Consider the following 56,020-nt stretch of genomic DNA (forward strand, 5'->3'; position numbering starts at 1 on the left):
TTGCGCGCGATGGGTGCTTGCCGCAGACCCCATCGCGCGCAAGCGCGCTCCCACAATTGTTTTTTGGGGGGCGTTACTTGATCCCGTGCATCAGCTTGTTGATCAGCGGTGCGATCAGGAACAGGACCACGCCGGCGCCGAGCAGCAGCTCGAAGCTGAAGGTGAAGCCTGAGAGCGCCGAACTCACCGTCATGCCGCTTTCGCCGCTGATGTGGCCCGCCAGCAGGCCGGAGAGGTTGTTGCCGATGGCGGTGGAGAGGAACCAGCCGCCCATGGCCAGGCCGACCACACGGATCGGAGCCAGCTTGGTCACCATGGAAAGACCGATCGGCGACAGGCACAGCTCACCGATGGTCTGCGCCACGTAGCAGGCTGCCAGCGGCCAGAACGGGATGAGGCCGCGGCCATCCACCAGGCTCTTCAGCGCGAACATCAGCACAAGGAAACCCATGCCGTTAAACAGCAGGCCGAGCCCAAACTTGCGCGGGATCGACGGCTCCGCGCGCATCTTAGCCAGCATGCCCCAGGCCAGGGCCACGATGGGGGCAAACACGAGGATGGCCGCGGAGTTCACCGACTGGAACCAGCCGGTGGGGAACTCCCAGCCGAACATCTGGCGATCGACGATGTTCTGGGCAAGGAAGTTGAACGAGCTGCCGGCCTGTTCAAAGAACATCCAGAACAGCACGTTGAACGCGAACAGCACCAGCATGGCGATAACACGATGGATCTGGATGGTGTCGTGGCGCACGGCCTCCAACACGAGCATGACGGCGACGCCGACAAACAGCACGCCAAGCAACCACGCGATGACGATGGCGCCAGCCTTGGCCATCAGCAGGTAGACCAGCGGCACGGCGATCACGATGCCAATGATGACCGCGAGCAGGCTCTTGCCCTCGTGGCGCTCAGGCGGCGGGACGCCCACGCCCTTCAGCTGACGCTTGCCGATCAGGAACCAGATGAAGCAGATGATCATGCCGATGCCGGTCGATGCGAACACCGCGCGGTAGTTCTGCTGCAGCGGCGTATCGGTCAGCACCGAGGCGACCCAGCCGGTCAGCAGCGGGGCCAGGAAGCCGCCCAGGTTGATACCCATGTAGAAGATGGTGAAGCCGCGATCGCGTCGATCATCGCCCACCGGATAGATCTGCCCGACCAGCGAGGAAATGTTCGGCTTGAACAAACCGTTGCCGACGATGACCGTGGCGAGACCGGCCAGGAACACATCCTGCTGGGGCACCATCACCAAGAACAGGCCAAGGCCCATCACGGCGGCGCCCACCAGGATCGAGCGCTGGTAACCGAGCACCCGGTCGGCGACGTAGCCGCCAAAGATCGCCGAGGCATACACCAGCGCGAGGTACGCGCCGTAGGTGCGGCTGGCATAACCCTGGCCCGACGCATCGCCGTTGAAGAACTCGGCGACGATGTACAGCGTGAGCGCCCAGCGCATGCCATAGAAGGCAAAGCGCTCCCAGAACTCGGTCATGAACAGCATCCACAGTGGACGCGGGTGGCCCATGGTCTGCGCGTAGTCGGGCACGGGGCGTGCCTGGGCGGGGGCGGTCGAAGTCATGGCTTCCCTTAGCGTGGATCGATGAGGGTGTTTAGCTGGACCGGCCCGCCCCGTCAATTCTTATGCCCTCTGGCCCCCTCACCCTGTAGGAGCGCGCTTGCGCGCGATGGGGGTTGAGGCAAGCACCTATCGCGTGCAAGCGCGCTCCTACAGATCAGGTACCGAGCAGGGTGCGGACTTCGATGAGCTCGGGGAAGAAGCTCTGCTCAAGGGCCTTGCGCAGGAAGGCCACGCCGGAGGAACCGCCCGTGCCAGGCTTGAAGCCGATGATCCGCTCCACGGTTTTCATATGGCGGAAGCGCCAGAGCTGGAAGTTCTCTTCGATATCGACCAGCAACTCACTGAGATGATACTCAGACCAGTACGCGCCCGTATCTTCATAAATACGCTTGAGAATCGGCAGCAACGCCGGCTGGCTTTGCCAGGGCTGGGTGACATCGCGCTCGAGCAGGTCCATCGGCACCGGATGGCCGCGGCGGGCGAGGAAGCGCAGGTACTCGTCGTAAAGGCCCGGCGCCTCGTAAACCGCCTTCAGCCGCGCGTGCGCCTGCGGGTCGTGCTCGAACACCCGCAACATATCGCCGAGCTTATTACCCAGCAGGAATTCCACCACCCGGTACTGCAGGGACTGGAAGCCCGACGACGGGCCAAGGACGTCGCGGAACTGCAGGTATTCGGCCGGGGTGAGCGTTTCCAGCACGCCCCACTGTTCGTAAAGCTGGCGCTGGATCTGCTTGACCCGGGCAAGCACTTTCTGGGTCCCGCCAAGGTCATCGGCGCGGAGGCGCGCCAGGGCTGCATCCAGCTCGTGGATCATCAGCTTCAGCCACAGCTCGGAGGTCTGGTGCTGGATGATGAACAGCATTTCGTCGTGGTGCTGGGGCTCGCTCAGCGGATGCTGCGCAGATAGCACCTGGTCAAGGCGGAGGTACGAGCCGTAGGTCACCCGCCCTTCCAGGTCGGTCTGGATGCCGGGTTCGAGGTCGCGCTGGGGGTGGGCCATGAGTGCCTTCACATCATCGGTGGATAGCGTGGGAACCGCGCCACTGAGCCATTTCTAAGCCATTAACGGCCCGGGCCATGCTGCGGCGTGCCTTGCCGCGCCATAATACCCCTGATATCTAGTCCGGCTCGCAAGACCTGAAGAGCTGTTCGCGCCCCGCTGGATGGGCCCGTCCGCTTCCCCATCGTGCGTGTCGTTTCTAACCTTCCCCTGGGAGCGAGTCGTGTCCGTCGCCGCCAAGTTTGAAATTGAATACCTGCAGTACCTTGACCAGGATGGCAAGGAAACCGGCAAGGAGATGCCCGCATTCGCCAAGGACCTCGACCACATGGTCGAGCTCTACAAGCTGATGGTCTCCACCCGCGTGTTCGACGCCAAGTCCATCGCCCTGCAGCGTACCGGCAAGCTCGGCACGTATGCCTCGTGCCTGGGCCATGAGGCTGCGCACGTGGGTATCGGCAGCGCCATGCGCCGCGAAGATTCGCTGGCGGTCTCCTACCGCGAGTACGGCGCCCAGTTGTACCGTGGCGTGAAGCCGCGCGAGGTCTACACCTACTGGGGTGGCGACGAGCGCGGCAACGACTTCAAGGACGCCCCGGCGCACGATTTTGCCTGGTGCGTGCCGATCGGCACCCAGTGCCTGCACGCCGCCGGTTCGGCGCTGGCCTTCAAGATCCGCAAGGAGCCGCGCGTGGCCGTGTGCACCATCGGTGATGGTGGCTCATCCAAGGGCGACTTCTACGGCGCGATCAACGTCACCGGCGCGCAGAACCTGCCGCTGGTCGCCGTGATCGTGAACAACCAGTGGGCCATCTCGGTCCCGCGCCGCATCCAGAGCGGCTCCGGCACGCTGGCCCAGAAGGGCATCGCGGCTGGCCTGTTCTGCATCCAGGTCGACGGCAACGACATCATCGCCGTGCGCAAGGCCATGGAAGACGCGCTCGAGCGCGCCCGTTCCGGCCAGGGTGGCTCGGTGATCGAAGCGGTGACCTACCGCCTCGGCGACCACACCACCGCCGACGATGCCCGCCGTTACCGCGGCGAGCAGGAAGTAAAGGACGCCTGGGAACGTGACCCGGTGCCGCGCCTGCGCAAGTGGCTCGAAGCCAAGGGCAAGTGGGACGACGCGAAGGAAGAGGCCTGGAAGGCCGAGTGCGACGACTGGATGGATAACGAGGTGAACGCGTACCTGGAGACGAAGAACCAGCCGGCAACGGCGATGTTCGACTATCTGTACGCCGAAGTCCCGGCCGACCTCGAAGCGCAGCGTGAGCTCGTCGCTTCCCTCGATCGCAAGTCGTAAGGAGCCCTTCCCATGGCACAAATCACTCTTATTGAAGCGGTGACCCAGGCGCTTGCCTACGAGATGCGCAACGACGATAGCGTCGTGGTGCTCGGCGAAGACGTTGGCGTCAACGGTGGCGTGTTCCGCGCTACCCAGGGCCTGCAGGAACAGTTCGGCGAAGAGCGCGTCATCGACACGCCGCTGGATGAAGGCACCATCGCCGGCCTGACCATCGGTCTTGCCGTGCAGGGCATGAAGCCGGTCGCCGAAGCGCAGTTCGAAGGCTTCATCTACCCGATGATGGAGCACATCGCCTGCCACGCCGCTCGCATGCGCAACCGCACACGTGGCCGCATGACCGTGCCGGCCGTGTGGCGCGCCCCGTGGGGCGGCGGTATTCGTGCGCCGGAGCATCACTCCGAGGCGAACGAGCACCTGTTCACCAACATCCCCGGCCTGCGCGTGGTCATGCCGTCGTCGCCGGCGCGTGCCTACGGCCTGCTGCTCGCCGCCATCCGCGACCCGGATCCGGTGATCTTCTTCGAGCCGAAGCGCATCTACCGCCAGTACAAGGAAGAAGTGCCCGATGACGGCGAGGCACTGCCGCTCGACGTCTGCTTCGTCCTGCGCGACGGCACCGACGTTACCCTGGTCACCTGGGGTGCGCAGGTCAAGGAATGCCTTGAAGCCGCCGACGAACTCGCCCAGCAGGGCATCAGCGCCGAAGTCATCGACGTCGCCACGCTGACCCCGCTCGATTTCGACACGATCGCCGAATCGGTCACCAAGACCGGCCGTTGCGTCATTGTGCACGAGGCCCCGAAGACCGCCGGCTTCGGTGCGGAAATCGCTGCCCGCCTGTCGGAAGAATGCCTGTACAGCCTGCTCGCGCCGGTCGAGCGCGTCACCGGCTTCGATACGCACATCCCGCTGTTCCGCCTGGAAATGAAGTACCTGCCCAGCGTCGAACGCATCGTCGAAGCCGCCCAGCGCACGCTGGCTGCCTCCTGAGGAACCTCTAGACATGGCCGATATCAAGACCTTTTTCCTGCCGGACCTCGGCGAGGGCCTGCCCGACGCGACCGTCGTCGAATGGCACGTCAAGGAAGGCGACACGATCAAGCTCGACGCCCCGCTGGTGTCGATGGAAACCGCGAAGGCCGTCGTCGACGTGCCCTCGCCCTACTCCGGCACCGTGAAGAAGCTGCACGGTGGCGTGGGTGACATCATCGAAACCGGCGCCGCGCTGGCCGATTTCGAGATCGACCCGAACGCGCGCCAGCGCGCCGAAGCCGAGTCGACGGGCCACCACCACGGCCCGAAGAAGGGCGTCGGCTCGCCGGCTGCTGACGATCCGTCGAAGGTCGTCGCTTCCGACGACGGCGGCGAGATCGATCCGCCGAAGGCCGATCGCGAGGACGAAGGCACCGTGGTCGGCGCCATGGTCAGCGGCAATGCCGTGCACACCGAGCAGGTCTCGAGCGCAGGTGGCGTCAAGGCTGTGCCGGCCGTGCGCGCTGCTGCCAAGAAACTCAAGGTCGATCTGGCCCGCGTGCAGGCGACCGGCGCCGGTGGTGTCATCACCATGGCCGACGTGAAGAACGCCGCTGCCAACGGCAGCGCTGCGCTTGGCGCCGCCCCGGTGCGTTCCGCCGCCGCCCAGCACCTCGCACCGTCGCTGCCAGAGCCGGGTCCCGCCCCGACCCGCACGCCGGTGTCGCTGGCCGGCAAGGCTGTCCGCACCGCGCCCCCGGGCAAGGAAGCGATGGGCCAGCCGGAGCAGCTGAAGGGCGTCCGCCGCAACATGGCGCGCGTCATGGCCGATGCCCACGCCCAGGTCGTGCCGACCACCCTGGTAGACGATGCCGACCTGCACGCATGGATCGGCAAGCAGGACATCACCGCTCGCCTGATCCGCGCGATCGTCGTGGCCTGCAAGACCGTGCCCGCCCTGAACGCCTGGTTCAACGGCAAGGACCTGACCCGCACGCTGCACCCGCACGTGGACATCGGCATCGCCGTGGACACGGACGATGGCCTGTTCGTGCCGGCCCTGCGCAACGCCGATGTGCTCGACGGTGCGGGTATCCGTGCCGCGATCAAGCGCCTGCGTACGTCGGTCGAAGATCGCAGCATCCCGGCCTCGGAGCTCTCGGGCTACACGATCAGCCTGAGCAACTTCGGCATGTTCGCCGGCCGCTACGCCACCCCGGTGGTCGTGCCGCCGACCGTCGCCATCATCGGCGCCGGCAAGCTCAGCCACGATGTGGTCGCCGTCATGGGTGGTATTGAAGTCCACCGCCGCATGCCACTGTCGCTCACTTTCGACCACCGCGCCGCCACCGGCGGTGAGGCTGCGCGCTTCCTGAAGGCGATGATCGACGACCTGGGCCTGCCGAATTAAGGACGGTTGCGGTTTCGCCGCCCTATCTTGATTCACGCGCAGACGCGCCTCTACAAACGCCGCTCCGTACCCACGGGGCGGCGTTTGTTTTTACGCCCCTTGTAGGAGCGCGCTTGCGCGCGATGGGTGCTCGCCGCGACCTGGGATCGCGCGCAAGCGTGCTCCTACAGGGGTTGCGGCATTTGGGGGTATCCTATGCAGATGCTGAACAACGATACCCTGCGTAGCATCCGCTACATGCTCGACCTGGGCGACGTCCACGTCGTCGATATCCTTGCGCTTGGCGGCCACAAGGCCACCCGTGAAGAGGTCGAGGCCTGGCTGAAGAAGGACGAGGAAGATCCCGGCTTCGTCGCCATGCCCGACGTGGTCATGGCGCATTTCCTCGATGGCCTGATCATCCACCGTCGCGGCCGCGACGAAAGCCAGCCGGCCCGTCCGGTCGAAACCCGGATCAACAACAACACCGTGCTGAAGAAGCTGCGCGTAGCCTTCGAACTGAAGGAAGACGACATCATCGCGATCATGGCCGACGCCGGTTTCCGCGTCTCCAAGGGCGAAGTGAACGCCCTCTTCCGCCAGCCCAAGCACAGCAACTTCCGCACCTGCGGCGACCAGTTCCTGCGTAACTTCCTCAAAGGCCTGACGCAGCGCCTGCGCGGCGCCAAATAGCCCGCCGCTCCTGTAGGAGCGCGCTTGCGCGCGATAGGTGCTCGCTGTAACCGTGGTTCGCGCGCAAGCGCGCTCCTACAAGGCGCGGCGTTTCCAGATGAGCTGGCGGATGATCAGGGCTGCCGCCAGCACCGCCACGAAAGCACCGTAGCCATAAAGCGCTGGCACGACCTGCTGCCAGATTGCCCCGCTTTTCGGACCGAACTGATCGGCTGCGGGCAACTCCACCTCGTCATACGCCATAAGCGCGGCCTGGATTGACAGGATGATCGACCCCACCAGCGCCAGCGCATCGAAGGCGCGCCGCGCGGCGGTGCGCGGCAGCGTCTTCGGGTAGGCCCAATAGGCCCAGCCAAGCACGATGAGCCATGGCACCAGCAGCATCAGTGCGAGGTAGCGCATGGCCTGTTATTCCTGGTCGGCAGCGAGCGCGTCGAGGGCCGAGCGCAAACGGAGGATGGCAGCCGCGCGGGCTACCTCGTCGGGGTACGGTTGGCCATTCGCGACCAGTGCACCATTCACCAGCAATGCAACGTGGTCGCCCTGCGATTCGAGCACAGCGGAGGCACCACCGATCGTCGACAGTGACTGACGGGCTACACCCGCGGCCTTCGGATCGGCAAACGGCACCGACAGCAGCAGCTCTTCACCATCCGCGCCAAACAGGCGGAAGCGGAAGCTGCCATCGGCCTCGCGGAAACTGGCGAAGCGCGGCGGCTTTGCCTTAGACACAGGCTTCGGAGCCGGCGATTCGGCCTTCACCGCCGGACGGAAGGTGCGCAGGCCGACCGCGTCACGCAGCTGCTCCAGTAGCGGCACGGCGATAGCACGGGCTTTGGCCGCACCGGCAAGGAGGATGTCCTCCATGTCATCCGGGCGCGCCATGAGCACGTCGTAACGCTCGCGCATGGGTGCCACATCGGCTTCGATCCGCTCGAACAGCACCTGCTTCGCTTCACCCCAGCCAATGCCACCGTGCAGTGCATCGGCAAAGGCCGCGGACTCGTGCGGCGTCGCGAAGGCCTTGAAGATGGTGAACAGCGCGGAATCGTCGGTGTCTTTCGGCTCGCCAGGCGCACGCGAGTCGGTGACGATCTTCATGATCGTCTCGCGCAGGGCCTTCGAACCGCCTTCGAACAGCGGGATCGTGTTGTCGTAGCTTTTCGACATCTTACGGCCATCGAGGCCCGGCAAGGTCGCGACCTGCTCCTCGATCTGCACTTCCGGCAGCACGAAGTAATCGCGGCCGTAAATGTGGTTAAAACGCTGCGCGATATCGCGCGCCATCTCGATGTGCTGGATCTGGTCGCGCCCCACCGGCACCTTGTTGGCGTTGAAGGCGAGGATGTCGGCGGCCATCAGCACCGGATACATGTACAGGCCCGCGGTCACGCCGGCATCGGCGTCTTCCTGCTCGGCGATGTTCTTGTCCACGGCCGCCTTATAGGCGTGGGCACGGTTGAGCAGCCCCTTGGCCGTGACACAGGTCAGCAGCCACATCAGCTCCGGCACTTCCGGGATATCCGACTGGCGGTAGATCGTCGCCGTGGTCGGGTCCAGGCCGCCGGCCAGCCAGCTGGCCGTGATCTTCATGCGCGACGCGGCGACGCGCTCGGCATCGTCTGCCTTGATCAGCGCGTGGTAGTCGGCCATGAAGTAGAAGGCATCCACGTTGGGATCCTTGCTGGCGACGATGGCAGGACGGATCGCCCCGGCGTAATTGCCAAGGTGTGGCGTGCCGGTGGTGGTAATGCCGGTAAGGACACGGGTGCGCATGGGAGCCTTATGACGAAACAGACGGAAACCGCCCGAGTGTAGCCCGCGCGCGCGGCCCCGGGCGACCCCACTTGTGAGGCACACCGTCGCAACCCTTGTGCGGGCCCCTCCTGGATCGGGCCTGCGGCGGACCCATCGCGCGCAAGCGTGCTCCCACAGGCCTGCGCAGATCTCGTGTAGGAGCGCGCTTGCGCGCGATCCCGCCCCCCTCACCGCATCAAGGTCGACTTCCCAAACAACGACTCCACCAACTCCACCGCCAGCTTCGCCGTCTGGTTCCGCTTATCGAACGCCGGGTTCAACTCCACGATATCCAGCGACCCCACCCGGCCCGTGTCAGCGATCATCTCCATCACCAGCTGCGCCTCCCGGTAATTCGGGCCGCCGCGCACGGTGGTCCCTACACCCGGCGCAATGCTCGGATCCAGGAAATCGACGTCGAAGCTCACGTGCAGATGGGTATCGTCGTCCACCCCGGCCAGCGCCTCTTCCATCGCCGCCTTGATGCCGATTTCGTCGATATAGCGCATGTCGTAGATGTCGATACCCACTTCGTTGACCAGGCGCTTCTCACCTTCGTCCACGGAACGGATGCCGATCTGGCGGATGACCTCCGGCGAGATGGCGGGAGTGGTCCCGCCGATCTCCGTCAGCTCTTTCGGGCCGTAACCGCACAGGCAAGCCACCGGCATGCCGTGGATGTTGCCCGAGGGGGTGATATCGCTCGTATTGAAGTCGGCGTGGGCATCCAGCCAAAGGACGCGCAGCTTCTTGCCCTTCTCGCGGCAATAGCGCGCCACGGCCGAGATCGAGCCGATCGCCAGGCAATGGTCGCCGCCCAGCATGATCGGCAGGTGGCCGTCGTTGAGTGCGGCGTAGATCGCGTCATGCGTCGCCGTGTTCCACGCCACGGCTTCGCCGATGTGACGGTAGCCGTTGGTCGGCGGCTGCCACGGATTCAGCGGGCCAGTGACATTGCCGTGGTCGACGACGTGCATGCCGCGCTTGGAAAGACGCTCGGCCAGACGGGCGACGCGCAGGGCCTCGGGGCCCATGGAACTGCCGCGGTGGCCGGCGCCGATATCAGTGGGGACGCCAACAAGGGCGACCGAACGGGTGGTTGGGCTCATGGGGTCAGGCTCAGTGATTCGGGCTTTCTTTCACCAGCGGGCGGCCATCGGCGCGCCAGGCATCGGCACTGCCTTCCAGCAGGTGCACGTTGGTGTAGCCCAGGGATTGCAGGGTGTCACGGGCCCGCGCGGCGCGCTTGCCCGATTTGCAGTAGACGACCAGTTCCTGGTCGCGCTTTATGCCGAGGGCGCCATTCCGCGCCGCGACTTCGTCGACGGGCACGTTCAGGGCGCCCGCCAGGTGGCCATCGCGGTATTCCGCCGGGGTGCGGACATCCAGCAACACCGGTGCGTCATGGGCGGCCATGCGGCCAGCCATGGCATCGCGGGAAACGTCCTGGGCCCAGGCCGCGAACGGCAGGGAAAGCAGGGCGCACACCATCGACACGCGGAAATTTCTCATATCGCAAGTTTACACCGGGGCAGGTCACAGCCACGTTGCACTGCGGCAGGGCTGCTCGGGAATACCTCACTCAGGTCGCGGCGCATTCCGACGGGGATTGACGGACAACGCCGACTCTGCGGTGACGGCCCCGTTTGGCCCAATAGGCAGCACACGCACCAGTACCTGTACCCGCCGCCTTCATTCAGACCTTTCTCATCACAGAAGCCGAGTGCGCGAACCCCTACAGGGCGCAGCGAAACGCGCCTACGCGGACCTATAACTTCTATAGGTTACCATTCAACCTGACGGATCCTCTTCATGGACAAAGAACGGATCGTACCCTTCGCCTTTCACCCGCGAAGGCCCTAGCAAAGCTGCGGGCGATCGCAAGTAACCCGTCGAACGTTGAGGTAACCCGGCACGCAATATCCAGGATGGCTGAACGCAACATCACGGACGCCCAAATGCATAGTTGCTTGCGTCGTGGCCATCTAAACGAAACACCAACCGTCAACGATCAAGGCATGTGGAAATTCGGAGTTGAGGTCTATGTTGCCGGTGATCACCTGTCCTGCGCCGTCGTCATCGATCCGCTCAAACCTTCCGTTCTGGTCATAACCGCTTTCTGGATACAGTGAACATGCACCACTACACAATGTGCGGACTCGATAACGTCTGGCTCAGCAATGGCTATCGGTATGGTGAGTCTCCCTACGGGCCGACGGTGGCTATTGCCGATGTGCCTGGCCTGTACAAGGCCATTGCTATGACCCTTGCGACCCAGGCGTCTCCGCTGAGCGGCCCGGAGATCCGATTCTTGCGCAAGCACATGGAGATGTCCCAGGAATCGCTCGCGAGCGTGATCGGAATCGGCGCTCAGTCCGTCGCCATGTGGGAAAAAGGACGAGGTGCCATTCCGATCCCGTCTGAAAAGCTGCTGCGAATGATGGCACTTGGCTTTTGCAACGGCCACGCCACCATTCGCAAAGCGATTGGCGAAATCAACTTTGAGGATGCGGCGGAGCATGCCAAGCGACTGGTATTTCGCGAGCAAGAAAAAAAGTGGCGCAGCGTGGGATGAGGCTAAGCCTTAGCTCATGCCTTGCGTCGCTGAAAGGTCGACCGCATGGCCGCCAAGCGGCCAGTAGAAGCGCCCAGCGCGTCGTACGTCTCATAGCGTCCCCCGATAAAGAAAAAAACCCGCATCACTGCAGGCTTTTTTTACTTCACTGGTGCCGGCACCCGGATTCGAACTGGGGACCTACCGCTTACAAGGCGGTTGCTCTACCAACTGAGCTATGCCGGCGAAGACGGGGAGTTTATCAGAAGCAGCCGGTGGGTCGAGCGGTGGCGCCGGGGGCGCGGATCGCGCGGCGGACGTCGTTGTTCGCGTCGTCCGGGACCACGACGTCCAGCCACCACACCGGCGTGGTTTCGGTCCGCTCGCTCATGCGTGCCGGAAAGCCGGCGGCGATGACTTCGTCGCGGCGCTTGCGGGCATTGGCGGGGTCGTGGAACAAGCCCAGTGCAACGGAGTTCTGCAGCTCGCCCTGGGCCGTGACCACGAAGTAATCCTTGATGCCCTTGGCTTCCAGGCGCTTTGCCTGGGCGAGGGCCTGGTCGCGCGTCGGCTGCGCGGGCAGGAATACCCGCCAGCCGTGTGACTCGCTCGTTTGTTCCTGGCGCTGGCGACTACGGACGGTCCGGGCGGCCAGGGCCGTGCGGGTCGTGCGCAGGTCCACCTGGGTCGCGAACGGGCCCACGGCGAGGCAGCGGTAGCTGCGCTTTGGACTCGTCGGCACCGGTGCCGGCGGTGCGGCCGCCTCTGCGACGGGCTTGGGCGCTTCTTGCACGGTCGCCTGCGGCTTCGCGGCGGTGGTGGCGATCGGCGCAGGCGTCACGGCAACCGGCGCGACAGCGTATGCACTCGGCGCCGAAGCGCTCGGCGCAACGGCGGCCGCCGACGTCGAGGGCGCCGCCACGCTGCTGGCCACCGGCAACTCGGTCAGCAACTTCAGCTCGGGCACGCCCTTGTCCGCGACCTCGACGGCATGCGTGCCGCTTTCACCCAGCAGCAACCACGCGGCCACCGCGATATTGAGGGCGATCAGCAGTACGAACAGCAAACGCAGCAGCATGGTGGCCTTGGCTCGTGATGTGGGCCTGCGCGCGTTCCCCTGTAAGAACCGGCAGCGACTGGATTCTAGGGGATTTCCGTTGCCGCGGCGTACGTCCGGGCCCACACCGCGAGGCCGCGCAGGACGGCGTCCGGCACGATGCTGACGGTGTGCTCCAGCAAGGGCGCCAGCAGTTCGGCATCGCCTCCGCCAAGGGTCACGGCGGGCGCGCCGCCTAGCTGAGGTGCGACGCGGCGCACGAAGCGGTCGACCAATGCCGCGCTGGCCTGCCAGCAACCGGAAGCAAGGCCATCGGCGGTGTTGTCGGCGAGATCACGCACCGCACCGGCCTCATTCGGCCGCACCTGCACTGTCGCGCCGAGCACCGATTGCTGCATCAGCAGCGGCCCAGGCGCGATCCAGCCGCCAAGATGGCGACCTTCGGCATCCAGCGCATCCAGCGTCAGCGCGGTTCCCACGCTGGCGAGCACACAAGGTGCCCTGCCCGCGTCCCACGCAGCGACCATGGCGAGGAAGCGATCAACCCCCAGGCGATGAGGCTCTGCGTAGGCGTTGCGTACCCCACACGCTTCAGAAGGCGTGCGCACCAACAACGGGTCACGACCGAAAGCGCTCCCTGCAGCGACCGCCACGGCCGTTTCTCGCGTGCCATCCACCACCGACGCACCGACGACTCGGTCAGGCCTCGGCCAGGTCGCCCACAACGTGGCCAGTTCATGCGCGATATCCGCGTCCCAGCCAAACGCGCCACGGTGGGTGAAGTCCACACCATCCCACAGCGCGAACTTGAGCCGGGTGTTCCCGAGGTCCAGCAGCAGGATCATGCGCCGTTCCTGCGCACGGAGACTTCCGCGCTATCGACGCTGACCACCTCACCATCCGCACGGCGCACGCGCAGGGCGCCGCGCTCGTCGACGCCTTCGCCCGTGGCGAGGTACTCGCCGCGCGGGTCGATGACTCGCAAGGGCTGTCCCTGCAGAAGGTCGTTGGCGGCGTACTCTTTCGCAAACGCGGCGAAGCCCTGGCGCTCGAACAGGCGCAAGCCCTCCGCCAGCGCGCTGACCACCGCGGCAGCCACCTCATTGCGATCCGGCGGCTGGCCGCCCGTGAGCGCCGCCAGGTCGGTGATCGGCTGGCCCGCCCGTTCGTGCAGGCTGTCTGGCAACCGGATATTCAGGCCGACGCCGATCACGGCAGCGCACGGGCCGGAGTATTCGCCGGAAAGTTCGACCAGGATCCCGGCCAGCTTGGCGTTGCCCGCGAGTACATCATTCGGCCATTTGAGGCCGGCCGTGCGTATGCCGACTTTGTCCAGGGCGCGTAGCAGCATGACCCCGACGGCCAGCGACAACCCGGAGAGCGACGCGAACCCGCTATCGAAGCGCTTCAGCACCGAGAGATACAGGTTCATGCCCGGTGGCGAAAGCCAGGTACGCCCGCGACGGCCACGCCCGGCAGACTGGGTCTCCGCAAGAACGAACGCGAGGTCATCCAGTACCGGATTACGACGGGCCAGCTCACTCGAGGTTGAATCGACTTCCCAATGCATCTCGAGCATGCCGATATACGGCACGATCGCCGGGTCACAGGCCGCACGAATGACGGCCGGATCCAGCAACTGCGTCGGCCACGGCAGGCGATAACCACCGCCCACCTTGGCCTCCACCGGTACGCCCTTCAGGCGCAGGGATTCCATCTGCTTCCAGACGGCGGCGCGGGTGACGCCGGCCTGGCGGGCCAGGGAGGCACCGGACACGGCGTCGCCGCCGGCGAGGGCTTCGAGAAGATCGCGTGCGAGCATGGCTACCGTTGGGCCGTCGTGCGGCCCCTGCCGGGGATGGGGAACGGGGACATGTGACGATTCTAGGGCAGGCGGAAGGTTTTCGCCCGGGTCCCGCGCAGGTCCCTGCCGGGCCGACGAACCACACTGGCGCCCCCGTGAATTTTCTGCGAGGATCGGTTGTCCCCCCGTATTGTCCGGGGGCTTTGGGGTTTACCGATGAACGCCAGACCCTACATCTTCGGATGTCTGTGCCTCGTCGGTGCCACCGGCACCGCCGCCGCTTACGACATCGAGCCCACCTCCGGCCTGTTTTCCATGGGCGGGGCGGCTTCGTCGTCGTTTGAAGGCAGTGGTGGGCGCGCTCAAGGTAGCGCGCCCCATGACAACGGCACCACTGGCGGCGATGTGATGTCGACCCGCCCCGGCAGCGGCAACCATTCAAGCGGTAGCTCCTCGGCATCGACATCTCCGACCGTTGATAGCGACGACGCAAGCCGCGATGGCCCTGCTCCCGTCCGCGCACCGGTCCCCAGCTGGCAGTCGCTGCTCCCGGGGTCCATGCTCTGATCTTTCGCGGTTGGCCGTCGTTCCTGGCGCGTTTTCGTGCGCCTGTACCCCCCAACGATGACATTCGCTGGAAAGAAGCCGTGGCCCGCGTGCCACTGGCCCGGGCGCTCGACGCGCCACGTCTTCACTACCTGCGCCAGTTGGCTGCACTCTTCCTGCATAGCAAACGCTTCCATGCCTTGAATGGCGCCCAGCTCGATCCGTTCTGGCAATTGGTCATCGCGATGCAGGCAAGCCTCCCCGCGCTGCCGCGCGGACCGAAGGCTTTTAAGGGCTGGACTAACGTCCTGGTCTACCCCGGTGAGTTCAACGTGCGGCGCAGCCACCGTGACGCGCACAGCGGCGTGGTGACCGAACGCGACGACACGTTGATCGGTGAAGCGTGGGATCGCGGCCCGATGGTGCTGTCGCTGGCCGATGTCAAGCTCGACATCGAGGCGCCATGGGATGGCATCAACGTCGTGATCCATGAGATGGCACACAAGCTGGATATGCTTTCCGCACCGGCGAATGGCGTGCCACCGCTGCTCTCGGGCATGAACCGGCGCGAATGGATTCGCACGATGCAGTCGGGTTTCGACAAGCTCGTAAAGCAGGTCGAAAACCACCGCGACACCGCGATCGATCCGTACGCGGCCGAAGCGCCTGAAGAGTATTTCGCCGTCACCAGCGAACTGCATTTTTCGCAGCCCGCCGTGCTGCGCCAGGCCGAACCCAAGGTCGCGAAGCTTCTCGCGGATTTCTATGGGCCCTCGCCCACCGCGAGTTAACCCGGCGGGATCGTCACCCGGAAGCGGGAGCCGCCGAGTTCTTCGGACCGGTCGACATGCAACGTGCCCTGGTAGGCCTTGATGATGTCCTGCACGATGGAGAGGCCAATGCCGTGGCCTTGCACGCGCTCGTCGCCACGTACGCCACGCTGGAGGATCTTCTCGATCTTCTCATCCGGAATACCCGGGCCATCGTCTTCCACGATCAGTTCCAGGCCATTGCTGCCGCTCTTGCCGTGGCGAATCGCACGCGCGGTCAGCAACACACGGTGCGAGGCCCACTTGAAGGCGTTCTCGACGAGATTGCCCATCAGCTCCAGCAGATCGCCCTGCTCACCCGGGAAGGCAACGCCATCGTCGAGTTCAAACTCGCAGAGCACGTTCTTCGCCGCGTAGACCTTCTCGAGGCTCTGCACCAGGTCTTCGGCATGACCCGCGATAGGTTCTTCAGACGCAATGGTGCGGCGACCCGACGTGGCCGCGCGCGAAAGCTGGTAGGCGACGATCTCGTCCATCTTGCGCACCTGGTCGAGGATGTCACCACGTAGGCTGCGCGCATCGCCATCGGTTTCCAGCTGCGAACGAATCACCGCAAGAGGCGTCTTCAGGCTATGTGCGAGATCGGCCAGGGTGTCCCGGTAGCGTGAGCGCTGTTCGCGCTCGCTATCGATGAAGGCGTTGAGGCGCCGCGTAAGGACGGTGAGCTCCACCGGATACGGGCCATCGAGATGGTCGCGCGCACCGCGTTCGATATGCGCCAGGTCACCGGATACGCGACGCAGTGGCAGCAGGCTCCAGCGCAGCAGGAACAGCTGGAGCAGCATCAGCATCATGCCGAGCATGGCCAGCCACAGGAACTGTGTGCGACGGTAGGTGGCCACCTGGCGTTCGAACTGGTCTTCGGTCTGCGCGACAGCGAAGGTCAGCGGCACGCTGCGCTTGTCGGTGCTGTCCAACGACACGCCGTAGCTGAAGACATACAGCTTGCCGCTGCGTGTTTCCACCGGCTCGAAGGCGGTCTCGCCCGGCGAAAGCATGCGCACGAAATCAAAATCGCGCCCCAATGCGGATGACGACTCCCAGCGAAAGCCATCGTTGCCCAGGACGATCGCGTAGAGGCCTGAGCCCGGACGCGAAAAGTCGGGATTCGGCTGGCTATCGGGCGTGGTGACCTTGCCCGCGCGGGTGATGTCGGTGCCAGTGATATACGCGATGGCGTAGTTGTGCAGCCGGTCGTGCATGGCCGACAACTCGGAGGCGTAGTTGGCCTTGTTCTGCGCCAGGCCGGTCAGGCCGAGGAAGGCCGCCAGCGCGAAGCCCGTGGCAAGCGCGGCGCGCGCAGCCAGCGACAGGGGGCGGCGTTTGGTCGATGAAGCGTTTTCCATGCTTCGCAATACCCTCGTGGCGGCGCAGCGTCGTGCTACGCCGCCACGATAGTTTTAGTCTTCGTCCGCTTCGTTGCGCGGGATCGCGAAACGGTAGCCGCGGCCGCGTACGGTTTCGATCGGCTTGAGCGCGCTCTCCGGATCGAGCTTGCGGCGCAGGCGGCCGATGAACACTTCGAGCACGTTCGAATCGCGATCGAAATCCTGCTGGTAGATGTGCTCGGTCAGGTCCGCCTTCGAGACCAGCTCGCCGGCGTGGAGCATCAGGTACTCGAGCACCTTGTACTCGTAACTGGTGAGGTCGACCTGGCGGCCTTCAACGGTGACCGTCTGGGCCGTGGTATCGAGCTTGATCGGGCCGCAGGCCAGGATCGGCTTGGACCAGCCGCTGGCGCGACGGACCAGCGCGTTGATGCGCGCCAGCAGTTCCTCGACGTGGAACGGCTTGACCAGGTAATCGTCGGCGCCGTGCTTGAGCCCTTCGACCTTGTCTTGCCAGCTACCACGCGCGGTGAGAATCAGGATCGGGTAGCGCTGGCCGTGCTCACGCAGGGCCTTGACCAGATCCATGCCAGAGAGCTTGGGCAGGCCCAGGTCGATGATGGCCAGGTCGAACGGCACTTCGCGGCCCAGATACAGGCCTTCTTCGCCATCCTGGGCGGCATCGACGGCGAAGCCATCACGCTTCAGGCGCGCAGCGAGGGTCTCGCGCAGCGGGGCCTCGTCCTCAACGAGCAGGATTCGCATTAATGTCTCTCCTTGGTATCCCCGGCGGTGGCATCCAGGGGTTTGGCGGTTTCGGTTCGAAGGGGCACCACTTTCACGTGCCCATCCAGGGTGAGGACCTTGACCCGGTATTCGGTGATCCGGCCGCGCTCGACAAGGCGGGTATCCGCCGAAAGCACCTTCCCCCCGGTATCTTTCTGCACCTTGGCCACCGCCTGCTCCAGCGTCATCGACTGCTGGGCCAGGGCGGCAAAGGGTGCGCCGGCACAGATGGCGGCGAAAATTAGCGGGCGGAACGTGATTTTCATGTCAGGCGCGGTGTCATGCGGATGGCCGATCATGCCGATGGCCGCCCCGCCTGAAGCTGAACGAAACTTAGGCCGCCCGGCGCAGGGGTGCCATGGCCGCCTCGATCAAGGCCCAATCGGCGCCGGCAAGGTGGGCGCCCTCGGACAGCTGGCGGCGGAAACCGCGCGCACCCGGCTCACCCTGGTAGAGACCGAGGATGTGCCGGGTGATGTGCTTCAGCGCCGTGCCGCGGGCCAGTTCGGCCTCGATATAGATACGCATGCGCTCCAGGACGTCGTTGCGATCGGCCATTGGGGCGCCATAGAGGGCCGTTTCCAGTTGGGCCAGGACGAACGGGTCGTGGTACGCCGCGCGTCCCAGCATCACGCCATCGACATGGGCCAGATGCTCCTGGACCGCCTCGACCGTGGTGATGCCGCCATTGATGACGATGGTGAGGTCCGGGAATTCCTTCTTCAGCCGGTAGACCCGGCCGTAGTCGAGCGGCGGGATCTCCCGATTCTCCTTGGGGCTAAGGCCTTCCAGCCAGGCCTTGCGGGCATGGACGACGAGGATCTTCACCCCCGCCTGGATCATGACCTGGGTGAAATGCTGGAGGTCGGCGTACTCGTCCTGGTCATCCACCCCGATCCGGCACTTCACGGTCACGGGGACATCCACCACCTCGGCCATGGCCCGGACGCACTCGCCCACGAGCTCCGGCTCACGCATCAGGCAGGCGCCGAACTTACCGGACTGGACCCGATCGGACGGGCAGCCGACATTGAGGTTGATCTCGTCATACCCCGCCCGCGCACCGAGGACCGCCGCCCTGGTGAGCTCAACCGGATCGCTGCCACCCAACTGCAGGGCGACCGGGTGCTCCTCATGGCTGTGCTCCAGCAGGCGGATCTGTCCGCCGCGGACCAGCGCGGCGCTGGTCACCATCTCGGTATACAGACGGGCATGCGGCGACAGTAGACGGTGGAAGTACCGGCAATGCCGGTCTGTCCAGTCCATCATGGGGGCTACGGTGAGGCGAAAGGCCGAGGGGTCAATGGGTTGCATCCCCGCATTTTAGCAACCCCCGTGGAAATCCGCGCCCGCCCCTGTCGTAGTGCGCTTGCGCTGACCCTTCCATGCATCAGGCGACCAGTCCGCTGACTGGCCGGCGCCATCATGCCGCAACCCAGGCATCCACACGATAGGCCAGCCCCATGGACTTCCGCAGAAACTTGCAGGCACCATGGCGCGGGGGATCCATCCATGTTGGCCGAGCGCAGTACGCCGCACTACCCGCGGCGTACTGCGGTGCGAAGCGAATCGTCTGACCAAGGACCTCCAACCAGGGGGCGCATGCATGCGCTCAAGCAACTCATCGGAGGAATGTTCATGACGAAAGACGCAATGACTTTCAAGGGTCGCCTGATTCGCACCACGCTTCCGCTTTTGCTGGCAAGCGTGGCGCTACCCGCCGTCGCAGCGCACAACAACAATGCCTACGTACTGAATGACTTTGGTGGATCGGTCACGGTTGTCGATACCAAGACGAATACGGTGGCCGCTACCGTACCCGTGGGCAAGAACCCGATAGGAGTCGCCGTGCGTCCGGACGGCCGCTATGTGTACGTGGCCAATGGTTCGAGCGATTCGGTCTCGGTCATTGATGCACAAACAAACACGATAAGCACCACGGTGCCGGTCGGGCATGCCCCGGCGGCGGTCGTGTTTAGCCCCAATGGCGCGCTTGCCTACGTGGCAATCGCCAATGACAGTGCGCTTACGGTGATTGATACCGCGACCAACGCCGTTGTCACCACGGTCCCCGTCGGGAGCATCCCGCTTGCTCTCGCTATCAATCCGTCGGGCACGCGCATCTACACCGCAAACGCAGGCGATTTCTCGGTGAGCGTCGTGGATACCGCCACGCTGGACGTCATTGCGACGCTGCCGGTCGATATTTCACCGGCAGCGATCGCTATCGGTCCATTAGGTGAACGCGTTTACGTGGCTAACTACGACACCAACCTGTTGACCATGATCGATACCTCCTCGAACACCGTCGTCGGCACGATGGCCGCGCCGGGTGGTCCGGATGGCGTCGCGGTGGGCGCGCTAGGCATTCCGGTTTACCTGACCAACGACACCGATGGCACCCTGACCGCCGTTAACCCCTTCACCAAGCGTACGATCGCTTCGGTGCCGACCGGCGACAATCCCTCCGGGCTTGCTGTCGACCGCGGTGCCGGGCGCGTTTATGTCACTAACTTCAGCTCGAACACGGTATCGGTGGTCAATACCCTCACCAACAAGGTCGTCGCGACCGTGGGTACGGGCCGTGGCCCTATCGCGGTGGCCTTGCAACCCCGCTGGTGAGCTAGCTCATGGCCAGGGACGGCCATTCCCATCTCCCACCCAATCATCAAATACCGCGGCGCACGGGAAGGCGCCTGCCACGCCCGTGAAATATCTCGCGTAACCCCGGGGGAAAATGCCGGTAACGGGTCGGCGCTATGTTCACCCTGCGCAAGCACGAGATCGGGTGATCCGATTCCGGCCATGTCATGGCGGGCGTGAGATTGCGCCCACACTCCAACGACGAGATATCCCATGACGACCAAGCACACGATGCTTAAGGGCGCGGCCCGCTGCGCGCTTCCCCTTCTCCTTGCTGGCGCGGCGCTGCCCGCCGCCGCTGGCTCCCTGATCAACACGAACGCCTACGTGGCGAATCAGAACGACAACACGGTCTCGGTGATTGATACCACCCGCAACTCGGTCTCGGCCACCATTCCCGTCGGTAACACGCCGCTGGGCGTTGCCGTAAGTCCCGATGGCGCCAAGGTCTATGTGACCAACGCCAGCGACAACACCGTCTCGGTCATCAAGGCTTCCACCAATACGGTCGTCGCCTCGATCCCGGTGGGTGGTTTCCCCTACGGCGTGACCATCAGCCCGGATGGGCGCTCCGCCTATGTGGCCAATGCCAACGACGGCACGGTGTCCGTCATCGACACTCGCAGCTACACCGTCGTCGATTCGCTGTCGGTCGGTACCCTGCCGTTCGCCGTCGCCACAGGCCCGACCGGCGCTTTCCTGTATACCGCCAACTTTGCCGACAACACGGTCTCGGTCGTCAACACCCGGACGAAGCAACTCGTAAGCACCGTACCGGTCGGCAGCAATCCGACGGGTCTGGATGTCGGCCCCTTCGGCGCCCGCGTTTACGTGGCGAACCAGGGTACGAACAACGTGTCGATCATCGATACCTCGAGCAACCAGGTGAAGGACACGATCGCCACCGGCAACAGCTCGGATGCCGTGGCCGCCAGCATGCTCGGCACCCGCGCCTACGTGTCCAACCTTGCCGACGCCACGGTGTCGGTGATCGACGCGACCAGCAAGAGCGTCATCGCCACCGTGCCGGTGGGCACCGCACCGGGCCCGATCGCCGTCAGCATCCCGCTCGGCCGCGTCTATGTCACGAACTCGGTTTCGAACACGGTCTCGGTGATCAATCCGATCACCAACAAGGTCGTCGCCACCGTCAACGTCGGTAATTTCCCGTCGGCGGTCGCCACGCAGCCTGTTCTATAAAGCTGTATAACGGCTGATCCATGGATTGGTGAAAACGGCCGCCCATCGGGCGGCCGTTTTCACAGAAAATCCCGGTCAGTGGCGGGCTCCCGCTTTTGCGCGCAGAATCGACGGACGGCCATGTCCGCGGCCGCTCGTCCAACAGCCAAGGAGAGTCGTTGTGCGCACATTGATCGTTGCCGGCTTGCTTTGCCTGGGTTGCCCACTCATCGCTTCGGCGCAAGAGGCAGTGGCCCCCAACTCCCCGCTCAAGAGCTTCAGCACCACACGCACCCCGTCGGAATTCGCCCAGTGCCTGATGCCGGTCGTGCAGAAGGATTTTCCACGGAGCTACTCCGGGACCAGGAATGACGGCCTGGATCTGCGGGTGGTTGGTACGAATCCGGCCGGCGATCCGGCGGTCGTAGCCGTCGTACAAGTCCTTAACGCTGGGCGAGTCAGTTCTTTGGTGTTAATCCACACCGAGTCACCCGAAGCCAAACCGGGTCGCGACATCATCAAGGCGGCACGCAACTGCAGCTAGACAAAAACGCCAGTGACATCGGGCGGCAAGGGCCGTCCGATGCTCACCGTGGCCTGCGTGCCTTACTGCCCCGCCGGCGGCTCCCATAGCTCCACCTTGTTGCCTTCCGGATCCATGACCCAGGCAAACTTGCCATAGTCGGATTCGTCGACGTTACCGACCACCTCGCAGCCCTCTTCGCGGAGCACCTTCACCAGGGCGTGTACGTCGTGGACACGGTAGTTGATGGTGAACGCCCTGCCCTCCGGCACCTGCCCGTCGGTCCCCGACGATACCGACCAGATCGTCGTTCCACCGACCGGATTGCCTTCACCATCGTCCCAGGTGAAAGCAGCGCCACCCCAGGCCTGCACATCGATCCCGAGGTGCGTTTTGTACCACTCGCGCAGGGCGGGGGCGTCTTTGGCTTTGAAGAAGATGCCGCCTATGCCGGTGACTCGTTTCATGGGACCTCCAACATCGCGGGAAGAAAGGCGAGAGTAGCCTAAGACCGGCAGATACGGCTCATTTCGGATACATTCCAGAACCAGCGGCCAGCCGGCCAGATGACGGGGGAATGGGGTGAGGAAAGCATTGATGGTCTCGGCCGCGCTTTCGGTCCTGGGGACGTACGCGCCGATCTCGCAGGGCGCGGAAAACAAAGCGGCAACCGGGCACGCCCGCGTCGCGCTGGACGCCGCCTGCAAGGGTAAGCCAGGCAAAGTCGATAGTGCCGAGTTCGTGCGCATCGGCGGCATCGAGCAATGGGTCACCGCCAAAGGCGATAACTGCGCCAACCCCATCATTCTTTTCATCAGCGGTGGCCCCGGTAACCCGCTCAGCCCTCTGTCCGAGTCGATGTACGGCAGCTGGTCCAGGGATTTCATCGTGGTCCAGTGGGACCAGCGCGGCGCGGGCATGACCTACGGCCGCAGCCCGCCCGCCGAAGGCGAGACGCTGACGATCGAACGCATGGCGCAGGACGGCAACGAACTCGCCACATACCTTGCCCAGCGTTACGGCAAACGCAAGGTAATTCTATGGGGCAGTTCCTGGGGATCGATCCTGGGCGTCTACATGGCGAAGTCCCGACCGGACCTGTTCTACGCGTATGTCGGCACCTCGCAGGTCGTGAACTCGCTGGATAACCAGGCCGAGAGCTATAAAAAACTCGTGGCCCTGGCTCTGGCGGCGAATGACCAGCCGTCGCTCGATGTTCTCAAGCAGGTGGGAACACCGCCCTGGACCGATCCGCGCAGCTTCGGCAAGGTTCGCCGGATCATCCGGGCATACGAGGCGAAGGTCACTACGCCGCCACCGACAACGTGGCACGCGGCGCCGGAATACACTACGCCGAAGGCCACCGAGGACTACACGAACGGTGAGGATTATTCCTTCATCAACTTCGTGGGCATGCACGGCGACGGGATGCTCGCGCACGCCAATCTGCCCGCGCTCGGCACGGATTTCGCGATCCCGGTGTTCCTGATCGAAGGCAAGCAGGACCTGCTGGCGACCCCGGATGTGGCGCGCCGATACTACGACCAGATCAAGGCGCCGCAGAAAGGCTGGGTGCTGCTTGAGCACTCTGGCCATGATCCGAATCAGGACGTGATCGATGCGGAGTACAAGGTTCTCCGTGAGAAGGTCCTACCGCTCACCCACGAAAAATAGCGGATTGGCTTCGGACATGGATGCCCCGGGCCTTAAGCCAGGTCACCCCACATCGGGCGATAACGCGCTTTCTGCGACATGGCGCAAGGTCTGGGTGATCTGCCGCAACGTGCTGGAACGCACGCTCGCGCACTGCCAATACAGCGGCACGTAAAGCATGCGCCCTGCATCGATGATCTCGACCTCTCCCGCGTCCAGCGCGGGCCGGGCGAGCAGGTCGGGGGCGAGGCACCAGCCCAGCCCCTTCCCGGCCGCTTCGACGAAACCCGTGGACGTCGGCAGGTAGTGGATCGGCGGTGTCACCTTCGCCCGGGTCACCCGGCGCACATAACGCGCCTGCAATTCATCCTTGCGGTTGAACACGATCATTGGCGCGCCAGCAAGTGATGAAGCGTCCATGCCATGCGGAAAGTGTCGGCGCACAAACCCTGGCGACGCGATGGCGTGGTAGCGCATGCGGCCCAGGGGAAAGACATTGCAGCCCTGAAGGGGTTTCCGTTCCGACGTGATCGCGCCTAGCACCGCACCTTCACGTAGATGGTCGAGCGTGTGGTCCTGGTCATCCACGCGCACATCGAAGAAATAGCCGTGCTGTTCGTGCAGCGCGGCGAGCGCCGTGACGACCCAGGTATGCAATGAGTCGTCATTCACGGCGATGCCGATCGGGCGCGACTGCGACGGCCTCACTTCCTCGGGCAGGAAATCCGCCATCGCCTCTGCTTCCAGCGCTTGCATGGGGCGGAGTCTCAGGAGCAGGCGTTCGCCGGCTGAGGTCGGCTTGCAAGGCACCTGGCGGACGACCAGTACCTGTCCCAGGCGGTCTTCCAGCGCCTTGATCCGCTGCGATATCGCTGAGGGGGTGACAGCCAGGCGCCGCGCGGCGCCTTCGAAGCTACCTTCTTCGATGATCGCGGCGAAAGCGGCGAGTTGGGGATGCAGGAGGTCCATAGGCTCAGATTAGCAATTCTTATGCGCACAAAGAATCCTTAGTTTGTCTAAACCAAGAGGCACCTTCATCATGGGTCCATACCTTCGGTGGAACCTCCCATGATCCTGACAACCGCTCTCGCTGGCTTCGCCGCCAGCGCCGGGCTCATCATGGCCATCGGCGCCCAGAATGCGTTCGTGTTGAGGCAAGGCCTCCAGCGCTCGCATGTGGGCCTCGTCGTGGCCATCTGTGCCTTCAGTGACCTCCTGCTCATCCTCCTCGGCGTCGCCGGCATCGGTGCCCTTGTGCAGCACGCACCATGGCTGCTCGAGGCCCTGCGCTTTGGTGGCGCGGCGTTCCTCGCCGTTTACGGCCTGATGGCCGCCGCCCGCGCCTGGCGCGGCGGTGGTGGGCTAGCGCCCTCCGGCGCCAGCCAGCCGGCTTGGTACAAGGCCGCCCTTGCCTGCCTGGCCTTCACCTTCCTCAATCCGCATGTGTACCTGGATACCATGATCCTGCTCGGCAGCTTGTCGACCGGCTACCCCGGCATGCTGCGCTGGGTATTCGCGACCGGCGCGTGCGCAGCGAGCATCGCGTGGTTCCTCACCCTGGGTTACGGCGCACAGCTGCTCACGCCCGTCTTCAGGAACCCGACGGCATGGCGCATCATGGATGGATCGGTCGCGTTGTTCATGCTGCTTCTTTGCGTGTTCCTGTTAGTACGGCCGCTGCACTGATCGCCTCCCCACCCGAGTACTGAAGCCCGCCATGTACGTACCCGACCTGTTCGCTGAAACCGACACGACCCTGCTTTTCGCGCTGCTCCGCGAGTTTCCGCTCGGCATGCTCGTAACGCATACATCCGGCGGGCTCGATGCGAATCACGTGCCATTCCTTCTGGATGAAGATCGTGGCGCCGCTGGCACGCTGGTAGCCCACGTCGCGCGGGCAAACCCGTTGTGGCAAGAGGCGGTCGATGGCGACGAGGTGCTGGTGGTCTTCCGCGGCGCACAGGGCTACATCTCGCCGAACTGGTATCCCAGCAAGCAGGAAACCCACCGCCATGTGCCAACGTGGAACTACGAGGTGGTGCACGTGCATGGGTGCGTCCGCATCATCGACGACGAGAAATATGTACGCGGCGTGGTAGCGCGACTGACACGTGAGCATGAGAGCCGGCTACCCGAGCCATGGCGGATGAGCGACGCACCTGCCGACTACCTTGCCGAGCAACTTGCCCATATCGTCGGTATCGAAATCGACATCACGCGGATCGAAGGCAAGCTGAAGCTCAGCCAGAATCGCACGCCTTCCGATTTCGAAGGCACGGTGCGTGGGGTCGAAGGTAGTGGGAATGTTGCCCTGGCGGCGGCGATGCGGCGGGTTAACGAGCGTTCCCGCGGCGGGTGATCGCGCGCAAGCGCGCTCCTACAATTTCTTGGCGAGCGGCTTCCTGGGCGCTGTCTTCTTCGTTGCGTTGAGTGTAGCTGCGGCTTTCACCAGCGCCTTGAACTTCGTGGCATCCACTTTCACGCCTTCGCCAATATCCAGTGCGCGGCGCATGTTGCCGTCGAGGCTCGAGTTGAACAGCTTGCCGGGATCGGGAAGTGATGCACCCTTGGCGAAGGTCAGCTTGATCTTGTCCTTGTAGCTCTCGCCTGTACAGATGATGCCGTTGTGCTCCCACACCGGCGTACCCATCCACTTCCAGGTTTCGACGACATCGGGCAAGGCGTCGTGGATGAGCTTGCGCATGCGCGCCAGGGTGTCCCCGCGCCAGTCATCAAGGCTCTCGATGCGGGCGTCGATTAATGCAGAAGCATCGAGGTTCGCATGTGGTTCCCTGGTCGCTTTCATGACATCTCCGTTCTTAACGCTGGAATGGTTCGATATGGGTGCCAATGCGCCACAGCACGCCGGTAGGATCGGCGAGTACAAAGTCCCTGATCGCCCACGGTCGGTCCGCGGGCGGATCGGCACGCACCCCATACTTAGCGGCCAGCCCAGCATCTTCAACGTGACGCCACCACGCATCCACGTCCTTCACCAGCATGTGCATCATGAAATTAGCCGCATGCTCCTTCACATAAAACGCCTGGAGCAGGAACGCGCACTCCCCGGCCTTCAGGTAAGCCAGATCCTCGGATGAAAAGGCCACCTCGAAACCGAGGTCGGTGTAGAAGGACTTGGAAAGCTCAAAGTCCCGGGCCGGGACGAACGCCTTGATCTCAACGGTTTCCATACTCATGCCAACGATTTCCTTGAGGGAGAAAGCGGACCCACCGCAGCGTACCTTCGGAACGCCCCGCAAGCCACGCCCCACCCAAGCTCGGTCTCTCTGCCGGCACCTGTCAAGCCCTGCCGGTCGCTGCAGATGAGACCCGGAGGCACTAGAATGCGCGGCCGCCCGTCTGCCATCGCGCTCCTATTCCATGCATATCGTCGTCAACGAAGAACTCAAGGCCTACATCGATCCGCTCACCCCGGACGAGCACGAATCCCTGGAGCGCAGCCTGCTGGCTGAGGGCTGCCGGGATGCGCTGGTGCTGTGGGGCGATACGCTGGTCGATGGCCACAACCGCTACGGCATCTGCCGCAAGCACGATATTCCCTTCAAGACCGTGCAGCACGAGCGCTTCCAGTCCATCGACGACGTCCACCTGTGGATGATCGAGCAACACCTGGGCCGGCGTAGCGTCTCCGATTTCCAGCGGGGTGTGCTGGCCCTGCGCAAGCGCGAGATCCTGGCCCAGCGCCGTGAGGCCGAGGCCCCCGCGAAGGACGAGAACGACCTGCCGTTCGATGCCAACGGCTCGGAGCCGGCGCGCCCCAAGGCGGCACGGCCGAACCCGAACGACGACCGCAAGGAAATCGCCCGCGAGGCCCGGATCAGCGCCAACGCCGTGGGCATGATCGAAAAAATCCGCAAGGAAGCCGCCCCCGAAGTGGTGGCGGCGGTGAAATCCGGCACTTTGTCGATCAGCGCGGGCGCCGCCGTGGCCTCGCTGCCGGAGGATGAGCAGCGGGCGGCGGCCTCGGCAGGTGACCAGGAACTCAAGGACGCCGCCAAGCGGGTCCGGGAATCGAAGCGCAAGCCGCGCGAGAAGCCGTCGGGCGACGTGGTAGCCCTGCGCGAGCAGGTCGCCGAACTGGAGGCCGAGAACCGCAACCTGCGCCGTGAAATCGATGCCCTGCGCGCCCGCCTGGGCGAGCCACCCCTGAGCGAGCCCGAAGAGGCATGATAGAGGCTGTGCCGGGCGCGCTCGCGCGTGATCCGGCGCATGCGGGGAACTCCCCACTGAACGGGCGTTCCAACCCCCGTACACCGGACGCTACCTGAGGCGTTCAATGGCAGGTCCCCCGGAGCGCTCCATGAAGTCCATCCTCGCCCTCACCACCCTTTCCCTGCTGGCTGGCGCCGCCATGGCGCAGGATGCCGCCCGGCAGCCGCTCAACCTGAACCTCCCACCGAATTATGTGCCGGCCGCGTCAAGCACGGCCCCTGCCCCGGCATCCGCCTCGTCGGTGGCCGCCACCGGCTCGAAGAACGGCAAGGAAAGCGTCGCGGTCACCCCGGCGCACCCCAAGGATCCGCCGGGCACGTACTACGGCGATACCAGCGGCCAGATCGCCGGGGCCGATGTCGAGGACGACGGCCCGCGCTGTGATGACGCCACTTACAACAAGCCCCAGGTGCATGGCAGTGTCAGCACCGGGGTCGTCAGCGCCAGCCATGGGGGTAGCGGCAGCTATCAAGGTGGCGCGGTGAGTCTGTCGCAGGCGTTTGGCAGCTGTGAGCACCCGACCGGTGGCGTCAGCATTTCGGTGGGTGGAACGACGGGGCGGTTTCACGGGCGGTGAGGCTATCGCGCGCAAGCGCGCTCCTACAGATTCGCGTAGATGACTACGCGGTCGTGGGCTTCTGGGTTGGGATCTGCGCTGCGGAGCCAGGGCTGGCGGGCGAAGGTGCGGGTGCATGGGCCTAGCGCGATGACGCGAAGCGGACGCTTGCGGGCTTCCGCTTCGATGCGTGCCGTGACGTCGCGCAGAACGGGGCCAATGAACGGCGTGAACAGGTAGAACACGTTCGCCACCGAATAATCGGCGTCGCGGGCGTCAGCGCATGCGAAGGCGATGTCGGCTAATCCGAGCGATGCCGCAGCACTGCGTGCACTGGCGACGTAGGCAGGCTCACGCTCCACCCCGCTCACGGTGGCGCCGCTGAGAATGCGTGCGAGCAGGGGCACATGGCCGAGACCCGAACCCAGGTCGAGGACATGGTCTTCCGGTGAAAGCCCCGTGCGGCGGACAGCATCGACGATATGGCGTGCCGGCGTCGGCTGGTAGAAGACCATATCGGTCGGTGGCCGGGGATCCTCTGGCATCGGCTCTTCGATCGCGAATACACCTGCCAGCAAGGTGTCGAACGCGTCGTAGTGGGCACCCACCGGCTCGCCGATGTCCAGCCAGGGCATGAGCGCGGCCCTGCCCTCGCCGGCGCGGATCGCGTCACGCAGGGTTCCAAACAAGACTTCATCCACCGCGGCCATGCCATCCAGCAACGCATCGGCGCGTTGGCGCTGTGCCTCGTCGCTCATCGCCAGCATCAAGAGGTCTAGCCGATCGAGCGCGTCCGCACGCCAGCGAAAGGCGCCTGGTTCACGCCACGTGGCATCGGATTCCAACAGATCAAGGAAGTCGCAAGGGACATCGGTCATGCCCGCCATGGTAACGGGCGTTTGCCTTGACGCGGTTCTCACGCGCGTCGCGTCTTCCTTGATCGCCTGCGCAACGCTGTGGAATGCTCGGCGACCCGGTAGGTCCCAACCAGGAATTCGCATGAAGACGTCGCACCGCCTCGCCGCCACCCTCGCCGCCCTGGTGGCCATGCCCGCGTTCGCCGCGCCGCCGCTGGCCACCGTGGTCTTCCGTGAGGGCGGGCGCCCTGTGCTCACCGTCACCGATCCACAGGGCCAGGCACTGGTCGACGCCACGCTCGGCCTGCGCACCTCGGGCAGCGACCTGACCCACGGCCTTCGCCTGATCGGGACGACCCAGCGTAACCTCAGTGAGAACTACCGGATGACCACCGGCAAGCGCCTCGTCCGTAGCGCGAATCTCGCGGAGACACGCTATGCGTTGCAGAACGACAAGGGTGAGAAACTCGATGTCGTCGTGCGCGTGGCCAACGATGGCGTCGCGTTCCGATATGAGTTGCCCGGCACCACGCAAACCACGGTCATCGGCGAGGCCACACGCTACGCGCTACCGCCGGACGCCCGTGCGTGGCTGCTTCCCTACGATGCAAGCAACGAGAAGGAACGTCTCGAGACCACGGCCATCGCCGCCCCGAAAGGCGACTACGGCTACCCCGCCCTGTTCCGCACGGGCCAGCGCTATGTCTTGATCACGGAAGCCAACGCCGACGGCCGCTACGACGGTAGCCGGCTGGTCCACGTCGCGAACACGCCGACGTACGGCCTAACGCTGGCCGACAGCCGCGTTGACAGCACGGGCACCACACCCTGGCGCACCATCATCGCGGGCGATCTCGCCACGGTCACCGAATCGACCCTCGTGGATGACCTCGCCGATCCGTCGAAGTTAGCCGATACCACGTGGATTCGTCCCGGCCGCGTCGCCTGGTCGTGGCTCAGTGAGCACGACAGCCCGAAAAGCTTCGACAGGCAAAAGGCGTTCGTGGACTTCGCCGCGGCCAACCGCATGCCCTATGTCCTGCTTGACGAAGGCTGGAGCGAAACCTGGGTGCCCCAGCTCATCCGCTATGCCAATGCGAAGCACGTGGACGTGCTGATGTGGTTTCCCTGGACGACGCTGGATACTCCGGCGAAGCGCCAGGCGTGGCTCACTCGTGTCAAAGGCTGGGGCGCAAAGGGGGTCAAGATCGACTTCATGGGCTCGGATAGCCAGGCACGTTTTCGCTGGTACGACGAGACCCTGGCCGACACAGCGCGCCTGCAGCTCATGGTCAACTTCCATGGCGGCACCATCCCGCATGGGCTCGCGCGCACCTGGCCGCACCTGATGACGATGGAAGGCGTGCGCGGCGCCGAGAACGACCCGCCGGCGGTAGGCAATACGATCCAGCCGTTCACGCGTAATGTGGTCGGCTCCATGGATTACACGCCGGTTGCCTTCGATGCTGGCCGTAAGGAGGCAAGCATCGCGCATGAAGTCGCGCTGCCCATCGTGTTCGAATCCGGCTGGACCCATCTGGCGGATAGCCCGGAAGCGTACCAACGGCGACCGAACGCGCTTGCGTTCCTGGACCAGATCCCCACGACGTGGGATGAAACGAAGTTGATCTCGGGTACGCCGGGCGAGGACGCGATCTTCGCGCGGCGCAACGGTGATCGCTGGTTCATCGGCGCGATCGCCGCGGGACCGGCGCGCCAGCTTAGTGTGCCGCTGGCGTCGCTCGGCGTGGGCCCGTGGCATGCGGATATCGTGCGCGACGGCCGCGGCCGTGGTGACGTCACGCGCTCCGCGCAGAACGTGACCGCCGATGGCGCGCTTATCCTCGATGTCCCTGCGAATGGTGGATTCGCCGCCATCCTGTGCCCGGTCGCCAAAGGCCAGTTCGCCGACGGCTGCTATCGCTAGGCACCCGGAATCCAGCGCCGCCACCACGCAGGTAGCGGCATCACCCGGGAAATCGGCACGCGTACGACCACGTGCGTGCCGCCGCCCAGTGATGAAGTAATCGACGCCTTGCCGCCGATGTTCTCGGCGCGCTCATGTATGCCACGCAATCCCCAATGGCCCGGCCGGCCCGCGGCGAGGATCCCCGGACCGATGCCCTGCCCGTCGTCATAGACGCCAAGCACCACCTCCGCGCCCTCACGATGCAGGCTTACGTCGATCCGGCTCGCGTGGGCATGTGCCACCGCGTTGTGCACGGCTTCGCGAGCGATTCCGTAGAGTTCGTCGCGCGCGAGCGGATCCATGCCATGCCACACCGGGGGTGCGTCGACGGTCACGGGTACGGCATGCTCATCGGCATAGGCGCGAGCTAGTTCGACCAGCCCCATATCCAGCGCGACGGTATCACCGAGGTGGTCGCGCAGGTCGCGAACGCGATCCCGCGCCTCTACCAGCGCCAGCTCCGCACGATCCAGGGCACTCTCCATGGAGGCACGCAAGGGCTCGCCATGTGGCACGCGATTGGCGACAGCCTGGAAGCGCATCATCAGGCCCTGGATGCTTTGTAGCAGTGTGTCGTGCAGTTCACGCGCAATTCGCTCACGTTCGGCGTGGCGCTCATGCAGGCGCTCGCGCAGTTGCGTCTCCACCCGACGGACGCGCATCAGCACCAGCGCCCAGACCACTGCAGCGCCGATGATCGCCAGGATCGCCGCGAACCAGGCTGTCTGGTAGAAGGCTGGCGCCACGTCGATCCCGATGGATGCGCCCTGTTCGTTCCACACGCCATCTTCGTTGGCGGCGGTGACGCGGAAGACGTAGTGGCCAGGTGGCGGATCCGTGTAGACCGCCTCGCGATCCGTCCCTGCATCGCGCCAGTGCTTATCGATGCCATCCATGCGGTAACGAAAACGCACGCGCTCCGGCATGGAAAGGCTCGTGGCGGTGTACTCGATACGAAGGCGCGCACTCTTCGCCGGTAATTCGACGCGCCCTGCCGTTTCAAACCAACCCATGTCCGTCGCGATACCGCGAATGGTGACCGGCGGTGGCAGCGTATTCCGGGGTACATCCGCTGGATCGATCGAGACCACGCCACTCGTCGTGGCAAACCATAGCCGCCCATTGTCGCTGGCCACGGCGGTCGGCAACGGCCGGAACTGCGCGGGCGTTCCAGGCAAGCCATCCAGCGAATCAAACAGGGTGACGGGAACGCTGAACCCCGCATCGCGCCGCGCGTGAGCCACATCGCTACCGCGGATACGCACGATGCCCTGCGATGCATTTGCCCAGTAGTCACCCTGCTGATCACGCACGATGCCCGAGATACCACGCAGGTCCATTTGCAGCGCCAGTACGTGTACGTGGCCGCCATCGATGATATTGATTCCACGCTCACCCCCGACCCACGTCACGTCGTTGTCCGGGAGCAGGGCCGTGACATTACCGACCTCGAGGCCATCACGCGCACCGATCACCGTATCGTGCCCGGCTTCATCGCGAACGATGATCGTATCGCGCGCGAAGCCCATCCACAGGCGGTTGGTGCGATCGCGCACCAGCACCAGCGGCGAGGGATCGTTGGCGACAGCCGGCAAGAGTTCACGGTGCCAGTCACCCTGGCTGTAGTGGTAGACACCGGGTCGGTTGATCGAGACCCATACGCCGCCATGGCCGTCGCCGGTAATCGCCTGCACGCCAGTGAAGTCTTCGACCGGCAACGAGGCGAACAACGCCGGCGCATCACCTTCCATCGTCCACACGCCGCCAGGGCCTGCCAGCCAGGTTGTACGGTCGTCACGCGCGGCAGCGGTTATGGCCTGCGGGAAATCCACGGTGGACGCGCCCAAGGCATCGACACGCATCAGCGGCCGGTTCTTCGTGCCGATCCAGATACCGCGCGAGGCAGCCGGCGCGATCGCAAAATCGGTAGCGCCCGAGGGGGTCGGCGCGGGCAACAAGCGACTGGCACGGAAGCGATCAAGGCCGCGACTACCGCCCACCCAGATATTGCCTTCGCGGTCCTGGATGATCGCGCTGATGTAATCGGACGTGAGCCCATCACGCTCGACGAAGCGCTGCGCGGCACTGCCCTCGGCTTCGATGGCCTGACGAGCAAGATCATGGACACGCGGCACGCGGCGCAGGCCATCGCCCATCGCCGCGACCCATAGCGCACCATCCCTGTCGAACAGCATCCCCGACGACGACACACGCAGGCTCGGGCCCACCGCGGCCGGATCGCCAGTGTCATGCCACAGCGGCAGTACACCGCGATCCACGTCAGCCACCCAAACGCTGCCGTCAGGTGCTTCACTGATACGGTTGATCTTGCCTACGTCGCGCGTGGCGACGACAAATCGATCGCCGCCGGGAGGCAGCCAGGCGAGCGCAACGTCCGAGGCGACCCAAAGACGGCCCTCGCGATCGACGGTAAGGTTGCGTGCCCGGATCCCCGGCAGGCCCATCGCGGGCCCGACCACATGCCAGCGGTTATCGCGCAACGCCACGAGTCCGTTGAAGGTGGCGCCCCACACACGGCCATCGGGCGTACCCGCCATCGCATAAATCGTGGCCGTCGGCAGGCCGGAGCTGGCCCCGTAGTGCGTTGCCTTGTCGCCATCGATATAGCTGGCGAAGCCATAGCGGAAACCTACCCATAGGCCGCCATCGGGCGGGGCGTAGAGGGAGGCGACACTGGAAGCCGGGAAATCGCCGCCCGTACGTGGCCGGTAACGCTCGAAGCGCACGCCATCGAACCGGTAAAGGCCGGTCTGCGTACCCAGCCAAAGGAAGCCATCCGCGGTCTGGACAAGTGCCGTCACCTGGCCGGGCGCGCCTTCGCGCACGGTCCAGGCTGTATGGTAGAACTGGTCGATACTGCGGTCGCGGGTATCCATGCCCAGCGCGACGCCCGCAAGCGCCACCCAGCCAGCCAGGGCCAACATTACCGCCCGTATCGCGGCGATCGCCCGTTCGAACCGCATCCCCACCCCATGCTGCCAAGGCTGCAACGATAGCGGTTCCGCGTGGCCGCGTCGCTTCGACCTATGGCCGATGCGCAGTGGCGCAAAGACCATGTTCGTCCAGGAAGGCTCGCGCATCGGCCAGCACGCGTGAGGCGGCCGGCGAGCGATTCGGGTTAGCCAGCACATGGGCGGCGTGGTCGTAAGCGATGAAGCGCCGTTGCTCGGGCGGCGTGCCCAGCCAGCTGAATGCCTCGCGCATCGCGGCGACCGATGTCAGCGTGTCGCTATCGCCCGGGCCGCCATCCCATGCGCCGACGAGGACGGGGCAACGGACCTGGGCAAGGTTGCCAGGCTGCATGCGCTCAATGAACAACCGGGCGATCGCACGGTATGCGTCGGAGTGGACCACCGATGACCAGTACTGCCGCTGGTACGGCGTGCGATCACCCGGCGGCACCACGGGCCCCTTCAGCAGCGTGGCTGCACGCAGCTGCTCCTCGTCGAAGACACGGATCCCGGGCGACCAGGTGATAAGCGCCGCCACGCAGTCGGGATAGGCGGCAGCGAGATCCAGCGCGAGTGAGCCGCCCATGGATGTGCTGACCAGAACGATACGCTCGCCCAGGGCGAGCCCGACCCGGAAAGCCGCGTCCGCATCATCGCGCCACGCCTGCGGGGATGCCCCGGCCATGGCCTCGGGTGCGTCCGTACCGTGGTCGTGCAGGCGATTCAGGTAAAGGTGCGCCCCGCAGGCCGCGGCCAGTGCGCGGTGCGCCGGCTCGCCTTCGGCCTGGCTGGCCGTGAAGCCATGCAGGTAGACGAGCGCAAGTGGCCGTCGAACGCGGGGTGCTCCCTCAAGGAACACGATGCGCGCCTCGTTATCGGGCTTCAGCCCGGGCATACCGCGTTCGCGTCGCTCAATCTCGTCCGCCAGCGCCTCCAGAGTGGTCACGCGGCGCTACCTGTGGGCGCGCTCGCGTGGCGGCGTTGCAAGGTAACGTAGTGGCCCACCGAACGGCACAACGCATCGAGTTCCGCCACGGCCGTATGCATATCGCCGCCGGCATCGATCAACACACCCAGGTCGTCGCAGACGCGGCTGGCACCGGGCACGCCAAGGTTACCGAGGACGTTGCGCAACGCATGCAACGATTCCGATGCCGCGGCGATATCGCGTTCGAGCATCGCCTCGCGCAAGGCATCGACGTGGCCATCGGAGGCCACCGAGCACAGATCGAGGAAGCTGGCGAACTCCGCGGGGCTGGCCAGCGCGCGCATCTCGTCGAGCGGCGTGGTGTGCCCGTGGCGCGTTTCGATCCCGGGGAGCTCGGGTTGCCACGCCCTCGCGGCGGTCGCCAGCGAGTGTTCGGCGGCGATCGTCTCGATGATATCGAGCAGGCGCTGGGCCGCGATCGGCTTGGTCAGGTAGGCGCGCGCGCCGGCCTTGAAGGCAATGCGCACGGCATCCTGGCTGGAATCGGCACTCAGCATCACGATAGGAGGCATCGCCTGGGTGCGCCGCAGGACTTCGATCCGTCCAAGCACATCCCAACCCGAGCTGCCCGGCATGTGCAGGTCCATGAAAATCAGATCAAACCCGCCCTGGCCAAGACGGGCCAGAGCTTCATCGCCACTGGCGCTGAAGACGCAATGGTGACCTGCCCGCTCCAGGATCCGTCCGACGATTTCCCGGTTGGCCGCATTGTCGTCCACCACCAGACATGTCTGCGGCACCACGCGGGCACGGTGCGCATCAAGGAGATCGACCAGCGGCACATCGGCCATGCTGCGCGCACCATGCGCCGCCCGGGGTATCGGGAAGCGCCAGGTGAAGATCGAACCACCCAGGGGGTTGTCGGTCACCTCGAGATGCCCGTTCATCTGCCCGGAGACATTCCGCACGATGTACAGGCCGAGCCCGACACCCTCCTGGCGCCGGCTCTCACCCACACTGACCTGTTGGAATGGATCGAAGATGCGCTGCTTGTCTGCATCCGCGATGCCAATGCCGGTATCGGCCACGGTGCAGGTAATGATCGGATCGCGACCACCGATGCCTTCGCTTAGCTCCACGCGCACATCGACCGTACCGCCGGGTGGTGTGAACTTCAACGCATTCGACGCCAGGTTGGATAGCACTTGCTCGATCCGCCCCGGATCGCCGGTGAACACCCCTTCCACCGACGCATCGCGGGATACGCTGAACCCGATGCGCCGCTCAGCGGCGGATGGGCGGCAGACCGCGCCAACCGTCGTGAGGACTTCGTCGAAGGCGAAGGCCTGCTGCCGAAGACTGAAACTGCCCCCGGCGAACGAGGCCACATCGAGCACGGCGTTCACGCGGTGCAGGAGCGCGTTGGCACTGGTCGAAAGCAAGGCGACGAGGCGGCGCTGGTCATCGCTCATCGCCGACGTATCGATGAGCGAGGCCGCGTGGATCACCGTACTGAGCGGCGTACGCATCTCGTGGCTCATCATGGAGATGAAACGATGCTGGGCCTCGCGTGAGGCGATCGCCTCCGCCGAGACTTCACGCAACGCATCGATCATGCGGTACAAGGTCATCGGCAGGACGACCGTGAGCGCCAGCGCGTAGAGCGCATAGGCCGGTCGGTTGACCCAATAGCCATCGGGCGCCACCACGGCGAGGATCGCCACCGAAGCGACGACGCTGGCGGCGAATGCGCGCCGGCTGTAACGCATGCCCACAGCCACGGAAAGGAACGGCAGCACCGCGGTCACGGTGATGACGAGCATGAAGCCCGCCTTGAGCAGCAGGGCCGCCATGGCAAAGTTCGCCACCTGCCCGACCGCATCGAGCTTGGGCGTGACCTTCAACCAGCCCGCGCGCAAGAACAGCATCCAGAAGGTGCTGGCGACAAACAAGGCAAGGGCGATGGGGAAGGCACCGTGGGACTCGCGTGCCATAGGCAACGGGCCATCGAGCCAGGCCGCGGTCCAGACCACGATGAAGCCGAGCAACACGGTGCGCACGAGCGATACGTGATGCTCGCGGAAGCTCGCCACGATGCGGTCGATGCGCGGATTGCGCAACCGCTCGGCGACCTCGCTGAGCATCACCGGCCCGGCACGCTTGCCGCTACCGCGATCGATCTTCATGCCAGCCTTGCTTCCACCACGTCCCCCGATACCCGCCTAGTCTATGTTCTGCGGCGAGACTGGCAAGTGGCACAGGCTGTTCGCTTTCGAATCTGACGAAATCAGTTACGTATGGCTTCGCCTGGCCGAATACCACGAACGACCGGCTTTCGAATGGTTTACCGGGTGCCGCTTTCACGGAACCCAGACCCATTTTCTGCAGTGACCTCCGGTGAAAGTGTAGCTTTTACCCGGGTCAAATAGACGAGTCGCAGGAACATTGAGAATTAGCACGATCCAAATGTGCATGAAACGTGAGTGAAACGAGGCATGTGAAGGGGCGTGTTCGAAAATTTCTTGCGGCTTTTCGTGGGCTATATGTAAACGTTTACATAATTCGACCAAGTCAGCATGAATTTACACAAATACCCATAGTTACTCGATTTTCTGCTGCGACGCAGCAATGCGTTCAGACGGCTATACGGCTATGCGTCGGTGTCTGAAAGACGCTAGACATCACCGCGGCCCTGATGTACATCTTCCCTGCAATTCATTTGGATCGAGGCAAATGGATTAGTTGCGACGGAGCGCGGGGAGGGCCTGCACTTGGCTCCAGCAAACGAAAGCGGCGGGCATGCACCCGCTGCTTCGGCCCCGTGTTGCCGTCAATTTCGGTATTAACCATTCGGGGAAGGCATGAAGCACCAGTTTCTCAATCGCAGGACCGCCCTGGCACTCGCCCTGGCTACCTGCCTTGGCGGTGTCGGCACCGCCTACGCGCAGTCGACCACCGGTAACCTCAACGGTTCCGTGCCGGCCAACGGCAACCAGACCATCGTCGTCGAGAGCACCAACGGCCTCCACCGCGAGACCAGCGTGGATGACCGCGGCCGCTACTCGCTGACCCAGCTGCCGCTGGGTACTTACACCGTCACGCTGATGCGTGATGGCACCGTGGTCGACACGCGCAAGAACGTCCAGTTGCGCGTCGGCGCCAGCACCGACGTATCGTTCGCCGCACCGGTAGCCGCCACCGCGACCGATGCAACCGCGCTGAGCGGCGTCACCGTGACCGGCACGGCCATGCCGCCGATCGACGTGACGTCGGTCGACTCGCGCACCGTGATCACCTCCGAACAGCTTGCGAAGCTGCCGCTCGGCCGCAGCGCCGAAGCCGTGGCTCGCCTCGCGCCGGGCGTCGTCAACAACGGCGGCGGCTTCACCAGCGATACCGGCCGTCCGCTCGCCAGCTTTGGCGGCGCGGCGTCCAACGAGAACGCGTACTACGTCAACGGTTTCAACACCACCGATCCGCTGAATGCGGCCGGCGGCCTGCAGCTGCCGTACGGCGCCATCGACCAGCAGGAGGTCTATACGGGCGGTTATAGCGCCAAGTACGGTCGTTCCGACGGCGGCGTGATCAACCAGGTGGGTAAGCGCGGCACCAATGAGTGGCACTTTGGTGCGCAGATCCTGTGGGAGCCGAATTGGGCGCGCGCCTCCGGCCCGAACATCCACTACGTGAATACGCCGTCCTCGGCACCGGCCGGTGACCTGTACCAGCCGAAGAGTCAGAACGACAAGTGGTCGACCACGGTCAGCGCTTACGCTGGCGGCCCGCTGATCAAGGACAAGCTGTTCTTCTTCGTCGCCACCGAGTTCGAGAAGCAGGGCTACCGCAACGTCAACGCCGTCGACAACAGCACGCCGGCCTCGACCAACACGTACAAGAACCCGCGCTGGTACGCCAAGCTCGACTGGAACATCAACGACAGCAACATCCTCGAATTCACGGATGTCGGTGACAAGCGCTCGGGTAGCGGCACGCGCTACGGCTACAACTACGTCGACATGTCGCGCACCAACACCATCGGCCCGGTGAACGACACCAAGGTCGGTGGCGATTTCTGGAATGCGAAGTACACCGGCTATATCACCGATAACCTGACCATCAGCGCTCAGTACGGCAAGATGTCGGTGAAGAACTACGACCAGGCCGGCAACTACGATCCGACGCTGGCCCGCGTCGATGGTTCGGGCAACCAGAATCCCGCACTCAACGGTGGTTCGGCGATCAAGAACACCCAGGTCGCTGACATCAGCTCGCCGGGCCGTGGCAACAAGTCGAACAACCTTCGTTTCGACGTGCAGTACGTGCTGGGCGACCACACGCTGTCCGCCGGTATCGATAACGTCAAGTCGCAGGTGCTTGATTTTGGTTCGATCAGCCCGGGCCCGGGTTACAGCTGGAGCTATGGCTTTTCGAAGGATCCGAACGAAGAGATCAATAGCACTCCGGGCCGCAACTTCGTCCCGGCACCCGCGCAGTTCGCCAACGGCCAGACCGGCTACTGGGTGAACAAGAGCGTCGTCTACAACCTGGTCAACGTGCGTTCCGACCAGAAGGCGCAGTACATCGAGGACAAGTGGCAGATCAGCGACCGCTGGCTGCTGTCGGCCGGCCTGCGCAACGATCAGTTCACTGACTACAACCAGTTCAGCCAGCCGTTCATCAAACAGACGCGTCCGCAGTGGGCTCCCCGCCTCGGTGCGGCCTGGGACGTGAATGGCGATGGCAGCTTCAAGGTCTATGCCAACGCAGGCCGGTACTATCTCGGCCTGCCGCTAAACCCGGCGACGGGTGCGGCCGCCGGCTACATCGCGACCCAGCAGTACTACACGTACTCGGGTATCGCCGCCGACGGCACGCCGCAGGGCCTGACCCAGATGAGCGGCGTGGTGTCGGGCAACAACTCGTACGGCATCCCGCCTGACCCGCGCACCGTGGCCGGCAAGAACCTGAAAGCGGAGAACCAGGACGAATACATCCTCGGCTTCGACAAGACGCTTGGGGATAACTGGACCTACGGTACGAAACTGACCTACCGCAAGCTCAACGCCGTCATCGATGACTTCTGCGATATCGACCTCGTCAAGAACAAGGCCGAAGCGGAAGGCCACACGGTGGGTTCGACCAACAGCTGCTACCTGGTCAATGGTGGTCATTCCAACACGTTCACCCTGCTCGACCCGGCCGGCAATGCGTTCACCACCGACCTGTCGCGCAAGGAAATGGGCATGCCGGCCACGCGCCGCAAGTACTACAGCGTCGAGCTCTTCATGGAGCACCAGTTCGATGGCGTGTGGTACGGCAAGTTCGACTACGTGTACTCGCGCTCGTACGGTAATACCGAGGGCCAGTCGCGTACCGACTCGCGCCAGAACGGCGCCGCCGGCAGCATGGACTGGGATAACAGCTATGTCATGAACTACGCCAACGGCCCGCTGGGTAACGACCACCCGCACGTGTTCAAGGCTTATGGTTACTGGCAGTTCGCGCCGGAATGGCAGCTGTCGAGCAACTTCCAGATCGCCTCGGGCGCCCCGGAAGTCTGCCTCGGCTACTACGGCCCGGGCCAGACCGATCCGGCCCTGTACGGCAGCGCCTACCACTGGTGTGATGGCCAGCCGTCGCCCCCGGGTGACAAGGGCCGCCTGCCGTGGACCTACCAGTGGGATCTGGGCCTGACCTACCGCCCGACCTGGGGTGGCGATCGCCTGGCCTTCTCGGCCAACGTGTTCAACGTGACCAACCAGCAGCGCGCCGTCTTCCGTTACCCGACGGAATGGCAGTCGCGTGGCACGCCGCACCCGCTGTACCGCGCACCGCTCATCACGCAAGACCCGCGTTATGGCCGCCTGTCGGTCACGTACGACTTCTAAGCTCGCTTAAAACGATCCCTGTGTGACGCTTGCGCCCACCTCTCGAAACCAGCACCTCCCCTGCTGGTTTCGAGAGGATAGGGCGCTTTTTTTTATGGACTCGCCGTCACGACGGGCTTGCCGTCCTTCAGCTCGAAGCGGAAGGCGTAGTCGCGGCTGAAGGGGGCGTTGGTGCGGGTCTGGGTGATGTTGCCGTGGTTACCTTCGCGTTCCTGCACCATCGTCATCGGCGTGTAGGTCCAGCGCATGGCAGCCTCGCGCGTGGCCGCGAAGAAGGCCTTGTGTGCGGCATCCGTTGCGCTGTCGAGATCGCGGACCTCACTGACCTTGCCTTCCCCATCGACGATCACCTTGGCGCGGACCACGCTGGCCGGCAGGTTCGAGGCGATCAGTGCGGCTGGATAGGCCGGCGGATCATTGGTGAGCGGCTGCGCGCCAAAGGCGCTCTGTCCTGACTTCATCTGATATTCCCCCGCCTTATCGGAGGGGATGGCCGAATAGCTGACTTTGCCGTCGCGCGACGGCTCTGCGGGTTTCACCGGCTCGTTCGGCGGTGCGTGGGCACAGGCGGCGAGCGATAAGGAAATGAGCAAGGAAAGAACGCGGTGTTTCATCAGACTTCTCCAGAGGCGGCGACGACCATTTCGATGTAGCTCAGGATCCCGGTGACCGGGATGTCGAATAAGCCGGCGTCGCCGTTGTCGTACGCCTGGCGCCACACGGCATAGCCATCCATCCAGCTTTCGTCATCATCGCCGTCCCCGGTGTACTCGAGCAGGCTGTTGTCCAGGGTCGCGCGCGCCACCGCCGCATGATGCATGGCCGGCTGGATACCGCCGGGCATCCGGTGGTTACGCAGCTTCACGCCCAGGATCGAGATGTGGAAAACCTCGCCGTCTTCTGCCTCGATGTCCTTCTTGCGGATGACGATCCGTGAGGCTTCCTCACCCGGGCGAGTGCGATAGGTCCAGGCCTGGCCCGGTGTGAACTCGGGTCGTGTCATGCGGAGGGCTTCCTAGGGAGGGAACGGCCCGATCTTAGACCAGGCCGAGACCGAGCGCGCCACCCAGGCGGCGGGAGCGATCCCAATGCCGTATCCTTATACGCCTGAGCCCGCACCCACCCCACGGGGGAGCGGCGCCACGCGCCAGGCAGCGCGGCCCGCGGGTCGCTTCCCCAGCTGATTCCAAGGCTTGCCGCGCGGGGCGCGGTGGCTTCGTCCCTATTTGTTCAGAGGCAACGCACACCATGGTGGCACTGGCGACCGAGCACGTCATCGACGTACATCACTGGAACGATTCGCTTTTCAGCTTCCGTACCACACGCGATCCCGGGTTCCGCTTTGAAAGCGGGCACTTCGTGATGATCGGCCTGGAAGTGGATGGCCGCCCGCTCATGCGCGCGTATTCCATCGCGAGTGCGCATTACGAGGAGCACCTGGAGTTCTTCAGCATCAAGGTGCAGGACGGTCCGCTGACCTCGCGCCTGCAGCACCTGAAGCCGGGCGATCCGCTGATCGTGAGCCGCAAGCCGACCGGCACCCTGGTCCTCAACGATCTAAAGCCGGGCAAGCGCCTTTACCTGCTCGGCACCGGCACGGGCCTGGCCCCCTTCCTGTCGATCATCCGCGATCCGGAAACGTACGAGCGTTTCGACAAGATCATCCTGGCCCATGGCGTGCGCCGTGTGAACGACCTGGCCTACTCGGATTACATCGAAAACGAGCTGCCGAAGCATGAATACCTCGGCGATCTGGTCCGCGAGAAGCTCATCTACTACCCGACGGTCACGCGCGAAGAGTTCAGCAACCGCGGCCGCATCACCGACGCGATCGCCGATGGCGAGATGGCCCGCGCCACCGGCCTGCCACAGCTGAATCCGGCGGAAGACCGGGTGATGCTGTGCGGCAGCCCCTCGATGCTCGACGACATCTGCGTCCTGCTCGATGGCGAAGGCTTCCAGGCATCCCCGCGCACCCGCGAACCGGGTGATTACGTGATCGAGCGCGCGTTCGTCGAAAAATAGCCCGACCCTGTAGGAGCGCGCTTGCGCGCGATGGGGCTTGCCGTTAGCCCCATCGCGCGCAAGCGCGCTCTTACATTATTTGCGGATGCGGCCCTGGCCTTCGTTGTCCCAGTAGCCGAACAGGCGGCGGGCGATGAGCTTGTAGAGCCGCTTGCCGGTGGCGCGCCACAGCCGCGAATGCGGCGCCGGCTGGGCCAGGATGCCGCGTTGCCGCACGCTAAGACGGTCTGCCGCGTAGGTGCGTTTGTGCTTCAAGAGATGGCGCAGGTCTTCGCGCGCCAGCAGGCGGAACAGCGCGCCGCGCCGCCCGCGCGTCCAAGCAATCTGGAAATCCACCAGCCCGGGGCTACCGTCTTCCCTCACCAGCCAGTTCGGCTCCTTGGCCAGGTCGTTGTGGACGATACCGCGGCGGTGCAGCACTGCCAGCAGGCGCAGGGCATCGCGGTAGTACGCCGGATCCAGCGGGCGCCCGACCTGCATGGGCTCGCCCGCCATGTAGCTGCGCTCGAGCACACGGCCATTCCACGCCAGCAGCTGCGGGACACCGTCGATACCCTCCAGCTTCGCCAGCGCCCGGGCCTCGCGGGCTGCGGCGCGCCGCGCGAACCAGCGCGCCCACCAGCGCGCCGCGGCGATATCACGGCGAATGAGTACGACGCCGTCGCGCTCCACGCGTTCAATCCGGCCGAGTTCATCGGCCTTGAGCAGGGTGACGCTTTCGCTCATCGCGTTGTGCACGCTGTTCCTTCGATACGTTGACGCTCTCTGCGCCATGCGGTGTCTACGCTAAGATGCGAACCTCGCAGGGAGAGAATGCCGAAATGCTGGTGCGACACATCCTGTCGCTGGTCATCGCCACCGCCGGGCTCACCGCCTGCCGCGACAGCGCCAACCAGACGAACGACGGGCAGACGCCACCGCCCACGCAGGCGAGTGCCGATAAGGATAACCGTTCCGGCCAGGAGGGCCTCTATACGATGGAGTTTTCACTCCCCACCCTGCCCACCCAGGCGGGTCCGCTGCGCCATGCCATCGATCGCTACGTCGACCGGCAAAAGCGCGCTTTCCTCGATAGCCTGGATGCGCCGGGCGCCCGCGCGCGTGCCCGGGAGATCCCATGGGATCTCAACCTCGATATCGCCGTATCGGCCCGCACCGATCGCTTCATCAACGTGCAGGTCGATGGCCAGGCCTTCACCGGGGGTGCGCACCCGGCACCCATCGTCGATAGCTTCACCTTCGACAAGGAGACGGACCGGGTGGTCAACATCCGTGAACTCTTCGCCGACCCGGATGCCGCGGAACACGTCTTTGCCTCCGAGGCCCGCCGCCAGCTCATCACCCAGCTGGACGACCAGGACGAACCCCTGGCCTCGGATACCCAGCTGATCGAGGAAGGCACCGCTCCCGGCAAGGATCACTACCGCGTCTTCAGCCTGCTGACCGGGCCCGACGACAAGGTGCATGGCCTTACCTTCATCTTCCCGCCCTACCAGGTCGCCGCCTATGTGGCCGGCCCCCAGGCCGTGGATGTGCCGAGCGGCGCCTTCGTCGCCTACCTCAAGCCGGAGTACCGCGAGGCCTTCCGCTGATGGACCTGGCCCTGTACCTGCTCTCCGCCGTGCTTATCGTCGGCGGTGTGGCGGGCGCGATCCTTCCGGTGCTGCCCGGCATTCCCATGATCTTCGGCGGCATCTGGCTCGCCGCCGCGGTGGACGCGTACCAGCACCTCGGCTGGGGCTGGCTGATCGCCATCGGGATCATCGGCGCGGTCGGGGTAGCCCTGGATTTCATCTCCGCCTCGCTGGGCGCCAAGAAGATCGGCGCGACGCCAAGAGCCTTGTGGGGTGCGGGCGTCGGCACCACCGTCGGCATGTTTTTCGGTATCCCCGGGCTCATCATCGGCCCCTTCGCCGGTGCCGTGGTCGGCGAGCTGTCGTCGGGCAAAAGCATCCTGCGCTCGGCGCATGTCGGCGTGAGCACCTGGGTCGGCATGCTCGTCGGCATGCTGGCCAAGGTGGTCATCTCGTTCCTGATGCTGGGCATGGCCGGGGTGGCCCTGCTGCTCGCCTGACCCATCCGTTGGCACATGGCAGCCCTGCGCGCGCCGGGCTAGTCTCCGGGCACTACCCGGGGAGATGCCCATGTTCCGACGCCTGACCCTTGCTGCCGCGATCACATTCGCGGTGGGCAGCCTGCACGCCGAAGCCGCACAGCCCGCCTGGATCGCGCGCAGCAACGCCGATGCCCAGCCACTGCTCGACCTCACCGCTCGCTTCAGCCCGGAATCCGCCACCGACATCGGCGTGAAGGGCTACGACGAGAAGACCGCCGACCTCGGCCCCGACATGGACAAGCGTCAGCGCGCGGCCCTCGTCGAGGTACGCGAGAAGCTGCAAAAGCGCCTCGCCGAAGAAAAGGATCCCAATGTCCATCAGGACCTGCAGATCCTCATCAAGCAGATCGATGGCAACATCAAGGGCATCGACCTCAACGACAAGTACATGCTGCCGTGGTTTGACGCCGGGCAGATGATCTTCAGCGGCGAGTTCTCGCTACTGAACGCCGAAAGCACGCCCGAGCAGAACAAGGCCGCGCTCGGTCGTCTGAAGTGCTACGTCGGCACCGCGCCGGGCTGCACGCCGCTGGTGGATCAGGCCAAGGCACGCACTACCGAGAAGCTCGGCGACAAGAAGCTGCTCGGCCCGGTCAAGGCCGATGTCGAGCAGAAGCTGGGCAACACCCAGCGCTACGTCGATGGCATCCGCAAGCTGTTCGCCGAGAAGAAGATCAGCGGTTCGGACGAGGCCATGGCCGCGCTCGACAAGCAGTTGAAGGATTACAACGCCTGGGTGAAGAAGACCGTACTGCCGCGCGCGCGTACGGACTTCCGCCTCCCGGAACCGATGTATGCCTACAACCTCGAACAGGTCGGCCTCGACATCGCCCCGCGTGACTTGATCGATCGAGCGGAACTGGAGTTCATGGAGACCTCGTACGCGCTGCAGCAGCTGGCGCCGATCGTGGCGAAGGCCGAAGGCCTGCCCGATGGCGATTACCGCGACGTGCTGAAAGCGCTAAAGAAGAAGCAGCTCGCAAAGGACCAGGTCGTTCCGACGTACCACACGGTGATCGGCAAGATCGAAGACACCATCCGCAAGCAGCGGATCGTCGAGCTGCCCAAGCGTGAGCTGGCCATGCGCCTGGCATCGGAAGCGGAAAACGCGCGCACGCCGGCGCCGCACATGGATCCGCCGCCCTTCATCAACAATACCGGGCAGCGCGGCACCTTCGTCCTTACCACCGGTAACCCGCCGACGAATGGCGACGCGTCGCAGATGTACGACGATTTCACCTTCGAGGCAGCCGCATGGACGCTGACCGCGCATGAAGGCCGCCCCGGCCACGAGCTGCAGTTCGCCGCGATGGTGGAACAGGGCGTGTCGCTGACCCGCAGCCTGTTCGCCTTCAACAGCGTGAACGTGGAAGGCTGGGCGCTGTACGCCGAAGCGGAAATGGTGCCGTACGAGCCGCCTGCAGGCCAGTTCATCGCCCTGCAGTTCCGCCTGTTGCGCGCGGCGCGTGCGTTCCTCGATCCGATGCTCAACCTGGGCATGGTCACCCGCGAGCGCGCGCACGACATCCTGGTGCACGACGTAGGTCTTTCCGAACCGATGGCACGGCAGGAACTGGATCGTTACACGCTGAACTCGCCAGGCCAGGCCACCGCGTATTTCTACGGCTACTCGCGGATCCTGCAGCTGCGTGCGGAGACGCAGGTGCAGCTCGGCGACAAGTTCGACCGCAAGGCGTTCAACGATTTCCTGATCGCCCAGGGCCTGCTCCCGCCCGAACTACTGGCCGAAGCCGTCCGCACGCGCTTCATCCCGGAACAGCAGAAAAAGAAGTGAACATGTAGGAGCGCGCTTGCGCGCGATGGGTCTTGTAGCAAGCCCCCATCGCGCGCAAGCGCGCTCCTACACGAGCTTTATTTTCCGGCGTCGGGGATGACGTAGAGAAGAATCGACAGGTAGTGCAGCACGCTGCCTGCCAGCACGAAAAGATGCCAGATCGCATGCCCGTAAGGCATGCGCCGCGAGATGTAGAACGGCACACCGGCGGTGTAAGCCACGCCGCCGGCGAACATCAGGACCAGGCCGCCGGTCCGGACGTTTTCACGCAAGGGTTCGATCGCCACGACGGCCACCCAGCCCATCAGCACGTACATCACCACCGCCGCCCTGCGATAACGCTTGAGCATGCCCAGCTCGGCCGCGCTGCCAATGATGGCCAGGCTCCAGATGGTGCCGAACAGGCCCCAGCCCCACGCACCCGGCAGCGCTAGCAGCGTGAACGGCGTATAGGTGCCGGCGATCAGCAGAAAGATCGCGATGTGGTCGAGCGTACGGAACACCTGCTTTGCCGGCCCGCTCGGCACCGAGTGGTACAGCGTGGACGCGGTGTATAGCAGGATCAGTGTCACGCCAAACACGGAACTGGCCGCTACGGCGCGCGTACCACCGCCATATAGCGCTGAGAACGCCACCAGGACCGCGAGGCCGGCAATGCTGAGCACGATGCCGAGGCCATGGATGACGCTGCTCGCGATTTCTTCGCGAAAGCCGTAGCGCGGATCGGCGCTTTCGAGGGTCATGGGGGGTTCCGCAGTGCACAAAACAGGTCTCCGAGGGTACCCGATGCCACGCCCTGATGCGAAACATTCGCAACTGGGGCTTGCCTCGGCGGAGCGGGCGGTGTTCCATGCGGGCATGACCCTCGAACTTCTCCTCAATGTTCCGCGCCTGCCTCTGCAGGGCGCTGGGCTGCGCGCGGCTCTCGCCATGGCCACCCGGATCGGCGCGCGGCTCGATGCCATGCATGTGGTCGACATGCCGGCCGCCGCCTTCACCGTGCCCGAAGCCGTGCCCATGCAACTGGATGCGGTGCGCCAGCGGGCGAGCGAGGCGCGTGCCGTGGCCGGCGACTGGGGCGACCTGCTTACCGCTCAGGGCCTCAAGGGCAAATGGCGCGTAGGCAACGGGGATACCGTCACCCTGCTCACCCACGCCTCTGCGGGTTACGACCTGGTCGTGATGGAGCGCTCGTCCACCATGCGCGGCGATGCACCGGTCGGCTTCGGCGTCGTTTCTCGCACGGTGTTTGGGGCCAGTCGCGGCGTGCTGGTGGTTCCCGATACGGCACCGGTCGAGACCCTCGGCGACAACGTCCTGGTCGCCTGGAGTGGTAGCCGCGAATCGGCGCTGGCGCTGCGTTCGGCGCTGCCGCTCCTGCGCAAGGCAGGCAAGGTGACGGTGATCGATGGCAGCCGTGATGAGGATATCGGCACCTGCGCCCTGCCCGACACGGACATCTGTGGCTGGCTGGATACGCATGGGGTGAAAGCCGAAGTGCGCAAGCTCGACGAGGCGGCCTTGTCGTCACCTGGCCCCGAATTGCTCAAGACGGCGCATGACGCAGGTGCCGACCTGATCGTGATGGGCGCCTGGGGGCGTTCGCGGTTGTCGGAACTGGTGCTGGGCGGGACCACCCGCTACCTGTTCATGCAGTCCGATATTCCGATGCTTGTCGCGCACTGAGCGGCGGATCGCGCGCAAGCGCGCTCCTACAGGAGTCTGCGCAGGTGTTGCGCGCAATCCGCCGCCCTGTGTAGGAGCGCGCTTGCGCGCGATCGGGTTGCCGATCGGTCAGGGCTGACCGAAATAGCCGTCTGAATGAAACTATTGCAAGTTTCTTCGAAGCCTGCCTAATCTGAACCCGGACCTGAACACGATCCCCGCCAGTCCCCACTGGCCGTGTTCCCGACCATGCAGCACGCAACTACTACGCAACACCTTCACCCACATTGAAGGAGGTGGCTCATGTCGTTCGCCCGTCCGCAGGCCCTGTCCGGCATTCATCCGGATACCGTCCGCATCGCCGCCATGAGCGCGGCGATCGCCCTCAACGCCGCCGCGCTCATCGCCGTCATGCGGCCGATGGTGGCCGAGATCGTCACGTTCACGCCCACACCCCGCAGCATCACGCTGATCGACCACCCGACCCCGCCCAAGCCGATACCGATCCCGGATATCGAACTGAAACCGCTGCCGAAGGCGGTGCCAAAAACGCCGGTCGTGCACCACGAAATGGCGCCACCGCCGCCGCAAGCGCCAGCGACGACCTCCGATGAAGGCATGCTCCAGGCGCCCCCCGTCGTGGCAGCGCCGGCAACGCCCGGCCCCGCCGTGGAAGCCGCCCCGGTGGAGATGTCGTTGGCTTACGTGGCCGCGCCGGCGCCGAAATACCCGCAGCAGGCGATCCGCGGCCACATGCAGGGCACGGTCACCCTGCGGGTACTCGTGGATGAAAGCGGCAAGCCGCTACAGGTGGTGGTCGAGAGCAGTAGCGGCCACCGTGTGCTGGATGACGCGGCCCGCAACCAGGTGCTCGGTAGCTGGCGCTTCCAGCCGGCCGTGCAGAACGGCCAGCACGTGAAGGCATGGGCGAGAATCCCCGTCACCTTCGACCTACGATCGATCTAAGCCTTTGTAGGAGCGCGCTGGGATTGCGCGTTTATCCCCTCTTCGGGGGCGATGGGGCTTGCCGCAAGAGCCATCGCGCGCAAGCGCGCTCCTACCTATCAAGGTTAGCGCGGGGCGGGCATGACCACGACATCGGGCTTGCGGGTGGCGCGGGCGATGAGCCACACCAGGCCGACCAGGAAGGCCACCGGGATCAACACCGGCAACAGGGCCAGCGCCACGACCGGGGCGATGGCCAGCATGAGCACGCCACCGACAAGGGCGCCCACGATGCTGGCAACAACATGGAAGACGCCGCCGATGATGCCGAATACCAGCTTGAGCATGGCGCCTACCAGCGCGAAGGCTAGCCAGAAACCAGCGAAGAGGACGACGAGCGAGGTCATGACGATCATGGTGGGTCTCCGTGCAACGGCCGCCAGGTGGGCGGTGCGATGGTTCGATGCTGGATTTTCTCAAAGGGTTTAAAGGCGGGCTGAAAGAAGGGGGTTACGCATGTTTAACAGGCGCCATGCTCCACTGGCGCCAGTCGATTTACCGGGGCGGCCCGTTCCATGGGTAAGCGTTCTTCCATCATCAAAACCTTGCGAGACATCGCGTTCGATCATTCGGATGCGCATGTTCCTGACCTCGCCTCCATGGGGCGCGAACTGGGCCGTGCCTTGCATGCCCGGCATGATGAGGTCATCGAGGCACTGGGCGCCCTGCGCGAGCGCCACCGCGGATTCGAACGGTGGATGATCGCCGAGCGGGCCAAGCCGGCGGTCAGTGTGCTGGTCATGGCCTGGCCACCCGGCTACGCCACGCCGGTGCATGACCATGGCGGCCTGTGGGGTCTGGAAGCCACCATCGCTGGCGCGCTTGAGGTTGAGTCCTTCCTCAAGGATGGCACCGACGAAACCTTGCGCAGCACCGGCCGTACCTGGCTGGGCCCCGGCGATGCCACCTGGTTCGAAGGCGCCGAGGAGCACGTGCACCGCTGCCGCAATTTGTCGCGGCATGACACGGCGCTCACGCTTCACGTGTACGGTGGTGATCTGGCACAGTACCTCGCGTATGAGCAGCCCGGTCCCTCTGGACACTGGATCGCACGACCGAGGCAATCGATCATTGCGGGACGCCTGACGGCCTGACGGTCTCACGGCCCTCCACCCCAACCCACGGGCGAAGGACCAGTACACATGTTTCAAAAAGTCGCCATCATCGGCGGTGGCGCGGCAGCGGCGACGCTGGTGAGCGAGCTCCTCGAACGCAGGACGCCGAAGCCACTGCACCTCACGTGGTTCGCCGGCAGCGCTCAGCCGGGCCGCGGGGTCGCCTATGGCACGCCTTCCGACCGCCATCTTCTCAATGTGCGTGCCGCATCCATGGGCATGTTCGTCAGCAAGCCGGGCGGCTTCCTTGAGTACGCCCAGGCCCTCGATCCCAGCGTCAAGGGTTCGGATTTCCTTCCGCGTCGCCAGTACGGCAATTTCCTGCAGACGCGCATCGATGCCGCTATCGGGAACGCCGGCCAGTTCGGCCACGACATCAACCGGATTCCGTTCGCCGCTGAATCGCTGGTGCCGTCAAGCGAAGGTGTCACGGTCGGCTATGGCGAGGAAGAAGCGCACGCCGAAGCCGCGGTGCTAGCGATCGGCTCGCTGCCGCCGCGCCCGCTCGTCGGGGTGGATGACGCCGCACTGGCCAGTGGCCGCTATGTCACCGATCCGTGGCCCTACCTGGCGGCCGCCGAACCGGACGACCGCCCTTTGCGCGTCCTCGTCATCGGCCTTGGCCTGACCGCGGTCGACGTGATGCTTGAGCTATCGGCGCGCTGGCCGAATGCGAGCTTCACCGCGCTTTCCCGGCACGGCCACCTGCCCGAGCCACATCTCGCCGCGGCGTCTGCGCCGGGCGATGATGGTAACGAGCTTGCCGAGCAGATGCTCGACGATCCGAACATCCGCGGCTGGCTGCATCAACTACGCGATGCCGCGACGAATGCCGATGATTGGCGCACCGTGGTCGACGGCATGCGCCCCCATACGCAAGGCCTGTGGCAGTCGCTGCCCGACGCCGAGCGGGCACGCTTCCTCCGCCACGCGCGCTGGGCCTGGGAGCGTGCGCGCCATCGCATGCCGCCACAGGTGCACAAGAAGGTGCACGCGCTCGAGGCTGCCGGCAAGCTGCACCGCCTGCGCGGCCGCATGCAGTCGGTCGCGTCGCGCATGGATGGCAATCTCGACGTCGTCCGCCGCATCACCGGGTCCGACGACACGCTGACGGAAACCTACGACATCGTCATCCAGACCGTGGGCCTCAACACCGATACGGTTCGCACCGATCACACGTTGATGCGCCAGTTGGTCATCGATGGCCTGGTGACGCCCGATCGCATGGGCCTGGGTCTCGCCGCCCAACCCGATGGCCACCTGCTCGATGGCAACGGCAAGCCACGCGGCAACCTGTTCGCGATCGGCAGCCTGTTGCGCGGGGCACTGTGGGAATCCACGGCCATCCCCGAGATCCGCAAACAAGCCCAGTCCCTGGCTACCCTGCTAACCGCCAAATAGCCCACACCCCTGTAGGAGCACGCTTGCGCGCGATAGCCCTTCGCGAAAGAGCGCCAGGACCGGTTGCCACGTCGCGAAAAGCCATCGCGCGCAAGCGCGCTCCTACAAGAGGTGTTAGAAACCTTCGAGCACCACTTTGCCGATGCTCGCGCCGCTTTCCACGAGCTGGTGCGCGCGGCGCACGTTGACCGCGTTGATCACACCAAGGTGCTCACGCAATGTGCTGCGGATGACGCCCGCGTCGACCAGGTTCGCCACCTCATCCAGCAGGTGTCCTTGCTCGCCCATGTCATCCGTGTGGAATGCGGAACGCGTGAACATGGATTCCCAATGCAACGCAATGCTCTTGACCTTGAGCAGCCGCACGTCGATCGGCTCGGCCGGATCATCGATAAGGCCGATGGCGCCCTGCGGCTTCATCAGCTTGGGGAACGCGGCGAAATGCTGTTCGGTCTTCGTGAGGCTCAGCACGTAGTCCACACCTTCCGGTGCCACCGCCAACACCTCGGCATCCAGTGGCTTCGCATGATCGACAACATGGTGGGCGCCCATCGCCTTCACCCATGCACGCGTCGCATCGCGCGAGGCCGTACCGATGACGGTAAGCCCGGTGAGGCGGCGCGCCAGTTGCACGGCCATCGAGCCGACGCCGCCCGCCGCACCCACGACCAGCAAGGTCGCTGGCTTGCCCTGCGTGCCGCGCGGCATACGCAGGCGATCAAACATGAGTTCCCAGGCCGTAATGGTGGTAAGCGGCATAGCCGCGGCCTCCGCCATGCCCAGGCTGGAAGGTTTGCGACCGACCAGGCGCTCATCGACGAGATGGAATTCCGCGTTGGCGCCGCTGCGGTTACGATCGCCTGCATACCACACGGCGTCACCCACCTTGAACCGGCGCACCTCAGGGCCGACCGCTGTCACGGTGCCGGCGACATCCCAGCCCAATACGTTCGTCTCACCGTTCGGATCCACTCTCTGACGGACCTTGGTGTCCACGGGGTTCACCGAGATGGCCGCGACCTGCACCAGCAGGTCGCGGCCCGTGGCGGCGGGCATGGGCAGGTCGGTATCGACAAGGCTCTGCGGATCGTCGATGGGCAATGAATGACGGTAAGCGACGGCTTTCATGGGCGCGGCTCCGGGAGAGGAATCAGACGCACTCGGCAGCGAGGCGCGCAGGGCGGCGGCGCTCCAGTGCAACACTGGCCATCGTAGCAAGCAGGCCGGCCACGGTGACAGCCGCACCAGCCAGGCTCACCACTGGCATGCCGAAGCCCGCTGCGATCACCGCACCGCCCAGCCATGCCCCACCCGCATTGCCCAGGTTGAATGCTGCAATGTTCAGGGTCGACGCCAGGTTCGGCGCATCACCGGCCACGTGCACCACCCGGGATTGCAGCGGCGCTACGGTCGCGAACGACGCGATGCCCCACACGAACACCGTGATGATCGAGGCAACCGTGCTGTGCATGGTCCATGCGAAGGCAGCCATGAGCAGCGCCAGCACCACCAGGATGCCCATCAACGAGGGCATGAGACGCCAGTCGGCCAGGCGCCCACCCAGCATGTTGCCAATCGTGGTGCCGAGGCCAAACAGCACGAGCACCGCGCCGGTCCAGTGCGGGCTCACGTGTGACACCTCCTGCAGGATCGGGGCGATATAGGTGAACACGGTAAACACACCACCGAAGCCGAGCACGGTCATGCCCAGGGCGATCAGCACCTGCGGCTCACGCAGCACGCGCATCTCGGTGGCCATGTGTGGCGCTTTCAGGTTTGGCAGCGCCGGCACGAAGCGCGCCACGGCCGCGGCGGCCACGACACCCAGGACCGTCACCGCCCAGAACGTGGAGCGCCAGCCCGCCCACTGGCCAAGGAACGTACCGAACGGCACACCGAGCACATTGGCCAGGGTGAGGCCGGCGAACATCAAGGCGATCGCGCGGGCACGCTGGTTGGCAGGTACGAGGTGCGCCGCCACGACGGCACCGATGCCGAAGAACGAACCATGGCAGAACGCGGCGACGACGCGGGCCATCATCAAGACTTCGTAGTTTGCCGCGACGGCGCATAAGGCGTTGCCGATGATGAACAAGCCCATCAGCAACAGCAGCGCGCGCTTGCGCTCCAGCTTCGCGGTCAGTGCGGCCAGCAAGGGCGCGCCGACGGCCACACCCAGCGCATAACCAGAGACCAGCATCCCCGCCGCCGGGATGCCGACATGCAGGTCAGCGGCCACCTCGGGCAACAGGCCCATGATGACGAATTCGGTGGTACCAATCGCAAACGCGGCCACGGCCAGCGCGAGCAAGGGCAGACGGGAAGAAGACGAACCCATAGGATAGGCTCCGAAGAAGGAGAGGATGCGTGCATTTTCCGGTTAAGCCCGCTCGGCAAAAACGCCCCGGCGCGACAAAGACTCTTGCCGCAAACGTGAATATCGGAGCGCTCCAGGCATGATCACCACCCTGATCGCGGTTGCGGCCCTGGCCTTGCATGCCGCAGGCGTCATGGCCGCCATGCACGCGGTGATGAACACCCGGACCGCCCAGGGGGCCTTCGCGTGGGTGCTGGGGCTCGTCCTGGTGCCTTATGTCACCCTGGTCCCCTACCTGTTCCTGGGCGCCAGCCGCTTCGGCGGCTACGTGGACTTGCACCGCCAGCGCCAGGCGCGCTTCTTCATGCTGCATGCCGAAGCCGAGCACCCCGCCCAGCCCGGCGTAGCCCCGCTCCCCCAGGCCGTGCACGACCCACGCTACAGCGCGATCGGCCACATGCTGAAGACAGCGATGCACGCGGGCAACAACCTGTCGCTGCACATCGATGGCGATGCCGCGTTCGAGGCGATGTTCGCCGCCATGTCGCGGGCCAATCACTATGTCCTCGTGCAGTTCTTCATCATCCACGATGACGGGCTCGGTGGGCGCCTGCGTGACGCATTGCTGGCCTGTGCCGAACGCGGCATCCACGTATGCCTGCTCTACGACAGCATCGGCAGCCATGCGCTGCCCGACACTTATGTGGAGTCCCTGCGCAAAGGCGGCGTCGATGTGCGCCGCTTCGCCACCCGCCGTTTTCGCAATCGCTTCCAGCTGAATTTCCGCAACCACCGCAAGGTGGTCGTTGTCGATGGCGAGCGTGGCTTCGTCGGCGGCCTCAACGCTGGCGATGAATACCTCGGCCTCAAACCGCCACTCGCCCCCTGGCGCGACACCCACATGCAGATCGAAGGTCCCGCGGTGGCCGACCTTCAACGCGTGTTCTCTGAGGACTGGTACTGGGTGACCGGCGAGCGGCCGCCGCTGATGCCACCGCCCGAGCGCTGTGGCCGGGCCAGCACGATGATCGTCGCGACCGGCCCCGCCGATCGCCAGGAAAGCTGCTCGCTGTTCTTCACCCAGGCGATCCACGCGGCAAAGAAGCGGGTGTGGATCACCAGCCCGTACTTCGTACCCGACCAGGCGGTGTTTGGCGCGCTGCGCCTCGCCGTCTTCCGCGGCGTGGACGTGCGCATCCTCATACCCTCGCGCCCCGACCACCGCACGGTCTACATGGCCACCACACTCTACGCGCACGAAGCCAGCGTCGCCGGCATCCGGATGTTCCGTTACCTGCCCGGCTTCGTGCACCAGAAGGTCATGCTGATCGACCACGACACCGCCGTCGTCGGCAGCATGAACCTCGACAACCGCAGCTTCCGCCTGAACTTCGAGATCTCCGCGCTGAACATCGACCCGGTCTTCGCCATGGAAGTGGAGACCATGCTGAAGGATGACTTCGCCCAGGCGGACGAGGTCAACCCGAACGACTACCGGCGCCTACCCTACCTGCGCCGGGTGGCCCTGCACGTAG

Annotated in this window: 55 protein-coding genes and 1 tRNA gene (1 of these 56 cut by a window edge); 27 read left to right on the plus strand and 29 right to left on the minus strand. The window is 64.8% G+C overall.

Translation table 11 applies throughout. From position 1 onward, the window contains the following. Positions 1-73: 73 nt before the first annotated feature. Both VGN46_RS15240 and VGN46_RS15245 read right to left on the minus strand, forming a co-directional pair. Positions 74-1,579, minus strand: a complete 1,506-nt coding sequence (locus tag VGN46_RS15240) for a peptide MFS transporter (protein ID WP_331644691.1) — start codon at positions 1,577-1,579, stop codon at positions 74-76. A 154-nt stretch (positions 1,580-1,733) separates the two neighbouring features. Then, a complete protein-coding gene (locus VGN46_RS15245; protein WP_331644693.1) occupies positions 1,734-2,582 on the minus strand; it encodes a tryptophan 2,3-dioxygenase in 849 nt (282 codons plus the stop codon). A gap of 223 nt (positions 2,583-2,805) precedes the next feature. Here VGN46_RS15245 and pdhA point away from each other — a divergent pair, with 223 nt between their 5' ends. The 4 genes from pdhA (at position 2,806) to VGN46_RS15265 (ending at position 6,943) form a co-directional block, all read left to right on the plus strand. Next, positions 2,806-3,885 carry a pyruvate dehydrogenase (acetyl-transferring) E1 component subunit alpha gene (gene pdhA, locus VGN46_RS15250; RefSeq protein WP_331644695.1) on the plus strand — a complete coding sequence of 360 codons (1,080 nt, stop codon included), beginning with the start codon at positions 2,806-2,808 and terminating at the stop codon, positions 3,883-3,885. Positions 3,886-3,897: 12 nt separating this feature from the next. Then, on the plus strand, positions 3,898-4,878 hold the full coding sequence (locus tag VGN46_RS15255; RefSeq protein ID WP_045828010.1) for an alpha-ketoacid dehydrogenase subunit beta: 981 nt from the start codon (positions 3,898-3,900) through the stop codon (positions 4,876-4,878). A 13-nt stretch (positions 4,879-4,891) separates the two neighbouring features. Next, on the plus strand, positions 4,892-6,271 hold the full coding sequence (locus VGN46_RS15260; protein ID WP_331644698.1) for a dihydrolipoamide acetyltransferase family protein: 1,380 nt from the start codon (positions 4,892-4,894) through the stop codon (positions 6,269-6,271). A gap of 201 nt (positions 6,272-6,472) precedes the next feature. Beyond that, entirely contained in the window at positions 6,473-6,943 is a 471-nt protein-coding gene (locus VGN46_RS15265; RefSeq protein WP_331644969.1) for a DUF1456 family protein, read from the plus strand. 75 nt (positions 6,944-7,018) lie between these two features. Here the strand turns inward: VGN46_RS15265 and VGN46_RS15270 are convergent, their stop codons facing one another. The 4 genes from VGN46_RS15270 to VGN46_RS15285 all read right to left on the minus strand — a co-directional run bounded on the left by VGN46_RS15270 (position 7,019) and on the right by VGN46_RS15285 (position 10,231). Further along, positions 7,019-7,345 carry a hypothetical protein gene (locus VGN46_RS15270; RefSeq protein ID WP_331644700.1) on the minus strand — a complete coding sequence of 109 codons (327 nt, stop codon included), beginning with the start codon at positions 7,343-7,345 and terminating at the stop codon, positions 7,019-7,021. Between the two features lie 6 nt (positions 7,346-7,351). After that, entirely contained in the window at positions 7,352-8,719 is a 1,368-nt protein-coding gene (locus VGN46_RS15275) for a tryptophan--tRNA ligase (RefSeq protein WP_331644702.1), read from the minus strand. Between the two features lie 209 nt (positions 8,720-8,928). Beyond that, on the minus strand, positions 8,929-9,849 hold the full coding sequence (gene rocF, locus VGN46_RS15280; RefSeq protein ID WP_331644704.1) for an arginase: 921 nt from the start codon (positions 9,847-9,849) through the stop codon (positions 8,929-8,931). Between the two features lie 10 nt (positions 9,850-9,859). Then, entirely contained in the window at positions 9,860-10,231 is a 372-nt protein-coding gene (locus VGN46_RS15285; protein WP_331644971.1) for a rhodanese-like domain-containing protein, read from the minus strand. A gap of 428 nt (positions 10,232-10,659) precedes the next feature. Here VGN46_RS15285 and VGN46_RS15290 point away from each other — a divergent pair, with 428 nt between their 5' ends. Both VGN46_RS15290 and VGN46_RS15295 read left to right on the plus strand, forming a co-directional pair. Further along, positions 10,660-10,872 carry a DUF4258 domain-containing protein gene (locus VGN46_RS15290; RefSeq protein WP_331644973.1) on the plus strand — a complete coding sequence of 71 codons (213 nt, stop codon included), beginning with the start codon at positions 10,660-10,662 and terminating at the stop codon, positions 10,870-10,872. A 2-nt stretch (positions 10,873-10,874) separates the two neighbouring features. Then, entirely contained in the window at positions 10,875-11,315 is a 441-nt protein-coding gene (locus VGN46_RS15295; protein WP_331644706.1) for a helix-turn-helix domain-containing protein, read from the plus strand. A gap of 149 nt (positions 11,316-11,464) precedes the next feature. Here the strand turns inward: VGN46_RS15295 and VGN46_RS15300 are convergent. The 4 genes from VGN46_RS15300 to VGN46_RS15315 form a co-directional block, all read right to left on the minus strand. Next, positions 11,465-11,540, minus strand: a tRNA-Thr gene (locus tag VGN46_RS15300). Positions 11,541-11,556: 16 nt separating this feature from the next. Next, a complete protein-coding gene (locus tag VGN46_RS15305) occupies positions 11,557-12,372 on the minus strand; it encodes an SPOR domain-containing protein (protein ID WP_331644708.1) in 816 nt (271 codons plus the stop codon). A gap of 65 nt (positions 12,373-12,437) precedes the next feature. Continuing rightward, positions 12,438-13,196, minus strand: coding sequence for a type III pantothenate kinase (locus VGN46_RS15310; protein WP_331644710.1), 759 nt, complete (start codon positions 13,194-13,196; stop codon positions 12,438-12,440). Beyond that, positions 13,193-14,173, minus strand: coding sequence for a biotin--[acetyl-CoA-carboxylase] ligase (locus VGN46_RS15315; protein ID WP_331644711.1), 981 nt, complete (start codon positions 14,171-14,173; stop codon positions 13,193-13,195). The genes VGN46_RS15310 and VGN46_RS15315 overlap by 4 nt, the downstream gene beginning before the upstream one ends. A 198-nt stretch (positions 14,174-14,371) precedes the next feature. On the opposite strand from VGN46_RS15315, the gene VGN46_RS15320 reads away from it, so the two are divergent. Then, positions 14,372-14,722 carry a hypothetical protein gene (locus VGN46_RS15320; RefSeq protein WP_331644713.1) on the plus strand — a complete coding sequence of 117 codons (351 nt, stop codon included), beginning with the start codon at positions 14,372-14,374 and terminating at the stop codon, positions 14,720-14,722. 23 nt (positions 14,723-14,745) lie between these two features. Further along, on the plus strand, positions 14,746-15,492 hold the full coding sequence (locus VGN46_RS15325; protein WP_331644975.1) for a M90 family metallopeptidase: 747 nt from the start codon (positions 14,746-14,748) through the stop codon (positions 15,490-15,492). Here the strand turns inward: VGN46_RS15325 and VGN46_RS15330 are convergent. From VGN46_RS15330 to dusA, 4 genes are all read right to left on the minus strand, one after another. Then, positions 15,489-16,877 (minus strand): ATP-binding protein, encoded by a 1,389-nt coding sequence (locus tag VGN46_RS15330; protein ID WP_331644715.1) that lies wholly within the window; start codon positions 16,875-16,877, stop codon positions 15,489-15,491. The genes VGN46_RS15325 and VGN46_RS15330 overlap by 4 nt on opposite strands. A 54-nt stretch (positions 16,878-16,931) precedes the next feature. Beyond that, positions 16,932-17,624, minus strand: coding sequence for a response regulator transcription factor (locus VGN46_RS15335; protein ID WP_331644717.1), 693 nt, complete (start codon positions 17,622-17,624; stop codon positions 16,932-16,934). Beyond that, positions 17,624-17,911: a PepSY domain-containing protein gene (locus VGN46_RS15340; protein WP_247332988.1), complete on the minus strand. Its 288-nt coding sequence runs from the start codon at positions 17,909-17,911 to the stop codon at positions 17,624-17,626. Before VGN46_RS15340 ends, VGN46_RS15335 begins: the two co-directional genes overlap by 1 nt. A gap of 67 nt (positions 17,912-17,978) precedes the next feature. Then, a complete protein-coding gene (gene dusA, locus VGN46_RS15345; protein ID WP_331644720.1) occupies positions 17,979-18,959 on the minus strand; it encodes a tRNA dihydrouridine(20/20a) synthase DusA in 981 nt (326 codons plus the stop codon). A 324-nt stretch (positions 18,960-19,283) separates the two neighbouring features. On the opposite strand from dusA, the gene VGN46_RS15350 reads away from it, so the two are divergent. The 3 genes from VGN46_RS15350 to VGN46_RS15360 all read left to right on the plus strand — a co-directional run bounded on the left by VGN46_RS15350 (position 19,284) and on the right by VGN46_RS15360 (position 22,011). Continuing rightward, a complete protein-coding gene (locus VGN46_RS15350) occupies positions 19,284-20,267 on the plus strand; it encodes a beta-propeller fold lactonase family protein (protein ID WP_331644722.1) in 984 nt (327 codons plus the stop codon). 234 nt (positions 20,268-20,501) lie between these two features. Beyond that, positions 20,502-21,488: a beta-propeller fold lactonase family protein gene (locus VGN46_RS15355; RefSeq protein ID WP_331644724.1), complete on the plus strand. Its 987-nt coding sequence runs from the start codon at positions 20,502-20,504 to the stop codon at positions 21,486-21,488. 160 nt (positions 21,489-21,648) lie between these two features. After that, a complete protein-coding gene (locus VGN46_RS15360; RefSeq protein WP_331644726.1) occupies positions 21,649-22,011 on the plus strand; it encodes a hypothetical protein in 363 nt (120 codons plus the stop codon). Between the two features lie 62 nt (positions 22,012-22,073). Here the strand turns inward: VGN46_RS15360 and VGN46_RS15365 are convergent, their stop codons facing one another. Next, positions 22,074-22,457 carry a VOC family protein gene (locus tag VGN46_RS15365; RefSeq protein ID WP_331644728.1) on the minus strand — a complete coding sequence of 128 codons (384 nt, stop codon included), beginning with the start codon at positions 22,455-22,457 and terminating at the stop codon, positions 22,074-22,076. A gap of 130 nt (positions 22,458-22,587) precedes the next feature. Here VGN46_RS15365 and VGN46_RS15370 point away from each other — a divergent pair, with 130 nt between their 5' ends. Further along, positions 22,588-23,664, plus strand: coding sequence for an alpha/beta hydrolase (locus VGN46_RS15370; RefSeq protein WP_331644729.1), 1,077 nt, complete (start codon positions 22,588-22,590; stop codon positions 23,662-23,664). Between the two features lie 42 nt (positions 23,665-23,706). Here the strand turns inward: VGN46_RS15370 and VGN46_RS15375 are convergent, their stop codons facing one another. Next, positions 23,707-24,612 carry a LysR family transcriptional regulator ArgP gene (locus tag VGN46_RS15375; RefSeq protein ID WP_331644731.1) on the minus strand — a complete coding sequence of 302 codons (906 nt, stop codon included), beginning with the start codon at positions 24,610-24,612 and terminating at the stop codon, positions 23,707-23,709. A 99-nt stretch (positions 24,613-24,711) separates the two neighbouring features. On the opposite strand from VGN46_RS15375, the gene VGN46_RS15380 reads away from it, so the two are divergent. Further along, positions 24,712-25,329, plus strand: a complete 618-nt coding sequence (locus tag VGN46_RS15380; protein WP_331644733.1) for a LysE/ArgO family amino acid transporter — start codon at positions 24,712-24,714, stop codon at positions 25,327-25,329. Positions 25,330-25,360: 31 nt separating this feature from the next. Next, positions 25,361-26,002, plus strand: coding sequence for an FMN-binding negative transcriptional regulator (locus tag VGN46_RS15385; protein WP_331644735.1), 642 nt, complete (start codon positions 25,361-25,363; stop codon positions 26,000-26,002). Between the two features lie 18 nt (positions 26,003-26,020). On the opposite strand, the gene VGN46_RS15390 is transcribed toward VGN46_RS15385, so the two are convergent. Together VGN46_RS15390 and VGN46_RS15395 are read right to left on the minus strand one after the other, a co-directional pair. After that, on the minus strand, positions 26,021-26,449 hold the full coding sequence (locus VGN46_RS15390; RefSeq protein WP_331644737.1) for a DUF1801 domain-containing protein: 429 nt from the start codon (positions 26,447-26,449) through the stop codon (positions 26,021-26,023). A gap of 13 nt (positions 26,450-26,462) precedes the next feature. Next, positions 26,463-26,840 carry a VOC family protein gene (locus VGN46_RS15395; RefSeq protein WP_331644739.1) on the minus strand — a complete coding sequence of 126 codons (378 nt, stop codon included), beginning with the start codon at positions 26,838-26,840 and terminating at the stop codon, positions 26,463-26,465. A gap of 184 nt (positions 26,841-27,024) precedes the next feature. Between VGN46_RS15395 and VGN46_RS15400 the strand changes: the two genes are divergently transcribed. Beyond that, the gene (locus tag VGN46_RS15400; RefSeq protein WP_331644741.1) at positions 27,025-27,834 is read left to right on the plus strand and encodes a plasmid replication/partition related protein; all 810 of its coding nucleotides are present in this window, start codon (positions 27,025-27,027) and stop codon (positions 27,832-27,834) included. 130 nt (positions 27,835-27,964) lie between these two features. Further along, entirely contained in the window at positions 27,965-28,453 is a 489-nt protein-coding gene (locus VGN46_RS15405) for a hypothetical protein (RefSeq protein ID WP_331644743.1), read from the plus strand. Between the two features lie 23 nt (positions 28,454-28,476). On the opposite strand, the gene VGN46_RS15410 is transcribed toward VGN46_RS15405, so the two are convergent. After that, the gene (locus tag VGN46_RS15410) at positions 28,477-29,310 is read right to left on the minus strand and encodes a methyltransferase domain-containing protein (protein WP_331644745.1); all 834 of its coding nucleotides are present in this window, start codon (positions 29,308-29,310) and stop codon (positions 28,477-28,479) included. Between the two features lie 121 nt (positions 29,311-29,431). Between VGN46_RS15410 and VGN46_RS15415 the strand changes: the two genes are divergently transcribed. Next, positions 29,432-31,216 (plus strand): glycoside hydrolase family 97 protein, encoded by a 1,785-nt coding sequence (locus VGN46_RS15415; RefSeq protein WP_331644747.1) that lies wholly within the window; start codon positions 29,432-29,434, stop codon positions 31,214-31,216. Here VGN46_RS15415 and VGN46_RS15420 read toward each other — a convergent pair. From VGN46_RS15420 to VGN46_RS15430, 3 genes are all read right to left on the minus strand, one after another. Then, a complete protein-coding gene (locus tag VGN46_RS15420; protein ID WP_331644749.1) occupies positions 31,213-34,242 on the minus strand; it encodes a sensor histidine kinase in 3,030 nt (1,009 codons plus the stop codon). The genes VGN46_RS15415 and VGN46_RS15420 overlap by 4 nt on opposite strands. A gap of 61 nt (positions 34,243-34,303) precedes the next feature. Further along, entirely contained in the window at positions 34,304-35,176 is an 873-nt protein-coding gene (locus VGN46_RS15425) for an alpha/beta hydrolase (protein WP_331644751.1), read from the minus strand. Further along, complete coding sequence (locus tag VGN46_RS15430; RefSeq protein ID WP_331644753.1) at positions 35,173-37,344, minus strand: hybrid sensor histidine kinase/response regulator; 2,172 nt, start codon at positions 37,342-37,344, stop codon at positions 35,173-35,175. Before VGN46_RS15430 ends, VGN46_RS15425 begins: the two co-directional genes overlap by 4 nt. Before the next feature lie 675 nt (positions 37,345-38,019). Between VGN46_RS15430 and VGN46_RS15435 the strand changes: the two genes are divergently transcribed. Beyond that, positions 38,020-41,046, plus strand: a complete 3,027-nt coding sequence (locus VGN46_RS15435; RefSeq protein WP_331644755.1) for a TonB-dependent receptor — start codon at positions 38,020-38,022, stop codon at positions 41,044-41,046. A 92-nt stretch (positions 41,047-41,138) separates the two neighbouring features. Here VGN46_RS15435 and VGN46_RS15440 read toward each other — a convergent pair whose 3' ends face one another. Continuing rightward, on the minus strand, positions 41,139-41,660 hold the full coding sequence (locus VGN46_RS15440) for a hypothetical protein (protein WP_331644757.1): 522 nt from the start codon (positions 41,658-41,660) through the stop codon (positions 41,139-41,141). Continuing rightward, positions 41,660-42,049 (minus strand): hypothetical protein, encoded by a 390-nt coding sequence (locus VGN46_RS15445; RefSeq protein ID WP_331644759.1) that lies wholly within the window; start codon positions 42,047-42,049, stop codon positions 41,660-41,662. Before VGN46_RS15445 ends, VGN46_RS15440 begins: the two co-directional genes overlap by 1 nt. A gap of 245 nt (positions 42,050-42,294) precedes the next feature. Between VGN46_RS15445 and VGN46_RS15450 the strand changes: the two genes are divergently transcribed. Continuing rightward, positions 42,295-43,071: a ferredoxin--NADP reductase gene (locus VGN46_RS15450; RefSeq protein WP_331644761.1), complete on the plus strand. Its 777-nt coding sequence runs from the start codon at positions 42,295-42,297 to the stop codon at positions 43,069-43,071. A gap of 75 nt (positions 43,072-43,146) precedes the next feature. Here the strand turns inward: VGN46_RS15450 and VGN46_RS15455 are convergent, their stop codons facing one another. Continuing rightward, positions 43,147-43,797, minus strand: coding sequence for a serine/threonine protein kinase (locus VGN46_RS15455; RefSeq protein WP_331644977.1), 651 nt, complete (start codon positions 43,795-43,797; stop codon positions 43,147-43,149). A 95-nt stretch (positions 43,798-43,892) separates the two neighbouring features. Here VGN46_RS15455 and VGN46_RS15460 point away from each other — a divergent pair, with 95 nt between their 5' ends. From VGN46_RS15460 to VGN46_RS15470, 3 genes are all read left to right on the plus strand, one after another. After that, the gene (locus VGN46_RS15460) at positions 43,893-44,663 is read left to right on the plus strand and encodes a DUF3298 and DUF4163 domain-containing protein (protein WP_331644763.1); all 771 of its coding nucleotides are present in this window, start codon (positions 43,893-43,895) and stop codon (positions 44,661-44,663) included. After that, positions 44,663-45,145 carry a DUF456 domain-containing protein gene (locus tag VGN46_RS15465; RefSeq protein ID WP_331644765.1) on the plus strand — a complete coding sequence of 161 codons (483 nt, stop codon included), beginning with the start codon at positions 44,663-44,665 and terminating at the stop codon, positions 45,143-45,145. The genes VGN46_RS15460 and VGN46_RS15465 overlap by 1 nt, the downstream gene beginning before the upstream one ends. Before the next feature lie 70 nt (positions 45,146-45,215). After that, entirely contained in the window at positions 45,216-46,982 is a 1,767-nt protein-coding gene (locus VGN46_RS15470) for a DUF885 domain-containing protein (protein ID WP_331644767.1), read from the plus strand. 77 nt (positions 46,983-47,059) lie between these two features. Here the strand turns inward: VGN46_RS15470 and trhA are convergent, their stop codons facing one another. Next, positions 47,060-47,725 carry a PAQR family membrane homeostasis protein TrhA gene (gene trhA / locus VGN46_RS15475; protein ID WP_331644769.1) on the minus strand — a complete coding sequence of 222 codons (666 nt, stop codon included), beginning with the start codon at positions 47,723-47,725 and terminating at the stop codon, positions 47,060-47,062. Between the two features lie 43 nt (positions 47,726-47,768). Here trhA and VGN46_RS15480 point away from each other — a divergent pair, with 43 nt between their 5' ends. Beyond that, positions 47,769-48,668 carry a universal stress protein gene (locus VGN46_RS15480; protein ID WP_331644770.1) on the plus strand — a complete coding sequence of 300 codons (900 nt, stop codon included), beginning with the start codon at positions 47,769-47,771 and terminating at the stop codon, positions 48,666-48,668. A gap of 282 nt (positions 48,669-48,950) precedes the next feature. Beyond that, a complete protein-coding gene (locus VGN46_RS15485) occupies positions 48,951-49,613 on the plus strand; it encodes an energy transducer TonB (RefSeq protein WP_331644772.1) in 663 nt (220 codons plus the stop codon). 104 nt (positions 49,614-49,717) lie between these two features. On the opposite strand, the gene VGN46_RS15490 is transcribed toward VGN46_RS15485, so the two are convergent. Then, positions 49,718-50,008: a hypothetical protein gene (locus VGN46_RS15490; protein ID WP_331644774.1), complete on the minus strand. Its 291-nt coding sequence runs from the start codon at positions 50,006-50,008 to the stop codon at positions 49,718-49,720. 159 nt (positions 50,009-50,167) lie between these two features. Here VGN46_RS15490 and VGN46_RS15495 point away from each other — a divergent pair, with 159 nt between their 5' ends. Beyond that, on the plus strand, positions 50,168-50,746 hold the full coding sequence (locus VGN46_RS15495; RefSeq protein WP_331644776.1) for a cysteine dioxygenase family protein: 579 nt from the start codon (positions 50,168-50,170) through the stop codon (positions 50,744-50,746). A 48-nt stretch (positions 50,747-50,794) separates the two neighbouring features. Then, positions 50,795-52,168: an FAD/NAD(P)-binding protein gene (locus VGN46_RS15500; protein WP_331644778.1), complete on the plus strand. Its 1,374-nt coding sequence runs from the start codon at positions 50,795-50,797 to the stop codon at positions 52,166-52,168. 114 nt (positions 52,169-52,282) lie between these two features. On the opposite strand, the gene VGN46_RS15505 is transcribed toward VGN46_RS15500, so the two are convergent. Continuing rightward, positions 52,283-53,296, minus strand: a complete 1,014-nt coding sequence (locus tag VGN46_RS15505) for a zinc-binding alcohol dehydrogenase family protein (RefSeq protein ID WP_331644780.1) — start codon at positions 53,294-53,296, stop codon at positions 52,283-52,285. A gap of 22 nt (positions 53,297-53,318) precedes the next feature. Then, on the minus strand, positions 53,319-54,506 hold the full coding sequence (locus tag VGN46_RS15510; RefSeq protein ID WP_331644782.1) for an MFS transporter: 1,188 nt from the start codon (positions 54,504-54,506) through the stop codon (positions 53,319-53,321). A gap of 118 nt (positions 54,507-54,624) precedes the next feature. Between VGN46_RS15510 and cls the strand changes: the two genes are divergently transcribed. After that, positions 54,625-56,020, plus strand: the 5' portion of a protein-coding gene (gene cls / locus VGN46_RS15515; RefSeq protein WP_331644784.1) for a cardiolipin synthase. 26 nt of this gene lie beyond the right edge of the window; only the first 1,396 of its 1,422 coding nucleotides appear in the window; the start codon lies at positions 54,625-54,627; its stop codon lies off the right edge, out of view.

Source organism: Luteibacter sp., from assembly GCF_036500425.1.
Classification (GTDB): Bacteria; Pseudomonadota; Gammaproteobacteria; order Xanthomonadales; family Rhodanobacteraceae; genus Luteibacter.

Coding starts and splice junctions, on each gene's coding strand:
- VGN46_RS15405 (WP_331644743.1), top strand. CDS start 27,965: ATGAAGTCCATCCTCGCCCTCACCACCCTTTCCCTGCTGGCTGGCGCC.
- VGN46_RS15455 (WP_331644977.1), bottom strand. CDS start 43,797: ATGAGCGAAAGCGTCACCCTGCTCAAGGCCGATGAACTCGGCCGGATT.
- VGN46_RS15400 (WP_331644741.1), top strand. CDS start 27,025: ATGCATATCGTCGTCAACGAAGAACTCAAGGCCTACATCGATCCGCTC.
- VGN46_RS15340 (WP_247332988.1), bottom strand. CDS start 17,911: ATGAAAATCACGTTCCGCCCGCTAATTTTCGCCGCCATCTGTGCCGGC.
- VGN46_RS15375 (WP_331644731.1), bottom strand. CDS start 24,612: ATGGACCTCCTGCATCCCCAACTCGCCGCTTTCGCCGCGATCATCGAA.
- VGN46_RS15350 (WP_331644722.1), top strand. CDS start 19,284: ATGACGAAAGACGCAATGACTTTCAAGGGTCGCCTGATTCGCACCACG.
- VGN46_RS15315 (WP_331644711.1), bottom strand. CDS start 14,173: ATGCTCGCACGCGATCTTCTCGAAGCCCTCGCCGGCGGCGACGCCGTG.
- VGN46_RS15260 (WP_331644698.1), top strand. CDS start 4,892: ATGGCCGATATCAAGACCTTTTTCCTGCCGGACCTCGGCGAGGGCCTG.
- VGN46_RS15285 (WP_331644971.1), bottom strand. CDS start 10,231: ATGGTGTGCGCCCTGCTTTCCCTGCCGTTCGCGGCCTGGGCCCAGGAC.
- trhA (WP_331644769.1), bottom strand. CDS start 47,725: ATGACCCTCGAAAGCGCCGATCCGCGCTACGGCTTTCGCGAAGAAATC.
- VGN46_RS15395 (WP_331644739.1), bottom strand. CDS start 26,840: ATGAGTATGGAAACCGTTGAGATCAAGGCGTTCGTCCCGGCCCGGGAC.
- VGN46_RS15495 (WP_331644776.1), top strand. CDS start 50,168: ATGGGTAAGCGTTCTTCCATCATCAAAACCTTGCGAGACATCGCGTTC.
- VGN46_RS15445 (WP_331644759.1), bottom strand. CDS start 42,049: ATGACACGACCCGAGTTCACACCGGGCCAGGCCTGGACCTATCGCACT.
- VGN46_RS15470 (WP_331644767.1), top strand. CDS start 45,216: ATGTTCCGACGCCTGACCCTTGCTGCCGCGATCACATTCGCGGTGGGC.
- VGN46_RS15320 (WP_331644713.1), top strand. CDS start 14,372: ATGAACGCCAGACCCTACATCTTCGGATGTCTGTGCCTCGTCGGTGCC.
- VGN46_RS15410 (WP_331644745.1), bottom strand. CDS start 29,310: ATGACCGATGTCCCTTGCGACTTCCTTGATCTGTTGGAATCCGATGCC.
- VGN46_RS15510 (WP_331644782.1), bottom strand. CDS start 54,506: ATGGGTTCGTCTTCTTCCCGTCTGCCCTTGCTCGCGCTGGCCGTGGCC.
- VGN46_RS15365 (WP_331644728.1), bottom strand. CDS start 22,457: ATGAAACGAGTCACCGGCATAGGCGGCATCTTCTTCAAAGCCAAAGAC.
- VGN46_RS15465 (WP_331644765.1), top strand. CDS start 44,663: ATGGACCTGGCCCTGTACCTGCTCTCCGCCGTGCTTATCGTCGGCGGT.
- VGN46_RS15305 (WP_331644708.1), bottom strand. CDS start 12,372: ATGCTGCTGCGTTTGCTGTTCGTACTGCTGATCGCCCTCAATATCGCG.
- VGN46_RS15310 (WP_331644710.1), bottom strand. CDS start 13,196: ATGATCCTGCTGCTGGACCTCGGGAACACCCGGCTCAAGTTCGCGCTG.
- VGN46_RS15500 (WP_331644778.1), top strand. CDS start 50,795: ATGTTTCAAAAAGTCGCCATCATCGGCGGTGGCGCGGCAGCGGCGACG.
- VGN46_RS15440 (WP_331644757.1), bottom strand. CDS start 41,660: ATGAAACACCGCGTTCTTTCCTTGCTCATTTCCTTATCGCTCGCCGCC.
- VGN46_RS15255 (WP_045828010.1), top strand. CDS start 3,898: ATGGCACAAATCACTCTTATTGAAGCGGTGACCCAGGCGCTTGCCTAC.
- VGN46_RS15450 (WP_331644761.1), top strand. CDS start 42,295: ATGGTGGCACTGGCGACCGAGCACGTCATCGACGTACATCACTGGAAC.
- VGN46_RS15390 (WP_331644737.1), bottom strand. CDS start 26,449: ATGAAAGCGACCAGGGAACCACATGCGAACCTCGATGCTTCTGCATTA.
- VGN46_RS15355 (WP_331644724.1), top strand. CDS start 20,502: ATGACGACCAAGCACACGATGCTTAAGGGCGCGGCCCGCTGCGCGCTT.
- VGN46_RS15330 (WP_331644715.1), bottom strand. CDS start 16,877: ATGGAAAACGCTTCATCGACCAAACGCCGCCCCCTGTCGCTGGCTGCG.
- VGN46_RS15295 (WP_331644706.1), top strand. CDS start 10,875: ATGCACCACTACACAATGTGCGGACTCGATAACGTCTGGCTCAGCAAT.
- VGN46_RS15460 (WP_331644763.1), top strand. CDS start 43,893: ATGCTGGTGCGACACATCCTGTCGCTGGTCATCGCCACCGCCGGGCTC.
- VGN46_RS15480 (WP_331644770.1), top strand. CDS start 47,769: ATGCCACGCCCTGATGCGAAACATTCGCAACTGGGGCTTGCCTCGGCG.
- VGN46_RS15415 (WP_331644747.1), top strand. CDS start 29,432: ATGAAGACGTCGCACCGCCTCGCCGCCACCCTCGCCGCCCTGGTGGCC.
- VGN46_RS15505 (WP_331644780.1), bottom strand. CDS start 53,296: ATGAAAGCCGTCGCTTACCGTCATTCATTGCCCATCGACGATCCGCAG.
- VGN46_RS15385 (WP_331644735.1), top strand. CDS start 25,361: ATGTACGTACCCGACCTGTTCGCTGAAACCGACACGACCCTGCTTTTC.
- VGN46_RS15380 (WP_331644733.1), top strand. CDS start 24,712: ATGATCCTGACAACCGCTCTCGCTGGCTTCGCCGCCAGCGCCGGGCTC.
- VGN46_RS15430 (WP_331644753.1), bottom strand. CDS start 37,344: ATGAAGATCGATCGCGGTAGCGGCAAGCGTGCCGGGCCGGTGATGCTC.
- VGN46_RS15485 (WP_331644772.1), top strand. CDS start 48,951: ATGTCGTTCGCCCGTCCGCAGGCCCTGTCCGGCATTCATCCGGATACC.
- VGN46_RS15240 (WP_331644691.1), bottom strand. CDS start 1,579: ATGACTTCGACCGCCCCCGCCCAGGCACGCCCCGTGCCCGACTACGCG.
- dusA (WP_331644720.1), bottom strand. CDS start 18,959: ATGCAACCCATTGACCCCTCGGCCTTTCGCCTCACCGTAGCCCCCATG.
- VGN46_RS15265 (WP_331644969.1), top strand. CDS start 6,473: ATGCTGAACAACGATACCCTGCGTAGCATCCGCTACATGCTCGACCTG.
- VGN46_RS15245 (WP_331644693.1), bottom strand. CDS start 2,582: ATGGCCCACCCCCAGCGCGACCTCGAACCCGGCATCCAGACCGACCTG.
- VGN46_RS15370 (WP_331644729.1), top strand. CDS start 22,588: ATGGTCTCGGCCGCGCTTTCGGTCCTGGGGACGTACGCGCCGATCTCG.
- VGN46_RS15275 (WP_331644702.1), bottom strand. CDS start 8,719: ATGCGCACCCGTGTCCTTACCGGCATTACCACCACCGGCACGCCACAC.
- VGN46_RS15420 (WP_331644749.1), bottom strand. CDS start 34,242: ATGCGGTTCGAACGGGCGATCGCCGCGATACGGGCGGTAATGTTGGCC.
- VGN46_RS15435 (WP_331644755.1), top strand. CDS start 38,020: ATGAAGCACCAGTTTCTCAATCGCAGGACCGCCCTGGCACTCGCCCTG.
- VGN46_RS15490 (WP_331644774.1), bottom strand. CDS start 50,008: ATGATCGTCATGACCTCGCTCGTCGTCCTCTTCGCTGGTTTCTGGCTA.
- VGN46_RS15335 (WP_331644717.1), bottom strand. CDS start 17,624: ATGCGAATCCTGCTCGTTGAGGACGAGGCCCCGCTGCGCGAGACCCTC.
- rocF (WP_331644704.1), bottom strand. CDS start 9,849: ATGAGCCCAACCACCCGTTCGGTCGCCCTTGTTGGCGTCCCCACTGAT.
- VGN46_RS15270 (WP_331644700.1), bottom strand. CDS start 7,345: ATGCGCTACCTCGCACTGATGCTGCTGGTGCCATGGCTCATCGTGCTT.